The organism is ANME-2 cluster archaeon, from assembly GCA_014237145.1.
Lineage (GTDB): Archaea > Halobacteriota > Methanosarcinia > Methanosarcinales > Methanocomedenaceae > Methanocomedens_A.
The window spans coordinates 57,672-112,805 of sequence record JAAXOC010000096.1 but is presented as its reverse complement, the minus strand read 5'-3'; the positions used below and the strand labels follow the sequence as shown (position 1 = coordinate 112,805).

The 55,134-nt window shown below is 46.2% G+C and carries 73 protein-coding genes and 2 tRNA genes; 15 read left to right on the top strand and 60 right to left on the bottom strand.

From position 1 onward, the window contains the following. Positions 1-49: 49 nt before the first annotated feature. The gene (locus tag HF974_13345) at positions 50-1,960 is read right to left on the bottom strand and encodes a phosphoadenosine phosphosulfate reductase family protein (protein MBC2699288.1); all 1,911 of its coding nucleotides are present in this window, start codon (positions 1,958-1,960) and stop codon (positions 50-52) included. A 116-nt stretch (positions 1,961-2,076) separates the two neighbouring features. Between HF974_13345 and HF974_13340 the strand changes: the two genes are divergently transcribed. After that, a complete protein-coding gene (locus HF974_13340) occupies positions 2,077-2,946 on the top strand; it encodes a cation transporter (protein MBC2699287.1) in 870 nt (289 codons plus the stop codon). A 36-nt stretch (positions 2,947-2,982) separates the two neighbouring features. On the opposite strand, the gene HF974_13335 is transcribed toward HF974_13340, so the two are convergent. The 18 genes from HF974_13335 to HF974_13250 form a co-directional block, all read right to left on the bottom strand. Then, the gene (locus tag HF974_13335; protein MBC2699286.1) at positions 2,983-3,177 is read right to left on the bottom strand and encodes a hypothetical protein; all 195 of its coding nucleotides are present in this window, start codon (positions 3,175-3,177) and stop codon (positions 2,983-2,985) included. A gap of 240 nt (positions 3,178-3,417) precedes the next feature. Continuing rightward, complete coding sequence (gene hisB / locus HF974_13330) at positions 3,418-3,993, bottom strand: imidazoleglycerol-phosphate dehydratase HisB (GenBank protein MBC2699285.1); 576 nt, start codon at positions 3,991-3,993, stop codon at positions 3,418-3,420. A 1,031-nt stretch (positions 3,994-5,024) separates the two neighbouring features. Continuing rightward, the gene (locus tag HF974_13325) at positions 5,025-5,483 is read right to left on the bottom strand and encodes a hypothetical protein (GenBank protein ID MBC2699284.1); all 459 of its coding nucleotides are present in this window, start codon (positions 5,481-5,483) and stop codon (positions 5,025-5,027) included. Between the two features lie 121 nt (positions 5,484-5,604). Then, positions 5,605-5,916, bottom strand: a complete 312-nt coding sequence (locus HF974_13320) for a 30S ribosomal protein S10 (GenBank protein ID MBC2699283.1) — start codon at positions 5,914-5,916, stop codon at positions 5,605-5,607. A gap of 35 nt (positions 5,917-5,951) precedes the next feature. Continuing rightward, positions 5,952-7,220 (bottom strand): translation elongation factor EF-1 subunit alpha, encoded by a 1,269-nt coding sequence (gene tuf / locus HF974_13315; protein MBC2699282.1) that lies wholly within the window; start codon positions 7,218-7,220, stop codon positions 5,952-5,954. 114 nt (positions 7,221-7,334) lie between these two features. Further along, positions 7,335-9,527: an elongation factor EF-2 gene (locus HF974_13310; GenBank protein MBC2699281.1), complete on the bottom strand. Its 2,193-nt coding sequence runs from the start codon at positions 9,525-9,527 to the stop codon at positions 7,335-7,337. A gap of 130 nt (positions 9,528-9,657) precedes the next feature. Further along, positions 9,658-10,218 (bottom strand): 30S ribosomal protein S7, encoded by a 561-nt coding sequence (locus tag HF974_13305; protein MBC2699280.1) that lies wholly within the window; start codon positions 10,216-10,218, stop codon positions 9,658-9,660. 4 nt (positions 10,219-10,222) lie between these two features. Then, positions 10,223-10,651 (bottom strand): 30S ribosomal protein S12, encoded by a 429-nt coding sequence (locus HF974_13300; protein ID MBC2699279.1) that lies wholly within the window; start codon positions 10,649-10,651, stop codon positions 10,223-10,225. Between the two features lie 45 nt (positions 10,652-10,696). After that, positions 10,697-11,128 (bottom strand): NusA-like transcription termination signal-binding factor, encoded by a 432-nt coding sequence (locus HF974_13295; GenBank protein MBC2699278.1) that lies wholly within the window; start codon positions 11,126-11,128, stop codon positions 10,697-10,699. Between the two features lie 11 nt (positions 11,129-11,139). Then, positions 11,140-11,430, bottom strand: a complete 291-nt coding sequence (locus HF974_13290) for a 50S ribosomal protein L30e (protein MBC2699277.1) — start codon at positions 11,428-11,430, stop codon at positions 11,140-11,142. Between the two features lie 45 nt (positions 11,431-11,475). Next, positions 11,476-12,624, bottom strand: coding sequence for a DNA-directed RNA polymerase subunit A'' (gene rpoA2, locus HF974_13285; protein ID MBC2699276.1), 1,149 nt, complete (start codon positions 12,622-12,624; stop codon positions 11,476-11,478). Beyond that, entirely contained in the window at positions 12,624-15,269 is a 2,646-nt protein-coding gene (locus HF974_13280) for a DNA-directed RNA polymerase subunit A' (GenBank protein MBC2699275.1), read from the bottom strand. The genes rpoA2 and HF974_13280 overlap by 1 nt, the downstream gene beginning before the upstream one ends. 10 nt (positions 15,270-15,279) lie before the next feature. Beyond that, on the bottom strand, positions 15,280-17,094 hold the full coding sequence (gene rpoB, locus HF974_13275) for a DNA-directed RNA polymerase subunit B (GenBank protein MBC2699274.1): 1,815 nt from the start codon (positions 17,092-17,094) through the stop codon (positions 15,280-15,282). Positions 17,095-17,099: 5 nt separating this feature from the next. Beyond that, positions 17,100-18,668 carry a DNA-directed RNA polymerase subunit B'' gene (locus tag HF974_13270; protein ID MBC2699273.1) on the bottom strand — a complete coding sequence of 523 codons (1,569 nt, stop codon included), beginning with the start codon at positions 18,666-18,668 and terminating at the stop codon, positions 17,100-17,102. Positions 18,669-18,732: 64 nt separating this feature from the next. Continuing rightward, complete coding sequence (locus HF974_13265; GenBank protein MBC2699272.1) at positions 18,733-18,978, bottom strand: DNA-directed RNA polymerase subunit H; 246 nt, start codon at positions 18,976-18,978, stop codon at positions 18,733-18,735. A 32-nt stretch (positions 18,979-19,010) separates the two neighbouring features. Continuing rightward, positions 19,011-19,117, bottom strand: a tRNA-Lys gene (locus HF974_13260). Positions 19,118-19,383: 266 nt separating this feature from the next. Then, a complete protein-coding gene (gene priL, locus HF974_13255; GenBank protein MBC2699271.1) occupies positions 19,384-20,478 on the bottom strand; it encodes a DNA primase regulatory subunit PriL in 1,095 nt (364 codons plus the stop codon). A gap of 8 nt (positions 20,479-20,486) precedes the next feature. After that, positions 20,487-21,224: a DNA polymerase sliding clamp gene (locus tag HF974_13250; protein ID MBC2699270.1), complete on the bottom strand. Its 738-nt coding sequence runs from the start codon at positions 21,222-21,224 to the stop codon at positions 20,487-20,489. Between the two features lie 446 nt (positions 21,225-21,670). Here HF974_13250 and HF974_13245 point away from each other — a divergent pair, with 446 nt between their 5' ends. From HF974_13245 to HF974_13230, 4 genes are all read left to right on the top strand, one after another. Continuing rightward, positions 21,671-21,844: a hypothetical protein gene (locus HF974_13245; GenBank protein ID MBC2699269.1), complete on the top strand. Its 174-nt coding sequence runs from the start codon at positions 21,671-21,673 to the stop codon at positions 21,842-21,844. A 146-nt stretch (positions 21,845-21,990) separates the two neighbouring features. Beyond that, the gene (locus HF974_13240) at positions 21,991-22,170 is read left to right on the top strand and encodes a hypothetical protein (GenBank protein MBC2699268.1); all 180 of its coding nucleotides are present in this window, start codon (positions 21,991-21,993) and stop codon (positions 22,168-22,170) included. Further along, the gene (locus HF974_13235; protein MBC2699267.1) at positions 22,163-22,348 is read left to right on the top strand and encodes a type II toxin-antitoxin system VapC family toxin; all 186 of its coding nucleotides are present in this window, start codon (positions 22,163-22,165) and stop codon (positions 22,346-22,348) included. The genes HF974_13240 and HF974_13235 overlap by 8 nt, the downstream gene beginning before the upstream one ends. Positions 22,349-22,360: 12 nt before the next feature. Next, positions 22,361-22,564: a type II toxin-antitoxin system VapC family toxin gene (locus HF974_13230; protein ID MBC2699266.1), complete on the top strand. Its 204-nt coding sequence runs from the start codon at positions 22,361-22,363 to the stop codon at positions 22,562-22,564. Positions 22,565-22,657: 93 nt separating this feature from the next. On the opposite strand, the gene HF974_13225 is transcribed toward HF974_13230, so the two are convergent. The 32 genes from HF974_13225 to HF974_13070 form a co-directional block, all read right to left on the bottom strand. After that, positions 22,658-22,876 (bottom strand): HEPN domain-containing protein, encoded by a 219-nt coding sequence (locus HF974_13225; GenBank protein ID MBC2699265.1) that lies wholly within the window; start codon positions 22,874-22,876, stop codon positions 22,658-22,660. Continuing rightward, the gene (locus HF974_13220; GenBank protein ID MBC2699264.1) at positions 22,869-23,372 is read right to left on the bottom strand and encodes a hypothetical protein; all 504 of its coding nucleotides are present in this window, start codon (positions 23,370-23,372) and stop codon (positions 22,869-22,871) included. The genes HF974_13225 and HF974_13220 overlap by 8 nt, the downstream gene beginning before the upstream one ends. Positions 23,373-23,502: 130 nt before the next feature. Then, positions 23,503-23,587: transfer RNA gene (locus HF974_13215), tRNA-Ser, on the bottom strand. A 35-nt stretch (positions 23,588-23,622) separates the two neighbouring features. Further along, the gene (locus HF974_13210; protein ID MBC2699263.1) at positions 23,623-24,642 is read right to left on the bottom strand and encodes an RNA-guided pseudouridylation complex pseudouridine synthase subunit Cbf5; all 1,020 of its coding nucleotides are present in this window, start codon (positions 24,640-24,642) and stop codon (positions 23,623-23,625) included. Next, positions 24,643-25,182, bottom strand: coding sequence for an AAA family ATPase (locus HF974_13205; protein MBC2699262.1), 540 nt, complete (start codon positions 25,180-25,182; stop codon positions 24,643-24,645). A gap of 2 nt (positions 25,183-25,184) precedes the next feature. Continuing rightward, on the bottom strand, positions 25,185-25,796 hold the full coding sequence (locus HF974_13200; GenBank protein MBC2699261.1) for a DUF106 domain-containing protein: 612 nt from the start codon (positions 25,794-25,796) through the stop codon (positions 25,185-25,187). A 3-nt stretch (positions 25,797-25,799) separates the two neighbouring features. After that, complete coding sequence (locus HF974_13195) at positions 25,800-26,453, bottom strand: adenylate kinase (GenBank protein ID MBC2699260.1); 654 nt, start codon at positions 26,451-26,453, stop codon at positions 25,800-25,802. A gap of 1 nt (position 26,454) precedes the next feature. Beyond that, on the bottom strand, positions 26,455-28,002 hold the full coding sequence (gene secY, locus HF974_13190; GenBank protein ID MBC2699259.1) for a preprotein translocase subunit SecY: 1,548 nt from the start codon (positions 28,000-28,002) through the stop codon (positions 26,455-26,457). 110 nt (positions 28,003-28,112) lie between these two features. Beyond that, positions 28,113-28,613 (bottom strand): 50S ribosomal protein L15, encoded by a 501-nt coding sequence (locus HF974_13185; protein MBC2699258.1) that lies wholly within the window; start codon positions 28,611-28,613, stop codon positions 28,113-28,115. A gap of 5 nt (positions 28,614-28,618) precedes the next feature. Continuing rightward, on the bottom strand, positions 28,619-29,080 hold the full coding sequence (locus tag HF974_13180; GenBank protein MBC2699257.1) for a 50S ribosomal protein L30: 462 nt from the start codon (positions 29,078-29,080) through the stop codon (positions 28,619-28,621). Beyond that, positions 29,080-29,700 carry a 30S ribosomal protein S5 gene (locus tag HF974_13175; protein ID MBC2699256.1) on the bottom strand — a complete coding sequence of 207 codons (621 nt, stop codon included), beginning with the start codon at positions 29,698-29,700 and terminating at the stop codon, positions 29,080-29,082. The genes HF974_13180 and HF974_13175 overlap by 1 nt, the downstream gene beginning before the upstream one ends. Before the next feature lie 3 nt (positions 29,701-29,703). Further along, positions 29,704-30,228 carry a 50S ribosomal protein L18 gene (locus tag HF974_13170; GenBank protein MBC2699255.1) on the bottom strand — a complete coding sequence of 175 codons (525 nt, stop codon included), beginning with the start codon at positions 30,226-30,228 and terminating at the stop codon, positions 29,704-29,706. 2 nt (positions 30,229-30,230) lie between these two features. Further along, positions 30,231-30,683 carry a 50S ribosomal protein L19e gene (locus HF974_13165; protein ID MBC2699254.1) on the bottom strand — a complete coding sequence of 151 codons (453 nt, stop codon included), beginning with the start codon at positions 30,681-30,683 and terminating at the stop codon, positions 30,231-30,233. A 1-nt stretch (position 30,684) separates the two neighbouring features. Continuing rightward, on the bottom strand, positions 30,685-31,443 hold the full coding sequence (locus HF974_13160; GenBank protein MBC2699253.1) for a 50S ribosomal protein L32e: 759 nt from the start codon (positions 31,441-31,443) through the stop codon (positions 30,685-30,687). Between the two features lie 9 nt (positions 31,444-31,452). Further along, on the bottom strand, positions 31,453-31,989 hold the full coding sequence (locus HF974_13155) for a 50S ribosomal protein L6 (protein MBC2699252.1): 537 nt from the start codon (positions 31,987-31,989) through the stop codon (positions 31,453-31,455). Positions 31,990-31,999: 10 nt separating this feature from the next. Next, positions 32,000-32,392 (bottom strand): 30S ribosomal protein S8, encoded by a 393-nt coding sequence (locus HF974_13150; protein MBC2699251.1) that lies wholly within the window; start codon positions 32,390-32,392, stop codon positions 32,000-32,002. Between the two features lie 10 nt (positions 32,393-32,402). After that, positions 32,403-32,570, bottom strand: a complete 168-nt coding sequence (locus tag HF974_13145) for a 30S ribosomal protein S14 (GenBank protein ID MBC2699250.1) — start codon at positions 32,568-32,570, stop codon at positions 32,403-32,405. Continuing rightward, positions 32,567-33,085 carry a 50S ribosomal protein L5 gene (locus HF974_13140; protein MBC2699249.1) on the bottom strand — a complete coding sequence of 173 codons (519 nt, stop codon included), beginning with the start codon at positions 33,083-33,085 and terminating at the stop codon, positions 32,567-32,569. The genes HF974_13145 and HF974_13140 overlap by 4 nt, the downstream gene beginning before the upstream one ends. Next, positions 33,078-33,794, bottom strand: coding sequence for a 30S ribosomal protein S4e (locus tag HF974_13135; GenBank protein ID MBC2699248.1), 717 nt, complete (start codon positions 33,792-33,794; stop codon positions 33,078-33,080). The genes HF974_13140 and HF974_13135 overlap by 8 nt, the downstream gene beginning before the upstream one ends. After that, positions 33,791-34,156: a 50S ribosomal protein L24 gene (locus HF974_13130; protein MBC2699247.1), complete on the bottom strand. Its 366-nt coding sequence runs from the start codon at positions 34,154-34,156 to the stop codon at positions 33,791-33,793. The genes HF974_13135 and HF974_13130 overlap by 4 nt, the downstream gene beginning before the upstream one ends. Before the next feature lie 17 nt (positions 34,157-34,173). Then, a complete protein-coding gene (gene rpl14p / locus HF974_13125; GenBank protein MBC2699246.1) occupies positions 34,174-34,572 on the bottom strand; it encodes a 50S ribosomal protein L14 in 399 nt (132 codons plus the stop codon). Further along, positions 34,569-34,895 (bottom strand): 30S ribosomal protein S17, encoded by a 327-nt coding sequence (locus tag HF974_13120; protein ID MBC2699245.1) that lies wholly within the window; start codon positions 34,893-34,895, stop codon positions 34,569-34,571. The genes rpl14p and HF974_13120 overlap by 4 nt, the downstream gene beginning before the upstream one ends. Before the next feature lie 27 nt (positions 34,896-34,922). Then, the gene (locus tag HF974_13115; protein ID MBC2699244.1) at positions 34,923-35,258 is read right to left on the bottom strand and encodes a ribonuclease P protein component 1; all 336 of its coding nucleotides are present in this window, start codon (positions 35,256-35,258) and stop codon (positions 34,923-34,925) included. A 10-nt stretch (positions 35,259-35,268) separates the two neighbouring features. Beyond that, positions 35,269-35,469 (bottom strand): 50S ribosomal protein L29, encoded by a 201-nt coding sequence (gene rpmC, locus HF974_13110; GenBank protein ID MBC2699243.1) that lies wholly within the window; start codon positions 35,467-35,469, stop codon positions 35,269-35,271. Further along, the gene (locus HF974_13105; GenBank protein MBC2699242.1) at positions 35,469-36,500 is read right to left on the bottom strand and encodes a 30S ribosomal protein S3; all 1,032 of its coding nucleotides are present in this window, start codon (positions 36,498-36,500) and stop codon (positions 35,469-35,471) included. Before HF974_13105 ends, rpmC begins: the two co-directional genes overlap by 1 nt. Positions 36,501-36,502: 2 nt before the next feature. After that, positions 36,503-36,958 (bottom strand): 50S ribosomal protein L22, encoded by a 456-nt coding sequence (locus HF974_13100; GenBank protein ID MBC2699241.1) that lies wholly within the window; start codon positions 36,956-36,958, stop codon positions 36,503-36,505. A gap of 14 nt (positions 36,959-36,972) precedes the next feature. Beyond that, positions 36,973-37,386, bottom strand: coding sequence for a 30S ribosomal protein S19 (locus HF974_13095; protein MBC2699240.1), 414 nt, complete (start codon positions 37,384-37,386; stop codon positions 36,973-36,975). A 6-nt stretch (positions 37,387-37,392) separates the two neighbouring features. Then, the gene (locus HF974_13090; protein ID MBC2699239.1) at positions 37,393-38,106 is read right to left on the bottom strand and encodes a 50S ribosomal protein L2; all 714 of its coding nucleotides are present in this window, start codon (positions 38,104-38,106) and stop codon (positions 37,393-37,395) included. Positions 38,107-38,121: 15 nt separating this feature from the next. Next, on the bottom strand, positions 38,122-38,373 hold the full coding sequence (locus tag HF974_13085) for a 50S ribosomal protein L23 (GenBank protein MBC2699238.1): 252 nt from the start codon (positions 38,371-38,373) through the stop codon (positions 38,122-38,124). A gap of 3 nt (positions 38,374-38,376) precedes the next feature. Then, a complete protein-coding gene (gene rpl4p / locus HF974_13080) occupies positions 38,377-39,132 on the bottom strand; it encodes a 50S ribosomal protein L4 (GenBank protein ID MBC2699237.1) in 756 nt (251 codons plus the stop codon). Between the two features lie 8 nt (positions 39,133-39,140). Beyond that, positions 39,141-40,157, bottom strand: coding sequence for a 50S ribosomal protein L3 (locus tag HF974_13075; GenBank protein MBC2699236.1), 1,017 nt, complete (start codon positions 40,155-40,157; stop codon positions 39,141-39,143). Between the two features lie 56 nt (positions 40,158-40,213). Next, entirely contained in the window at positions 40,214-41,113 is a 900-nt protein-coding gene (locus HF974_13070; protein MBC2699235.1) for a hypothetical protein, read from the bottom strand. 116 nt (positions 41,114-41,229) lie between these two features. On the opposite strand from HF974_13070, the gene HF974_13065 reads away from it, so the two are divergent. After that, positions 41,230-41,388: a hypothetical protein gene (locus tag HF974_13065; protein MBC2699234.1), complete on the top strand. Its 159-nt coding sequence runs from the start codon at positions 41,230-41,232 to the stop codon at positions 41,386-41,388. A 3-nt stretch (positions 41,389-41,391) separates the two neighbouring features. Next, on the top strand, positions 41,392-41,679 hold the full coding sequence (locus HF974_13060) for a DUF1805 domain-containing protein (protein ID MBC2699233.1): 288 nt from the start codon (positions 41,392-41,394) through the stop codon (positions 41,677-41,679). 99 nt (positions 41,680-41,778) lie between these two features. Here the strand turns inward: HF974_13060 and HF974_13055 are convergent, their stop codons facing one another. The 3 genes from HF974_13055 to HF974_13045 form a co-directional block, all read right to left on the bottom strand. Beyond that, positions 41,779-42,717, bottom strand: a complete 939-nt coding sequence (locus HF974_13055) for an ABC transporter substrate-binding protein (GenBank protein ID MBC2699232.1) — start codon at positions 42,715-42,717, stop codon at positions 41,779-41,781. A gap of 116 nt (positions 42,718-42,833) precedes the next feature. Continuing rightward, entirely contained in the window at positions 42,834-44,468 is a 1,635-nt protein-coding gene (locus tag HF974_13050) for a carbon starvation protein A (protein ID MBC2699231.1), read from the bottom strand. A gap of 306 nt (positions 44,469-44,774) precedes the next feature. Continuing rightward, positions 44,775-45,695, bottom strand: a complete 921-nt coding sequence (locus tag HF974_13045) for a DNA-3-methyladenine glycosylase 2 family protein (protein ID MBC2699230.1) — start codon at positions 45,693-45,695, stop codon at positions 44,775-44,777. A gap of 151 nt (positions 45,696-45,846) precedes the next feature. Between HF974_13045 and priS the strand changes: the two genes are divergently transcribed. The 7 genes from priS to HF974_13010 are packed head-to-tail and all read left to right on the top strand — an operon-like array spanning position 45,847 to position 50,418. After that, on the top strand, positions 45,847-47,016 hold the full coding sequence (gene priS, locus HF974_13040) for a DNA primase catalytic subunit PriS (GenBank protein MBC2699229.1): 1,170 nt from the start codon (positions 45,847-45,849) through the stop codon (positions 47,014-47,016). Further along, positions 47,013-48,128: a hypothetical protein gene (locus HF974_13035; GenBank protein ID MBC2699228.1), complete on the top strand. Its 1,116-nt coding sequence runs from the start codon at positions 47,013-47,015 to the stop codon at positions 48,126-48,128. Before priS ends, HF974_13035 begins: the two co-directional genes overlap by 4 nt. Positions 48,129-48,173: 45 nt before the next feature. Continuing rightward, positions 48,174-48,452, top strand: a complete 279-nt coding sequence (locus HF974_13030; GenBank protein ID MBC2699227.1) for a 50S ribosomal protein L44e — start codon at positions 48,174-48,176, stop codon at positions 48,450-48,452. 8 nt (positions 48,453-48,460) lie between these two features. Further along, on the top strand, positions 48,461-48,640 hold the full coding sequence (locus HF974_13025; GenBank protein ID MBC2699226.1) for a 30S ribosomal protein S27e: 180 nt from the start codon (positions 48,461-48,463) through the stop codon (positions 48,638-48,640). A gap of 29 nt (positions 48,641-48,669) precedes the next feature. After that, entirely contained in the window at positions 48,670-49,467 is a 798-nt protein-coding gene (locus HF974_13020) for a translation initiation factor IF-2 subunit alpha (GenBank protein MBC2699225.1), read from the top strand. A 9-nt stretch (positions 49,468-49,476) separates the two neighbouring features. Further along, positions 49,477-49,644: an RNA-protein complex protein Nop10 gene (locus HF974_13015; protein ID MBC2699224.1), complete on the top strand. Its 168-nt coding sequence runs from the start codon at positions 49,477-49,479 to the stop codon at positions 49,642-49,644. 6 nt (positions 49,645-49,650) lie between these two features. Further along, positions 49,651-50,418 (top strand): proteasome assembly chaperone family protein, encoded by a 768-nt coding sequence (locus HF974_13010; protein MBC2699223.1) that lies wholly within the window; start codon positions 49,651-49,653, stop codon positions 50,416-50,418. 165 nt (positions 50,419-50,583) lie between these two features. Here the strand turns inward: HF974_13010 and HF974_13005 are convergent, their stop codons facing one another. The 5 genes from HF974_13005 to HF974_12985 form a co-directional block, all read right to left on the bottom strand. Continuing rightward, on the bottom strand, positions 50,584-51,141 hold the full coding sequence (locus HF974_13005; protein ID MBC2699222.1) for a 2-oxoacid:ferredoxin oxidoreductase subunit gamma: 558 nt from the start codon (positions 51,139-51,141) through the stop codon (positions 50,584-50,586). After that, positions 51,138-51,971, bottom strand: a complete 834-nt coding sequence (locus HF974_13000) for a 2-oxoacid:ferredoxin oxidoreductase subunit beta (GenBank protein MBC2699221.1) — start codon at positions 51,969-51,971, stop codon at positions 51,138-51,140. The genes HF974_13005 and HF974_13000 overlap by 4 nt, the downstream gene beginning before the upstream one ends. Further along, a complete protein-coding gene (locus HF974_12995; protein MBC2699220.1) occupies positions 51,968-53,098 on the bottom strand; it encodes a 2-oxoacid:acceptor oxidoreductase subunit alpha in 1,131 nt (376 codons plus the stop codon). Before HF974_12995 ends, HF974_13000 begins: the two co-directional genes overlap by 4 nt. Continuing rightward, entirely contained in the window at positions 53,085-53,321 is a 237-nt protein-coding gene (locus HF974_12990) for a 4Fe-4S binding protein (GenBank protein ID MBC2699219.1), read from the bottom strand. Before HF974_12990 ends, HF974_12995 begins: the two co-directional genes overlap by 14 nt. A 362-nt stretch (positions 53,322-53,683) precedes the next feature. Beyond that, positions 53,684-54,007: a hypothetical protein gene (locus HF974_12985; protein ID MBC2699218.1), complete on the bottom strand. Its 324-nt coding sequence runs from the start codon at positions 54,005-54,007 to the stop codon at positions 53,684-53,686. Positions 54,008-54,419: 412 nt separating this feature from the next. Here HF974_12985 and HF974_12980 point away from each other — a divergent pair, with 412 nt between their 5' ends. Further along, positions 54,420-54,602 (top strand): hypothetical protein, encoded by a 183-nt coding sequence (locus tag HF974_12980; GenBank protein MBC2699217.1) that lies wholly within the window; start codon positions 54,420-54,422, stop codon positions 54,600-54,602. A gap of 278 nt (positions 54,603-54,880) precedes the next feature. On the opposite strand, the gene HF974_12975 is transcribed toward HF974_12980, so the two are convergent. Then, on the bottom strand, positions 54,881-55,048 hold the full coding sequence (locus tag HF974_12975) for a hypothetical protein (protein ID MBC2699216.1): 168 nt from the start codon (positions 55,046-55,048) through the stop codon (positions 54,881-54,883). Positions 55,049-55,134 lie beyond the last annotated feature (86 nt).

The following is a 55,134-nucleotide window of genomic DNA, read 5'->3' as shown; positions in this document are numbered from 1 at the left end:
TGTGTCATGTATAATTAACCCAAATTCGATTCTACGTTAAGTATACTCATCATATATTCGATAGATCTTTGGTATTCAAATACCGCACCACCGGGCATGCTTTCAAACACAGCCCACAATGCGTACAGTTCTCATTCACCATAGCCCACCCATCCTTAACCTTCACACCCCGCACCTTGCACTTACCCACACACAGCCCGCAGCCCGTACACTCCAGCGCCCGCCGGATCGAAGATTCGGCCCCCCTCATCAACCGCCTGGCTCTGGCATCAGTATCGCTCCTGGCAGTCACAGTGCCAGATGCGAACACCTGCACATTATCCTCACCCTGGCTGGATGTGATCACACCATCCATGGAATGCACCTCACCCAGCACTCTCATCATACCCGAACCCTCGATTGCCTCAAGGTTCAGGGGCACACCAAAACTACCCTCAGCCGAAACCCCGCCAGCCTTACATGGCCTGTACCCAGACACCATTGAGAACTCCATCTCCCCGCCGAACCCTTCAGGTACCAGGTTGATGCCCAGCCTCTCTGCCATTTTACGCTGCACTTTCGGAGGATTTTGCCAGCGCCACAGCCCGTAATCTACCCAGCCCTTCCCGTAGCCGAACTTCTCTGCATGGGAGTGCAGCTTCTCCTCGAACCTGGCCCACATTTCAGGATGAATATCCTTAATACGCGACATCTCAGCCATGCTTCCCGAGGGACACAGCCAGCAGCCGATGCGGTCGAACCCCTGTTCATACAACGGATTGTACGGCGCCCCTTTCCAGAAGAGGTACAGCCAGATATGCAGCGCAGTCCAGTTCTGGATCGGCGAGGCCGCTATCTGGTTACCTATCCAGGGATTCTTCCATATCTTATCACTCCTGGCCCGGCCCTCGCTTTCGTACTTGCGCTGACCGATAAATGTCAGGCAGCCTTCTGGGAAGTTCTCTTCAATGAGCGTGGAGATCGGGCCCAGTTTACAGGTCTTGCAGCACCATCTCGCCTCAACCGTGGGTGGTCCGAAAGTATCGATTGAGTCCCAGAACACGTCCCCTGCATAAAAGGTTTTCACAGTCAGGCCGTAATGCCTGCCAACCTCTTTTACATTCTCCAGTGTCTCTGGGAACTCCAGTCCGGTATCAGCGAACAAGACATTGAAGCCATCCAGGCAGTCCATTACCAGCAGCAAGGTGACCAGGCTGTCCTTGCCCCCCGAGTATGATACACTTACAGGTCGGTTTGTGGATTGGGACACGTTCCTGATAAACGCATGGGCTTTAGCTTCAAAATCTTTTAGGATATTAAGATTAGCAGTAACTACATCATCCCATGAATGGGGGACGGGTGCTGCAACTGTTTCAACAATCCCGCTCCACCTGGTCTTGACAGCCACGCCCCTTTTGGCTTCCACCATTTCCCTACCGTTCATCTTAGCCCTGCCGGCAGACACAGGTATGCCATCAGGCGATACCACTATCACCTCAGCGCCCGGGATGATCCCAGGGTCGGCATCGATAACGCCGGGTGCCAGCGTGCTGGCACCTTTTTCTATGAACGGTACTGCCGATTCGTCGATCACCACCCAGTTGCTGCGCCCCTCCATTTTAGTGAATATCCTGGCTGCCCCTTCCATCCTGGGCAGCAGTACCCACTTACCTGACTCCACATCGAACCTGATATTGGCAAGGGGCACTCCACTGGCTATGATCTCTTCCATCCTGTCGTCCGATGGCACTTTATTCATGATGGCGATAGTCCCGTCAGGTATCAAGGGACTGCCGAACTGCGTTATAGCAGTAGCATTGATAAGGTTAATATCATGGGGGAATGTGGGCCTGATATCACCGGGCGGTGTAACCCTGACCTTACCAGCAGGTGAGCCGCATGCACATATGGGCTCCAGTACCGGTAGATCGCATTGGGGGCACCAGTGCAGCACCATTTTTCCCAGGTATATCTTTGTCATGGGGCATCATATGATAGAGAAGTATAGAAATATTGTGCCGGATAATATACTGATATTGACTGTATACTGATAAAGACCGTAAAATGATATAGACTGGTCAATTCCCAGGCGTGGACATGAAATATAAAAAGATAATTAAAGTACAGGCCTTAGCGCTGTCATTGAATCTGGTTGTAGCATTTGCAAAGCTGGTATACGGTCACCTGACCGGTTCTATCAGCATGAAGGCTGACGGTTTCCATTCCTTAATGGACGGTGCATCGACCACGGTGGGAATGCTGGGTATCTGGGTGGCGTCCCGTCCGCCCGATGAATCCCACCCCTACGGGCACCGCAAACATGAGCAGTTCGCCTCGCTGTTCATAGCCGGCCTGCTGCTCATCACAGGGTTCGAAGTGGCCAGGGGTGCCATTCAAACCATATATGAACCTTCTATCCCCAGGGTCACCTCATTGAGTTTTGCCATCATGCTGGGTACCATGGCCGTTAACCTTTTTGTCACCATACTTGAAAGCCGGAAGGGCAGGGAATATAACAGCCAGATACTGGTTGCCGATTCCCTCCACACCAGGAGTGATATCTTCGTATCTATTGGCGTTATCTGCAGTCTGATAGCAGTTAAGGCAGGCTACCCTATGATCGATGTAGTTGCAGGTATCGTAATCGCATTGGTCATTGCCAAGGCCGGGCTGGATGTGGTGAGGGAAGTATCCTTCACTCTGCTGGACACATCGGTCCTGGATACTGATATGCTGTGTGGGATTGCACTGGAAATAAAGGGGGTTGAGGACTGCCACCATATCAGGACCAGGGGTACAGCCGATAATGTCTATGTGGACCTGCACGTGCATGTAAGGGCAGATATGCATATGGATGAGGCGCACTGCTTAGCCCATGCAGTTGAGAACCGCATCAAGGAGAGGGTGGAAGGTGTAAAGGATGTGGTTGTGCATCTTGAGCCTGAAATTATTTCAGGAAAAGATTAAACTGGAAGGAGACAGTGAATGATATATATCCCATCTTTAACAAGTCAGTTTTTTCATTCGTTTGTCAGCTTCATCAACAAGATCTCTTAGATCATTTAAGTAGTTGGCAAACTCTTTGATCTGAGCATAGTCATACAGATCCCAGTTGGTTTCGGGAAACTCACAAGTATTGTATTCGAATATCCTGGATGATATCCCATATCGTAAGCTCATACGTGGGGTATTTGTCATTCAGGATAAGTATGAAAAGCGGATTATAGATTTTTTAGAACGATTTTCTGCCGAGTATTATGTCCGTGTGGTGGAGCTTACTGAAGAAGACTGCGAAATTATGGGACTGCAGATTGAGTAATTTTGTCCCAAGGCCGGATATTCCCAGTCCCTGCAACATTCTACACTATTATTAGTTGCAGTAGAAATGAAGGGGTAAACTCTAACAGATAGTATCTTACCAAACTACCAGGCAAAGTCTCACAGCACACCCTTGGTACTGGGCACATCGTCCCCAACCACAGCTGCAGCCCGCTTCAGCGCCACCGCAAAAGCCTTGAACAGCACCTCGATCTTGTGGTGGTCGTTCTCACCTTCCACCTTCATATGCACATTAATACCCGCATTGCTGACCAAAGACTCAAAAAAATGCCTGGTCATCTGGGTGCCGAAATCGCCCACCTTCGGGCTCATGAACCGTGCATCAAAAGCAAGATAACTCCTACCCCCCAGGTCCAGCGCTACCTCTGCCAGCGCCTCATCCATGGGTATCCTCGCTTCCCCGAACCTTACTATCCCCTTTTTGTCACCCAGTGCTTTTTCAAGGGTTTTTCCCAGCACAATACCCACATCCTCTATAGTATGGTGCTCATCCACATGCACATCCCCAGTGGCATTTATAGTGAGGTCAAGTCCACCATGCCTGGTCAGTGAAGTCAGCATATGATCAAAAAAAGCGATACCAGTATCTATATCGGCAGACCCGCTGCCGTCCAGGTTAAGTTTCATTCCAATTTCAGTCTCCCTGGTCTTACGTTTCTGTTTTGCAATTCTCATATCCCTACGTCCTGGTTTTTTCACTGCATAAAGTATGATTTGTATGATTTCCTGCATCTTTCAATAATTATAGTCAAGAACCTAATATTCGATAGATGACTTCGATAGAAGTTATCGATAGATGACTTCAATAAAAATCATCGATGCTAATGTCTCAACACTTAAATCTTCAGCTAATTGTAATTTTACCACTGAGAACACAGAGAAAACGTACTATTATACCTTTCGGTTTGTTCAGCACGAGGCAGGGCCGCTCCCTCCCCAAATGCCCGAAATATACATGTTGTTGTTCTGGATTCCATGTCATCCCCTGCCAACGTGACTAAAATCAACCGCTCATAAAGCTGTCGCCCCTCTAGGGTTCGCTTCGCTCGACAGCATTATGGCAGTTGATTTCTTAACGTCACATACATATTTATTTATATGTCCAAAACGTACTTATTCGTGTATTAAAAGGATGAGAGGGTAACAGGTTTTCTCACGGGAACGCATCCCAAACAAAATACTTGTTATCCCTCTCGGCCTACTTTTCGAGTAGGCTACAAGATACTTTTATGTTGCTCTTGCAATAAGGTGTATATATGAACAATAATACTCTGTGTTCTATGTGTTTAATCTTCTTTGCCAGGATCCATTTATCCCACTTGATCAGAATAAATTAAAAAGTCTCATAATACTGATAGGTAGTATTTTATGAGGATTCAAAAAATATCCTTTTTTGGGAATGCAAATGACAGAACATGATAACCGGTATTGACGTACTTACCGTCCTACTGGATAAATCCGGCTTCGTGGATTGGAACATCAATGACAGAACCGACCACTTTGCCGTAATATCAAAATCAGGTTATACAAAAAAAGCAGAAGAGTTAGCCATGTAGAACAACTTCATACTTTATTGTCAAGTCAAGCGTAAAGTGTCGCACTGATTTATTTAAATCCGCCTACGCCATATAAAATAGGGCAGATGGTCGCTATACGTTTCATGGTTGACTTGACACTATGCTACAATACCTTAAAAGAACCCTTTCTCACCCGTGATAATACGTTGGCTCTTCAGGCTTCTTCTGCTTACCCTGAAAATTAATAGCAGGCAGCGGCACAGCAGGCGGCAACCCCAGCGTCTTGGATATAGTCAGCGCCATAGGTGCCAGGTTACTCACCATAGTATTAGCTACTTCGTTTTGCACCGCAGGTGGCGCAGACCCGGCAGTCCACTGTTTATGCAGTGCTTCCAGATCAGCATCCTGGAAATAATCCGTAGAACCTTCAAACCTGATATAGCCAATATTTGGGTTCAGGTAATTGATAGACAGGGCATACTCCAGCCTGATTACCTGTTTTTCTCCAAAAGGAGTATTCTGTACCACAAGTGTGGGATTCCTTATATTAATATCAAAATTAATGTTAATGCTTTTTTGATGCTTTGCACCTTCGGGACCTATAAACGACTTTGATTCGATATTTTTAACCTGAAAACCAATAATCATCTGATTCACCATATCACATAAAGAGTATAAGAATTATAAAATCTTGGGTTTGCACCCAAGGATAAAAACTAAAGGGTATGAATACCCCCGTAAAAATCCCTGTGGAAAAAAGATTAATTTACTATGAAGTCAGCACAATCTCAATACTTATATCTTTCGGGACCTGTAACCGCATAAGCTGTCTCAATGCCCGCTCGTCTGCATCCAGGTCAATAAGCCGTTTATGTACACGCATCTCCCAGTGGTCCCATGTAGCTGTCCCCTCACCATCAGGACTCTTTAAGGATGGTACCACCAGTTTCTTTGTAGGCATTGGTATGGGGCCTGAAATATTGACCCCGGTCTTCTCTGCTATACTCTTCACTTGATTGCACAGGGTGTCAAGTGTTGAAGTACTTGTCCCTGATAATCGTATCCTTGCTTTTTGTACCATTAAAAAAAACTCCAAAAAAAAGAGGAGAGTGAGGCTTATGGCCTCGCCTTAATACTGATGACCATTCCAGCGGCCACAGTCTGACCCATATCACGAATAGCAAAGCGTCCCATCTGCGGGATCTCTTTCACATTCTCTATAACAAGGGGCCTGGTAGGTCTCACAGTCACGATTGCCGCATCGCCCGCCTTAATGAAAGTCGGGTTCTCTTCCTTCATCTCACCAGTCTTTGGATCAAGTTTCTTGTCCAGTGACATAAGTGTACAGGCTGTCTGGGCTGTATGACAGTGGAACACAGGTGTATATCCTGCTGAAATAGCTGACGGGTGCTGAAGCACCACGATCTGTGCAGTAAACTCTTCTGCTACTGTTGGTGGTTTGCTTGAGTGTCCACACACATCGCCTCTTCTGACATCGTTCTTTCCGATACCCCTGACGTTCCATCCGATATTATCACCGGGAACTGCCTCGGGTTGCTCTTCATGATGCATCTCAATGGACTTGACCTCACCTGTAGCACCACTTGGCTGGAAGATAACATCTTCACCTTTTTTCATGATACCGGTCTCAACACGTCCTACAGGTACAGTACCTATACCGCTGATGGTATATGCGTCCTGTACAGGAATACGCAGCGGCAGTTTGGTGGGCTTTTCAGGTTCCTTGAGTTCATCAAGTGCTTCCAGGATTGACGGACCATTATACCATTTAGTATTTTCGCTCCTTTTGGCAATGTTATCGCCCTTAAAAGCCGATGTGGGGATAAAATTCATTTCAGCAGGCTTGAATCCTACAATCTTCAGCAGTGCACTGACATCTTCCTTTGCCTTGTTATATTTAGCCTCATCATAGTTGATCTCGTCCATCTTATTGATCGCAATGATGAGCTGGTTGATACCCAGTGTCCTGGACAGGAACACATGTTCCTTTGTCTGTGCCTGTACACTGTCCTTACCTGATACCACCAGGATAGCGGCATCTGCCTGGGATGCGCCTGTTATCATGTTCTTAACAAAGTCACGGTGACCGGGACAGTCTACCACTGTAAAATAATACTTATCAGTATCAAACCGCTGGTGTGCGATATCGATGGTGATACCCCTTTCCCGCTCCTCTTTGAGTGAGTCCATGACCCATGCAAAAGCGAAGGATTCCTTTCCTTTTGCCTTTGCTTCTTCCTTATACTTCTCAATAACATGCGCCTCTACGGCCCCTGTATCATACATCAATCGACCCACAAGGGTTGATTTACCATGGTCGATATGACCGATAACAGCCAGGTTCATATGTGGTTTCTCTGCCATACTTAATCCTCCAATCTTTATTTTATTATTGTAGATTTAATGTCTTTATAGATTTTACTGCTTTTAAACTTTGTGTCAATTGCAGCTTGATTCCATTTGCTTTTCAATGCCCAGTTACTGACCTACAAAATCACTGGCTTTTGGTACTTCAGATTTCAATCCCTTTCGCTGGCGTATCTCTAACACTATTTCTTTCAGCAGGCTTGCCGGTAATGTCTCGAATCCTGCGAACTCGGTACTCCACATGGCACGACCCTCAGTGGCAGACCTGATATCGCCTGCAAACCCAAAGAGTTCAGCCACCGGAGCCTTGCTCTCGATGATGGTCATGTCCCCTTCCTGGGACATATTAATAATAATACCCCTTCGCCCCTGAATCTCTGAAGTGGCCCCACCCATATTATTCTGTGGAGTCTGGATGTATACCTTCTGGTATGGCTCCAGTAATGTATCATCAGCCATGAGCATAGCAGCCTGTATAGCCTGCCTTGACGCAGGTATAACCTGGGCCGGACCCCTGTGTACCGCATCCTCGTGCAGCTTTGCATCTACGAGCGTGACCCTAATTGCCTGACATGGTTCCCTTGTGAGCGGGCCGGCTTTCATAACCTCTTCAAACCCATCGATGATCAGTTCCATGGTCTCGTTCAGGTACTGTATACCCTTGGTCATATTGATTAAGATATTTGATTCATATATATGGGTAACACCTTTTGATTCATCCTTTTTAAGCCCGGCCTCCATGAACTTCTCACGTCGCTCCAGTTCTGGCATACGCATGGATACCTCACCGGATTTAATAAGGTCCACGATATTGCTATCCATGGGTTCTACTTCGATGTAGAACCTATTGTGACGGTTCGGACTCTTACCCTCCACCGGACCGGCATGTTTCTGGATCGTTTCCCTGTAAACCACAATAGGCGGACTCGTAGTGATCTCCACACCCTTATCACGTTCGATCCTGTGGCCTATGACCTCAAGATGGAGTTCACCCATACCTGACATCAGGTGCTCACCAGTCTCTTCATCGATAGTAACTTTTAGGGTATTATCCTCCTTTGCCACTTGCCGCAGCACCTCAACCAGCTTAGGCAGGTCCTTCATGTGCTTTGCTTCCACAGCCACTGTAACCACAGGTTCACTGGCATGCTGGATGGCCTCAAAAGGTATCATGTCATCCATGGACGATACCGTAGCACCAACATAGGCATCCTTCAGGCCGGTGACTGCTGCGATATTACCGGCAGGGATCTGTTCCACTTCCAGCCTTTCCGGGCCCATGAAAATCCCCACCTGCTGCAGCCTGTTCGTCTTTACAGAGCCTGTTACGTTAAGTTCCATACCTCTTTTCAGTGTACCGCTGAACAACCTGCCAGTGGCCACTTCGCCCGCATGGGGGTCCAATGAGATATTTGTGACCATTAATGCCACATCACCGTCACGGTTGGCATTTAGCATATCCTTACCTTCCGTGGATTCCTTATCGCCATGCCATATCACATTCACCCTATCCTTCTGGGCAGTAAGTGGATTGGGCAGGAACCGGATGATCATATCATTTAAAACCTCATGAAGCGGGCATTTATCTGCCAGTTCCTTTTGGTTTTCTTCCTTGCAGTAATTGTAAACATCATTGAACCCTATGCCTGATTTCTTCATAAACGGTACGCTTATAGCCCAGTTATACAGGGCAGAACCAAAGGCTACAGTGCCGCTGGCAGCATCCATACGCCATCCTGCTTTGTATTTCTCTTCGTTCATGCCCTTGATGAGCTTATTCACATGATCGATGACCTTGCCCAGCCTGATCTGCATCTCCTGGGAGTCTACTTGCAACTCATTGATCAGCCTGTCCACTTTGTTTATAAACAGTACAGGCTTCACATGTTCCTTTAATGCCTGCCTGAGCACGGTCTCTGTCTGTGGCATGGTACCTTCCACTGCATCCACAACTACCACAGCACCATCTACGGCCCTCATGGCCCTGGTCACATCACCGCCGAAATCCACATGGCCCGGCGTATCAATAAGATTGATCAGGTATTCGCCGTCCTCGAACTCATGTACCATTGAAACACAGGCAGAGTCAATAGTGATACCTCGCTCCTGCTCTTCTTCATCTGAATCTGTGAACAACTGCTTGCCTGCCAGTTCCTTTGAGATCATACCGGCACCGGCAAGGATATTATCTGTAAGAGTTGTCTTTCCATGATCGATGTGTGCAACTATTCCGATATTCCTGACATTTTCAGGTTCATTCATAAGTACAGTCACGCGCTCAACCATCTTTTTCCTTCGTCCCATATCTATTTCCTCAATAAATTCTAGTATCTGATTATTAATTATCTGGTTTTTAAGTATCTGTATTAATAAAAAAAAGATTCCGTCCTTGAAAATAAAAAAAATGATTGCGGCAAAGCCGCAATATTATAGATTACCTTGCAGCCTTTGCCACCCGTTCCTTTCCTTCCTTCTTGTTAATAGAATAGGACTTGACATCGTAGTTTGCGGCTGCTATTATCTCATTTGCCAGGGCTTCCTCAATAGGCCGCCTTTTCTTAAATGAAGACTTGTACGCTCCTGCAGCCACAAGCCGCAGTGCAGTATCCACCCTGCGCTGGGGTGCACTGTCCACAGCCTTTGGTACAGCGATCCCCCCGTACTTCAACCTGACCGTTTCCTCCCTGGGTCCGGCATTAATGATAGCATTGACCAGTATCTGGATCGGATTTTCCTTGGTCTTTTTATTAATGATCTCAAAAGATTCCTTAACGATCCTGTAGTTGGTCATCTTCTTGCCTGTGTTGTTCTCAGACTGCATCATCTTGTTGATAAGTCTCTCAACAATATGCTGGTTGGACTTATTGAACTGCTGTCTGGCGTGTTTTCCTCCGGAATAAGGCAGCATAACAGGCTTTAAGTTGATATATCTCTCAACGCTAATATCATCGACCTGAACTTCTGTAGTATCCCATTTATCGAAAATCTTGTTCATACACCTACCTCATTGGCTTCTCTTTGCGTCCGATCACCATCTCGTTGAGACTCATATCGTTCACTGCGGTTACCTTGAACCTTACACCGGGAATGTCACCCTTTGCACCGCCCATGCGGCCGCCGATACGTTCCACGGTCACTTCATCATGTTCATCTATGAAATTGATAGCACCATCACCAGGGCAAAAAGCAGTAACCTGCCGTCCGTTCTTGATCAATTGTATCCTTACACATTTCCTAATGGCAGAGTTGGGCTGTTTTGCCTCTACACCAACTTTCTCAAGTACAATACCCCTTCCCTGTGGAGCGCCTCCAAGGGGATCTGCCTTTACATTAAGCTTCAGGGCGCGCCTGAGGTATTTCCTGTCGCTCCACCTGAAATTTTCCCGGTCATCTTTTAGTTTGCGGGCAGCATATTTTCCATTTCCCATATTATGATACTTCCTGTGAAATTAATTATCTGGAATTCTTGCAGGCTACTGGATTGTCACATCATCTATATCATGATGTCGTTTGGCAAGAACCTTCACTTTTTCAATGTTCTTTCCATTTCGCCCTATGGCAAGACCCTTCTCTTTAGTTTTTACTTCTACATAAGCTATACGTTTGTCACCCTTATATCCAATCTTTACGTTATTGGCATTGGCAGGCTGGAGCAGGTTCTGTATAAAAATAACAGGGTCGTCGTTATACTCCACCACTTCAACGTGGCGCCCGATACTTTTTACAAGCTTGTTGACATGCTCACCGTTCTTACCTATGGCCATGCCCATATCTCCCGTTTTAACAACAAATATTACCCTGTTGTTATCATCATCCAGGAGACAATCCCTTGCAGTGGCTCCGGTGGTATTCTCGAATAATGCTATATAGCGAATTCCATCAGTGGAGAGTTTAACTTCGCTCAATTATACACCCTTTATCCTTTTATTATTCCTAATATTTTCGATTCCCCTGGATCCTCCACAGCCATTGCCGCAACAGCGAACGGTTTGCTGCAGATCGTACCCAGTTCGACACCATTGCCTGGAAAGTCGATCACAGGAACTTTCCCAGTAACCCTGTCCCGTACGTCAGCGGGACAGTTTGACGCAAGCACTACAGCCTTGGCCTGGTAATTATCCACAACCTTCACTGTTTGCCTTGATCCGATCGATACCTTTCCGGTCTGGACCGCGATTCTCAGTATTTTATTAAGGTCTAAATCCATGAATATCATCCTGTATGATTTTTTTTATCTACTGGGTCTTATTATTTAAGTTCTTTTTGCTGCCAGGAGTTTGACATGACCGGTCCCGAGTTGAATTGGCTGTCCCACAATAACATTCTCGGTCACACCCCTCAGTTCGTCAATATCTCCCCTCGTACCTGCATCCAACAGGTGGTTCACTGTGACCTCGAAAGCCGCCCGTGCAAGCACACTGGCCTTTTCACCCGAAATGCCGTGCCTGCCAATAGCCTTCACTTCCCCGTCAACGGTCATGATATCAGCCACCAGCATGATATGCCGTACATCAACTGACAGCCCCTGTTCACGAAGTGTGTCTGTAGCTTCTTTTATTATACTATTCCTGGCAGCCTCGATACCGAAGACTTCATAGATCTCATTGATATTATTAGTGGTGGACCGGGTCATATCCACACCATCCAGTTCATCAATGTGTTTCAGCGACGATCCTTCAGTATACAGTACATATTCGTCAATGGTATCCTCTTTCCTGATGACCACACGTTTGATATCACTTATTCCCTTAAGGGTTACGTTCTCTATATTTTTGCCAAGCTGGAGCAGTTCCCTGTACGACTCATTCTCCGGATGTACCGTAAGCACATTACCATCTATCAGTACGGCCAATCCCAATTCCTCCTCCAGTTTCCCTGCCACTTCCTCTGGTGTGATCTCACGCTGGTTGATCACTTTCTCATTGAGTTCGATCATCAATGCCATTTCTGTGATATCTGTAGACAAGCTGCCCAGGTGACTGATATGGGTGGCCTCTATATTCCATGCCAGTTTACGGGCCATGTCCCGGTCATGGGCATAATCCTCTGTCAAGTAGACCGACATCATGGGCGTAGACGGGTTTTTCCTGGCATCCACGATCTCGATCAGTCTGGGCAGGCCCAGTGTAACGTTGATCTCAGCCACACCCGCATAGTGGAATGTCCGCATGGTCATCTGGGTACCAGGTTCACCAATACTCTGGGCCGAGACCACACCGGCAGCTTCACACGGCTCAATACGGGCGTATTCATAACCTTCAATAACCCGCTTTATGATATCCTCAAGCTGCTTTTTGGTCACTTTTGTCTCTTCAAGCTCTTTATGGAGAGTATCAAGGATGTTCTTTGGCAGTTGCAGGTTTCTGGTCATCTCTTCAATGGTCTTCTGGCTCACTGCCATTATTCTACCTCCTTTGAAGTAACAGATTCTATTATCCACTTTATGGCCTGTGGCTTGCTGAATTCACTTTTCATTGGGTCTATACCATCTTCACCATACCTGAACTGGACAACCATGCCCCTGGTATCCTTCACAGTCCCATCATACTGGACCTCCAGGTCCTGGAGCGCATTGACCAACCTGCGCTGCAGGTAACCGCTCTGGGATGTCCTGACAGCCGTATCCACCAGCCCTTCCCTGCCACCAATAGCATGGAAAAAGTATTCGGTAGGCGAGAGGCCGCTCTTATAACTGTTCTTCACAAACCCGTGAGCTGCCGCACCCAGGTCACCGGTATGGAAATTGGAAAGTGTCCTGCCTGCATAACCTCGCTTGATACGCTCACCCCTCACTGCCTGCTGGCCCACGCATCCCGCCATCTGGGTCAGGTTCAACATAGAACCCCTGGCACCTGAAACTGCCATAACCACAGCGGCATTTTCCAGGCCAAGGTATTTACCGGCAATATTACCAGTTGAATCCCTTGCCTTGCCAAGCTCCTGCATGATCTTCAGTTCCAGTGTCTCATCCACGGTCCTGCCTGGCAGAGGTTCAAGGTTTCCTTCATTATAAACTAAAATCAGGTTCATGACCCTATCCTCAGCTTCACTCAGCAGTTCAGATATCTGGATACTGGCCTCATCTGGTATATCCTCATCATTGATCCCGAAACTGAAACCGTAATGCATAACACCCTTTATTCCAAGCATGGTAGCATCATTGATGAATTGCAGTCCCCTGGCCGAACCATAATCCTTGATGATCTTGTCAACTATTAATCCCTTGAATGCGCCAACGGCTTTTTCTTCAATAGTACCGCTCAATAACTGGCCGTCCTTAACAAGCACATAGGCGTCCAGCTCACAGTTTTCCTCTTTACAGGTATCACAATTCTCGCATATCCCTGCCTTGTATGCCATGTTCAATCCAGACGGCAGAATATGGCTGACTGCCTGTTTTCCAGTCCAGTAAGGCTTGCCATCCACTTCACCTGCCGGTTCAGATAACTCTTCTATCTTGGTTTTGCTGAGCATGTCCAGTATTTCACTCTTACTGAGTCTGCTGTCTCCCCTGGTCAGCAAGTACATACCAGAGATGTGGTCATGTATTCCGCCAATGATGGGACCGCCGAACCTGGGAGACAGGATATTTTCCTGTACATGTATAAGCATCATTGCCTCTGCCCTTGCCTCTTCGGTCTGGAGCACATGCATGTTCATCTCATCACCGTCAAAGTCAGCATTGTAGGGCGGACATACGGCAGGATTCAACCTGAAAGTCTTGTGGGGCAGTACCTTGACCTCATGTGCCATGATACTCATCCTGTGCAATGAAGGCTGCCTGTTAAATAACACAATATCCCCGTTCTTCAATTGCCTGTCAATCTTCCATCCTAACTCAACAGTCTCTGCCATTTCCTCGCAATTACTGTCAGTGATCTTGATCCTGCGCCTGTCACTGCGCTCGATATAATTGGCACCGGGATGGTTGTCAGGCCCCCGCTTGATATATTCACGCACCTGTTCGATATTACGCTTTGTCACGTAGACAGGTATGGTCATTTCCATGGCAATGGATAGTGGCACACCCACTTCGCTGACGCTCAGGTTGGGGTCAGGTGAAATGACGGTCCTTGCACTGAAATTTACCCTTTTGCCTGATAAACTGCCCCTGAACCTGCCTTCCTTCCCCTTCAATCTCTGGGACAGGGTCTTAAGCGGCCTTCCTGAACGGTGCCTGGCAGGGGGTACGCCTGATACCGCATTATCCATGAACGTTGTCACATGGTACTGCAGCAGTTCCCACAGGTCCTCGATGATAAGCTGGGGTGCACCAGCTTCACGGTTCTCCTGGAACCTCTGGTTGATCCTGATAATATCCACCAGTTTATGGGTGAGGTCATCCTCGCTCCTCTGCCCGCTCTCAAGCGTTATACTTGGACGCATGGTCACCGGCGGTACCGGCAGTACAGTCAATATTACCCATTCGGGCCTGGCGTTATTGGGATCCATGCCAATGACTTCGATATCGTCGTTGGTTATCTTCTCCAGCCTCACCCTTATATCAGAAGGCATTAGTTTATGATCGTGATCTCCCATCTTCTCGACATATGTAGATGGTTTTTCCACCTTGATATCAAGCTGCCCTGCACCACAATACATGCAGGTCTTGGGCTTCCTTGCCTCTTTGAATACCTCTTTGGTGATATCCTCTATTGGCTGCCCCATCTTTCTCATTGTCCTGATCTGTTCAAGGTATTTCTTTTTCTGGTTAGAATCCAGAAGCAGTGCACTGCATTCCCTGCATGTGGCCCTTAATACCTTGCGTATCAATTTTGCAAAACCTACATGTATGACGGGTGCGATGAGTTCTACATGTCCAAAATGACCAGGACACTCGCCTGCCCTGCCTCCGCAGGTCTTGCAGCGAAGACCGGGGTCGATAACACCCATTCGGGGATCCATCAAACCCATTTCTATTGGGAAACCGTCGTCATCATAAGTATCTGCGGTAATTACACGGGTCACACTCATCTTCCTGTACTCTTTGGGTGATATTAGCCCGAACCTGATTTCTTTTATACGCTTTGGAACTGTTTTAATCATCTAATCACCTCTAAACCGCATCCTCCAGAATAAGCCTGGGGGCAACACCAAGTGACTTGATCTCATCCAGCAGTAACTTGAATGCATAGCTCATCTCAACGGTATATATTCCAGTCTCTGCTCCGCAGTTGGGACAGAACACCATGTTCCTTCTCTTGTCATGGGTAGCTACCATACCACAATGAGAACAAACAAGTTGGTCCACCTTATCTGATTCATCCAGCAATCTTTCTTTCAGGGTAAGGGATGCACCGTGCCCGATAAGCACATCTCGTTCCATCTCGCCGAACCTGAGACCGCCTTCCCTGGCCCTGCCTTCTGTGGGCTGCCTGGTAAGCACCTGCACCGGACCCCTGCTCCTGGCATGGATCTTTGAAGAAACCATATGGTAGAGCTTCTGGTAAAGGATCACGCCAATGAACACGTCAGCTTCGATCTTCTTTCCTGTTTTACCATCATAGAATACTTCTTTGCCTGTATGAGAATAACCCGCACGTTTCAGGTCAAGCCTCAGGTCATCTTCGGATTCCCCTGAGAATGGAGTGGCATTGATACGCCTGCCTTCAAGACTGCCCACCTTGCCTCCGATCATCTCAAGTACATGTGCCACAGTCATCCTTGAGGGGATAGCGTGGGGATTGATCACAAGGTCGGGGACCATCCCTGATTCCGTGAATGGCATATCTTCAAATGGCTGTATCAGTCCAAGCACACCTTTCTGTCCGTGCCTTGATGCGAACTTATCACCTAGTTCCGGGATTCTCTGGTCACGTACCCTGACCTTTGCCAGCCGGGCCCCGTTTACGCTCTCAGTAAGAATAACTGCATCCACAATGCCCATTTCATTTGAACGCATAGTAACGCTGGACTCGCGTCTCTGCTGGGGACTAAGACCCAGTTCAGTGGGCTCTTCAAGGAACCTGGGTGGACTGGTCTTCCCAATAAGTACATCATTGTGATCTACAATGACCTCAGGATTGACAATACCATCCTCATCCAATTGGGAATACACTTCTGGTCCGCGTGCTCCCCTTACTTCCTGGTCAGGGATCTCGAACTTATCCTCCTGCCCTCCGGGATAGCGCCTCTCCTCACCTCCAAGAGTCCTGAAGAAATGACTTCTTCCAAGACCACGTTCTATACTACCCTTATTAACGACCAGGGCATCCTCAATATTATATCCTTCATAAGAAAGTACAGCAACAACAAAGTTCTGGCCTGCTGCCCTTTCATCGAACCCGATCACATCCGAGGTCTGGGTGTGCACCATTGCTTTCTGGGGATAATGCATTAAATGTCCCCTGGTATCGGGTCGTAATCTCAAGTTTGCTACCGGCACTCCGAGGCATTGTTTTACCATACCTGCACCCATAGTGTTCCTGGGTGATGCATTGTGCTCAGGGAACGGGATCATGCCGGTACAGATACCAAGTATAAGGGACGGATCGATCTCAAGATGAGTATGTTCCGGTGTAATATCGGCTTCATTCACGGCAACGAAACAGTTCTCTTCCTCCTCGGCATCAAGATACTCAATTAATCCCATCTTGACCAGGTCATCGAACTCGATCTCCTTGTTATTTAGTAGCTCTATATGTTCCTCTCTTAACAGGGATTTTCCGTTCTCAACAATAATAACCGGTCTTCTGGCTCTGCCATCATCACTATTTATAATTATTTCGTGAGTCTTTGGGTGGAAGGTCACATTTACCTGTATGGGTATTGTACCGGCCCTGCGCATCTGTTTGACATTGCTGACCAGTTCTTCAGGATTGTCATGATAACCAAGTAGTTCCCCGTTTAAGAATACTCTTGTTTTATTCAAAGGATTCACGCCCCTTCGTTATACTCAACTTCCTCTTCCATAGCTTCAAGCTCAGTGGCATAAGTGCCATATGCTTCATCCAGATTCATGGTATTTGGTGCCACATGTACTACATTCAGGTTATACAGTGTCTGTTTCAACCCATTTACATCAAACACATCGGTCGATACCTCCACCATCTGGGCAAAGTTCTTCACCAGCCCGCAGTTAGGTCCTTCAGGCGTTTCCGATGGACATATGCGGCCCCACTGGGTGGGATGAAGGTCCCTTGCCTCGAAATGGGGCTGTGCCCTGGAAAGGGGAGATATCACCCTGCGAAGGTGTGAAAGGGATGCCATGTAATCTATACGGTCCAGGAGTTGGGATACGCCTGCCCTGCCTCCGACCCAGTTACCTGTGGCCAGCGGGTGGCCCAGTCTCTCTGTAAGTACATCAGCCCTGACCACAGTTATCACATTGAGGTCACGGTTACGCATATTTGCCCGCTCAAGCTGGTACTTTACATCCCTTGCCAGCCTGTTGAAAGATACCCTGAACAGGTCTTCCATCAAATTTCCGCTAAGTTTGAGACGTTTATTGGAATAATGATCCTTATCATCCGGACGTCTCCGTCCCAGTGCCAGTTCAAAGCAGGCCTCTGCCATCCGGCCCAGGTACTGGGCTTTCACGATCCTGTGCGACTGGTCATTACCCAGGTGCGGCAGAAGGTACCTGTCGATCACATAATTTGCTCTTTTTATCTGGTATTCCCCTGTCTGGCCGGCGGCAACCCTGTTACCCACTTTTTCCATAGCCTCTTCACAGGTATGGGCTTCGGCTTCCTCCAGGTTTTCCATCATGAACTTCACTACTTCAGGGTCGAATGACACTGTATTTACGATATCCTCATCAGTCTCAATTCCGAGGGCCCGCATTAATGTAACAAAAGCCAAACGTCCTGAAATGGACGGGAAACTTACTTCTATGATGGCCTTACGACCGCGTTCGACAACGGCCAGTGCCCTGTATCCCCTACGTTCACTGAACACCTTGGCAACTTCGATCTTGTCACCGTAACGTTCCTCGAACTCCACCAGTATCTTATTAGGAGCCAGATCTTCCAGGGTCATCAGGACCCTCTCAGTTCCGTTCACAATGAAATAGCCACCCGGGTCCAGCGGGTCTTCTCCCATCTCTATCATTTCATCATGGGTCATATCGACCAGGTTGCAGCCTTTGCTCATCAGCATAATGGGAAGCTGACCGATAATAGCCTCCACTGGTTCATGTTCTTTTTCTCCCTGGACGATGGTCATCTCAAGATGTATCGGGGCCGAGTATGTGATATCCCTTAATCTTGCATCATTTGGGTATAGCATATCCTGGGCACCGTCGGCTTCTTTTACCAACGGATTGCCAACCCTGATCTCTCCGAGTTTTACATACGTATCTTCTATATCAGTCTCAATGACCCCTTGCTCATTGATGACCTTCTGCATTCCGTAATCCAAAAAATCATTGAATGATTCTATATGGTGTCGGACTATCTTATCCCGCGTAAAGTATGCCCGGGATAATATTTCTCTATTTAACACAGCTTTGCACCTTCCTGGTTTAAGTAAAACGGATTTATTGACAGTTTGATGTTCATCTGTCCGGTTATTCAATTACCAGTCTGTAGAATTCGGCCTCTCCCGCAGTCTGACTGGTTCGTATAATCTTGACTATGTCGCCGACCTGGCCCCCTATTTCCAGGATCACCGGTTCCTTTACTTTTATTTTTGGCAATTGCTCTTTATCGATGCTATATTTTTTTAAAACCTGGCTTGCCTCATTCTCTGACAGTAATAGATGATGGGGCACTATATTGTGATCTAATAAACTGAAACTTTTCGTACCTTTCATTACTTAATTCATCCCCCTAAATATCTAAAAAACGGGCTCGGAGGGATTTGAACCCCCGACCATCTGGTATCTTCCAATGCATGGGTCTTTTCCATACACCTTAAAAGCCAGGTGCTCTGCCTGTCTGAGCTACGAGCCCACTGATGGATAGCGGTAGCTATGTCTAAACCTCTTACAAAATTTAGGCACAAATTTTTTCTACCGAACAATTCTTCACCGATTTGGATATGGTACTTCTGGATGCTATGCAGACGTACCGCTCCATTAAGGAATGCATTGGATTTAAACCTTTCTTTTGTTTGACATATTATGTATCTAGCTTTTTAAACCCAAACGAACTTTATTAATGATAGTTGAATATTGGTATGACTGTTGAATATTGGTATGACTGTTGAATATTTAACTTTATCCTTTGTTACTTATGTCCTCACTTTTTACACTTGAATTTTCAGGCATGGTGCTTTTAGGTATGGTGCCTTCTGGTTTGTTGCTTCCAGTCAGCTTTTCGTGCTGGATTTTTTTCTTCTTCCTGTAGTAGCTAAGAGGATGGCCAATAGTCCTGCATATTTCATCCTTGTTGTAGCAGTTGCCGTAAGTGATCATGGTTGTGCATGCTGGAGGTTTGTAGGAAGTGCCTGTCGAGCCCGCAATATGATCTACCTGGTAATGCGTCATCTCCTCATTGAAATCAGGTGAGACATTGAACATCTGTACTACCTGGTCCACAGACAGGCCGATGTTCAGTAAAAAGGACGTCAGGGCAAACCTGGCCGAATGGGCAAGGTTGACACCGCCCTGGGCACTGGAAAGGAGATGTACGATACATGGAGGGAAATCCCCTGGTTCAACTTGGCCAAACCCCTCCTCATCAAACTCCTTCTTGATCTCTTCCAGGCAGGTCTTGATCTCTTTGATATCGTCGGCCATGGCCTGGCAGAACATATCGGGCACATCCAGTGGAAGTGCTTCCGAGATACGGACCCTGACGGCCTCCTGCAGCAGTCTGGCATACTGTTCCTTGGTGATGTTCACGTATCCGGATTCCAGCCTGCGGTTCACCAGCTTCCATTTCAGCGCCCGCATTCCAGCGGCTCCCCTGATATAATCTGTAAAATGGATCCTGAAACCCTTATCGATAATACTGGCATTGATGTTGAAATCCCGGCCGATCTCAGTCAGGATATTATCATCTTCTTTTCCCATCCTGGAATTTGCAAACTTTGCCTCTGCAAGAGCATACCGCCTTATCAGGAAAGCATCATCTATACATGAGACAAGTATCCGGGCAATGGGATATGATAAAAGTTCGGGTGTGGCCAGCCCCATATCTTCAGTCTTAATCTCCCCTTTAATGGCCTGGATGACCCTTGATTTAGCACGGCTGCGTGCCATGCCGTATCCACGTGATACAAGGATTTCATCTATAGTGGAATCCATCCCTGCAACATATTCAGCTGCTTTTGTTAAAAATGGATATTCAGATAGTCTTGCTTCATCCATTGCAAATATTAATCAGATTCGATCCTCGGTGCCAGGAGATAGTTTACTTCGCCATTCCCGCCAGCGATCTGGAATTTTATCATTGTTGGGAAATCCTTGCCCAGTTCTATAGTGACTTCATTTGCCTTGCCTGCTGACTTGACCATATCTGAAAGGTAATCCAGTGAGAACAATGAACGGGCATCTCCGGGTTCAAGACTAATTAGCTGGTCCCTGGTCATATCAAGCCGCATCCGGTCCGAGTCACCTTCTGCTTCAAGATAGAATATTTCTCCATCTATTCCCATGCCCATATGGTCGGATACCTTTTCAGCGGCCTTGACGGCACGTTTCAGGTCATTGCCAGACAGCACAATGCGGGCAGGAAGTTCCAGTTGTGGTACCTTTGGTTCCTTGCGAATAGAAGCAGGATCAAGCAGCGATATCTTATAGGTCAGGCCGCTCATCCCTATAACAAGTTTGTGGGATTCTTCATCCAGCTCTATTTCCACGGTCTCTGCTTTTTCAGCCATACCCAGGATATCGTTCAACCTGTTCAAGTCCACACCCAGTTCGCCTTCGGTGGCCGTGAACTCTTCAAAAGCAGCGGATTTCAGGTTAAGGGTGATCATTGCCACATTGGCCGGGTCCACTGCCTTTACCGACATCCCGTCAGGAGCTAGATTGATCTTGGCCTCATCAACAATACTTGAAACTGCTTCAATGGTTTCTTTGAGTTTTTCAGATTCTATAATTGCCTTGAACATTTACTGCCTCCATCCTGTGATGGGATATATGATAGCGATATTTCATAATCATATGCCATTATGAGTTATAAGAATTTCTAAATTATTTAAGTCCATTGAGAATTTTGCTTAACCTTGTTTGTTATTCCTCTGCATATAGAGATAATTCAATCAACTCTATTATTCAGCACTTCTAATATGGACAGCTCACATTATATACAAAAAAATAACCCAAGAAATACTGCCCAAAAGAACAATTCAACCACATTAACCACAGGATATCATCTAAAGAAGTAATAAATCCATGAAATGCATAATGCTTGCAATCGGGATTTTAACGTCAAAGAGACCAACAGCCACCTTAAAGGGATACAGGGATTGTAGAATGAAGCAGGGAATATATTATATAATCACTATAAACATAAGAATAAGAAGGTGATTTATAGATGTCGACAACAATAAAATAAATGGATAGAGTCGAACTGATTAACCTCGAACGACTGGCTCACATCTTAAAAGGTCTAAGTATAGCAGAATCTGAAACTTTAGAAATTCTTTTGGATAAAGAGGCTCTTGGAAGCATCGATCAGTCTATTGAGGAGCTGGAAAAAGGAGAGGGAATAGAAATGGACATGATATGAAATAATAAGCGATTGCCAGTAAGAACATATTTAATTAAAGGAGTTACAAATAGCATAAATGAGGTGAGATAATAAAAACTATAAATTATACCGCTAAAGTGTTACCTGATGGACATATATCGCTACCTTACAAGATTAAAGAAGCGATGGGTCTTGCAGTTGATAGTGTGGTGAAGATCACATTAGAAAGAGATGTACAAAAAGAGAATGCAATGGAAGCATTTGGTGTCTGGTCCGAAAGAAACGAGATTAAAGGCGGAATAGAATATGTTGATGACATAAGGAGCGGATGGGATAAAAGAACGAAGAGGATCGATAATGTATAGAACCCGGTTCCTTCTTGACACGGATATCATTATCAATTATCTGAAGGGTAGGGAAAATGCCAGGGATTTTCTTATGAGGATTATTGATGAGAGTGCATTAGGGTTCTTTTCGGTCATAACTGAAGCTGAACTGTTATCCGGTTCAAGAAATGCTGACGATGAATGTGCAATTTATTGAATACTGGATTGTATGGAAGCGATTGAGGTTGAAAGGAATATCGCCATCACTGCCGGAAAGTTGAGGCAGAAATATGATGCTGCTTATAGGACTGAACTTCCTGATGCCATAATTGCAGCAACGGCCAATGAATATGAACTCATATTGGCTACTGCTAATGAAAAGCATTTTAATATGTTTAAAGAAATTGAAGCTGAATATATAAAAGAACTTTAAGTTCGTGTGAGTCAGTATCAGTACGTTGCTAATTTGGGTTTTAAGATTGAATTTTTTATATTTTTAAAGCCAGGGAGTCACTCCTCGCTCTTTTCATATACCCCTCCACTCTTTAAAAAGCAATGCTCTTGCTGCATGAAAAAATGCATTATACAAAGCAAGTACACTCATTCGGGTCATGTCCGAATCAATTAATTTACCTGCATCCTTGAGAAATATATCTGCCTGCCGTATACTCTTTCTGGCCAAATCGATACTCGGACCGCGCTTTTGCAATAACCCCTTATTGAAACATCTTTCAACTTCAGCCAAACACATCACCATTTACAGCTATTGAACTCAATTTCAACCGGTAAAAAAATTCAGGGTCATTATCCATTATATCCTTTATCTTTGAGTCATTTAAAACAAATAGTTTTACTTCCATCCCAAAGTCTTTCTCAATCTCCCTGGTGATTTCTCTTAGTTCAATATTTGAAACTTTTTCCTGCTTATAGCACCATAGATCAATGTCGCTATGTTTAGTATCCTCTCCTGATGCAAAACTACCGTAAACCCCCACCTTTCCTGATTTCATTAGCCTTTTAAAGTTTTTATTCCCAGATAGGTCCGAAATATTTATCAAAGAAAGCATTTTTTTAAGTATAGGATTATCCCGGACTAGATAGATTGTTTTCCTGTTTTTGACTTTCTTTACCTCGACAAACCCCAATCTTTTAAATAACTTGATCGAATTGTGGACAGAAAAAGGCGATATAGCAAGTCTTTCTGCAATCTCCCTGATATATAACCCTTCTTCCTTCTTCAAAAGTCTGAAAATCTTAAGATTTGATTTCGTGAATATATGGCTCAAATCGTACATATAAATTGTACATATCGTCATATATTTAAAAACGTTTCGTTATAAAAAATATAACAATAACCGTAGAATAATAAAGCGCCGAGGGGGAGATTCGAACTCCCGAGGGGAACCAAGCCCCACAAGCTTTCCAGGCTTGCGCCATACCGCTAGACTACCTCGGCATCAAGGTATCGTATTTTGCGTTCGACTGACATTTTCAGTCAGCTTCATCAGATTTTTCCGTCTTCGCTGTCCAGCCCTTGGGATAAGTACCCTCAGGCATCAGCACCCGCTTGGTGTCGGCCACCATACCAGTCTGGGCCTCAAGCACGGCATCCGTATCCATAAGACTCCATGCAAGCGCAACCGCTTCGCCTTTTAAGCGCATGACCAGCACCATATCGCCCGTGTTCATATCAGTATCGACCTTCACCACACCGGGTGCGGCCAGGCTGGCACCGTGACATATAGGGTCCACAGCACTGTCCCTTATCATAATCCTGGGTAGATGCACAAGACCTGCCTCCATTGGCTGTATCACCCGGCGCAGTTCGCTCTCGTCATCTGACTCCTGGTATATGACCATAGCATCCTTCAAGTCGAACAGCGTCATCGTGCTGTCATCTTCCTTAAACGGTCCGCTACGGGTTCTCCGCAACTCCTGCATATGTGCACCAGAACCAAGAGCTTCGCCCATATCATGGCACAATTTCCTGATATAAGTACCGGCCTCACAGCCCACGCGCATCAGCACATTAGTACCATTGATCTCAGGAATATCCAGGTAATAGATATTGCGTATCCTTACCTCACGTTTCACAGCCGACTTTACCGGAGGTCTCTGGTAGATAGGTCCGGTGAACTCCTGTGCAATCTCCTTAACTACGGTCTTTTTTACAGTGGTGTGTAATTTCATTAAACATATATATTCCTTCCCCGCAGTCATCAGCGCCCCAACCGACTTGGTTGCATCGCCCATCATAATAGGCAAAAGACCAGTAACCTTAGGGTCCAGTGTCCCGCCGTGCCCTGCCCTGGGAAGGTCCAGTATCTTCTTCACCCACGACACCACCTCATGACTGGTAGGTCCGGCCGGTTTGTCGAGATTAATTACACCATGGGTAATATGCTCCCTTATAGGACGCTTGTTAGGAATAAATCCATAAGCAGGGTCAGTGGTATCCTCCACTTTGCATTTCAGTTCCCGTTTGATGTCAGCAGGAAGTTTTTCCTCCATCTAACCCCTCAGTCCCTTTTTCTTCATAGATCCAATTGCTGTAATAGCAACATTTGCCGTAGCATCCTGGTCCCAGACACTTGACTCGATCACCAGGTCATACAGGGTCAAATCTGTTATATCGATATCATAGTGCACCCTGTACCGCTTTGCTTCACTCTTTTGGCGTACCATGGTCTCGTGCATGGCCTGCTTTGGGGAAATATTTTCCCTGCCTGCGATGCGCCTTGCCCTGACCTCCACATCAGTCTTGAGCATTATCTTCAGGTCCGCATCTATCAGGCAGCCCGATAGACGTCCCTCAAACAGGAAATCCCCTTTAGTCTTTGAAAGCTCCACCTGCCGCCTGTCTATCTCCTTGTCAATGGCAGGATCAGCTTCGGCCATGTGCCCTAACTTTTCAAGATCCACTCCCTTTTCCTTTGCCATGGCCCTGAAAACGTCACCTGAAGATACAAGTTCCAGGTTAAAATATTCAGCTATCATCCTTGAAAGCGTACTCTTCCCGCTCCCTGGTGGACCGCTGACTGTAATTATCATGTTCACACGCCGCCGATATTCAGGCTCTTCCTGATAATCTGGCTGATTGGCAGACTGCAAATGAAATACCAGTATATCCAGTACTGGATGGGACCCAGTGCAAACCCGGTCAGCGACTTTTCACCCCAGAACGGGAAAATAAGGACTGGGTCAGGGTGCTCCCCAATGTAAAGATACGCCCACATGAACAGGGGCAGCGAGATAATGCTGATATAAGCCATGGGTTTGAACTGCTGTTTGGTCATTTGCATCTGGTCATTCATCATGGCTGAGCGCTCGGCTTCCAGTTTCTTCACTTTAGCCTGGTTATCTGCAAGCTGCGCCTCCCTGAACTCCTTCTGGAAGTTCTTCATCTGGTCCTGCACCCGGCGCATCAGTTCCCAATCCATTGTATATTTCTGTATCAGCGATGCATACAGGCCGGTAATAGCGGCCATTACGAACAGCATAATATGGAAGGGCAGGATATCGGGCAGCGGCCCCAGTAATATCTGTACTACCTCACCCACCTGTATCCTGAAACGTTCACCAAGCAGGATGATTCCGAACATCATTCCGAAACCAAGGGCAAGTGCAGCCCTTTCCAGTGTCTGCTTAAAGTCAGATTTTGGCATGTCCTACTCCAATATCTTATCAATAACGACTGTGATCTCACCAAAGATATCCTCAATATCCCCGGTACCACTAACAGTATGCAACAATCCTTTATCGGTATAATAATCAATAAGCGGGTGGGTCTGGTTGTAATAAGCGACCAGCCTGGTCTTCACTGAGCTTTCGGTATCATCGTCACGCTGGTACAATTCCCCGCCACATACATCGCATATCCCATCCTCCTTTGGAGGATTGAACGTTGCGTGATAGCTGGCACCGCATTTACACATCCGCCTGCCTGCCAGCCTTGCCACCAGTTCCTCGTCCTGAACCTTGATATCTATCACTACATCCAGTCTCTTTCCCAACTGGCTGAAGATATCGTCCAGTGCCACTGCCTGGGGAATGGTCCGTGGATAGCCGTCCAGCAGGAATCCGTTATCGGTGTCAGGTTTAGATAACCTGTCCTTGATAATATCTATCAGTACAGTGTCAGGGACGAGTTCACCCTTGTCCATGTACTCCTTTGCTTTTTGGCCCAGTTCGGTATTATTGCTCACATTCTCACGTAATATATCGCCTGTGGATATGTGAAGGATACCGTACTTCCCTGCCAGCATCTTGGCCTGGGTGCCCTTACCCGCACCCGGCGCACCAAGTAATACCAGATTGACCATACTATGAAGTACCTCCGAGGAATTGTCTCATCATTGGATGCATCTCCATCATCTGTTCGGATGCCAGGTCCTCGTACAGCCTATATACAATACTCACAGCCAGCAGCAGACCGGTCCCTCCTGCACCACCCAGCGTACCCATGAGACTGGCCAACAGTGTCAACAGTCCGATGAACGCACCTCCGATAATAGTAACTCTTGGAATATAACGGTTCATAACCCGCTCAATACTGTCAATGTTCCGCCTGAATCCCGGTATTTGCATACCTGAATTGTGTATCTTCTGGGCCGTGTTCTTTGCATTCATACCTGTAGTCTCTATCCAGAACAGCGCAAATATGACACCACCAACTATCAACATGGTAGCATCCGCGCCCACATGTAATAATATCTGCCAGGTAGCCGGTACATCTACAGGTGCAAAACCGGTGGCTTCAGTAGCAAACTGCATATTAATATCATCAAAATTCTGCTTCACCAGACTGGGTATCCAATCACTGGGACCGTGTAATGGCGATAAATAATACATCAGGCCGCTGGTAGCAGTACCGCCCCTGAACTCACCAAAGAACGTAATCCCTTTATTGAACAGCAGCATGCCTACCATTTGGATATTTGCCTGCAGTGCCCTGACCAGTATCATGGGAAGTACACTGGCATAAATAAGCTTTACAGGGAACCTGCCCCTGGCACCCCGCACCGCACTATGGGCCAGAGGTATCTCGATACGGGTGGATTCTACATATACCACCACAAGGAAAATCAGGACCGTACTTATCAGTGCCAGGATACCGCCATCGATGAAAACGTTCTGGAAAGCATTATCTGAGAACAGGTTGCCAAGTCCCACATCGGTAGTGAAATACAGCCATTTTGGTAAAAGGCCAACTGGTGCACTGCCAGGTCCTCCCGGGCGTGTTATACTGAACAGGCCCGTAACGATCGCCTGTGACACTCCTGCCACAATGAACAGTCCCACGCCGGAACCTATTCCCCATTTGGATACCACCTCATCCATGAACAATATCAAGGTTCCGCCAATGAATATCTGAATGAATATGATCAACAGCACAAGATCCAACCCGGCTGCGGCAGAGATGTTGAAATCCGCTGCCAGTATGGCTGCCAGGCCGACATCGGGCTTGATGTACCCGCCTAAGATCTGGGGCAACGCTGTCAATATGATCATCACAAACACCAGCAGTTTCTGGACTCCCTGGAAGATCGCCTGGTCCTGGGGGTTGCTCAGGTCCATCTTGATCACATCAGCTCCCACCAGCAGCTGTAACACAATGGATGCAGTAACAATGGGGCCGATACCCAGTAGCAAGAGTGAGCCCGAAGCCCCTGCAAAGAATGCCCTGTATTGTTCGAACAGGTCTATGGATTCAGGAGACATGCCGAAAAGCGGAACATTGGACAAAGCGAAATACATCACTAGTATGCTCAGAGTCCAAGTCAGTTTCTTCTTGAAATGGACATGCCCCTCCGGTCTTGATACAGCCGGAAGTTTTCGCAAGATTGGTTCGATTGTATCCTTTAAGGTCATAAAATGCACCCGATTTTGATATTAATAAATGCAACTGATTTTGATATTAAAAATATGGAATGGAAAAACAATAATTTAACATTATTGTTTTTTTTTCCATGAATTAATGATCAGACGTCTTCTTCAACATCTGGTTCCCCGGTTTCTTCCGGTTCAATGTCTACTTCTTTGACTGATGGGATATATTTTTCTATACTGCCGCCAGCTTCTTCGATCTTGAATCTTGCCCTTGCACTACATTCAGAGACTGTGATAGCCATGGGTTTGGTGATCCTGCCATTACCCAGTACTTTCACTATTGGGTATTCCAGTTCTGCCAAGTTGATATGATAAATATCGCCTTGTTTATGCGCCTCACCATACTGCACCAGTTGTTCAGCCAGTTCGTCCAGTTCACCCACATTCACAATGGGTTTATTTGAAAGGACCTTTTGTGGACGTTTGAATCCGTGCTTGCCATATGCCATGCCTTTCATGTAATTGCGCACGAAATGATGTTTGCACCCACCTGCGTTACCCCGGCCTCCTCGGCTTCCCCCTCCTCGGCGGTTCTTATGTGTGCCGCCTCCGCACGTCCTGGAACCTCTGAATTTGGTTATGTTCTTTTTCATAAGTATCACCTCATCTTGTGAAGAAGTGCATTGATATCGTCGCCGTGATAACCAAGTACTCCACCTTCAGGCACCGTTTTCTTGATACCTTTATGTCCTTTCCTAGGCGGATGGAGCCTGAATACAGGATTTAGCATAGGGACATCCTTGATAGATACTTCACCTGAGCAGATTGCCTGTGCCAGTGCATTGATACCGTCAAAGGAAGTATTCTCCTTAACGTACTCATCATCTAGTGCGCCATTTCCCTTAAGTTCGCCTCGCTTGCGTATAAGCTGGGATAAAGCTTCAGGGGAAATATTTCCCCATGCCACATAGTCCTTCACTTTCTGAATCATACCCTTGTTATGTGGATTCTCTTCAAGAACAACACAGTGATTGAGCCTGTTGAGCCTGAGCATCTTCAGGGTATCCCTGATCTCTGGCCTGGTATTAACCGTACTTCTTAGCCGCACTGCGGTATACATTACTTTGCCCCCACGGTACGGACTACTGCGGTCCTTTTCAATGCTTCATAAGTGGCCTTGGCAAAGTTTAAGGTGGTCCTGGTCTGCCCTTCTGTCCTGGTCCAGACATCCTTGATACCTGCCAATTGCATAACAGTCTTTGCCGTTTTTCCGGCTGCCAGACCCAGACCCCTGGGTGCGGGTTTCAATATGACCTTTACACTGCCCATCTTACCCACGACCTCAAAGGGCACGGTATGCTCTGTATCGCATCCGCACTCCCAGGAACCGCATCCTCGCTTGATACCTGAGATATTGATCTTTGCAGAATCTATGGCCTTCCTGATGGCAGGTCCCACCTGGACATCCTTACCCTGGCCCAGACCTATGTAACCATCCTCATTGCCTACTACTACAACTGCCCTGAACTTGACACGCCTGCCCGAATCGGTCATCCTCTGGACCATATTTATGTCCAGTACTTCCTCCTTGAGTTCTGGAAGCAGCGCATCCACCAACTGGGGTTCCTTTATAGGGAGTCCAGAGGACAGGGCCTCTTCAATTGACGTTATCTGGCCTTCTTTTACCAGCTGTCCCAATCGTGTCTTTGGAACCCATTCCGTTTCATAATCGTATGCCATTGTTTAATCCTCCCCGAATTCATTCTTTATCTTTGCCAAAGCTTCCTCGAACTGGGCAGGTATATCCGTACCTGTGTATTCCATGATCTCTTCACCCTTTATCCTGGATTCCTTCGGGAATATCCCTGGGTCATGGGGTACTTCGAAACCCGAATCCACCACACCTTTCAATGCAGCATATACCCGGCAGCCTTTGGATGAGACCTGTAATCCCATATCCAGGATGGCGTTTTCATAACCCGCTGCCTTGGCCTTATACCCGAAGAGCAGGCCCGTAAGGTACGCCGCAGGTGTATTACCTGTGCTACTTGTATAGCCGTATTTTTCAAGTTCGCTGGAATCTGCATGAACCCAGGTATTGTCCCCCTCAGGCTTTGGTGTGGCCAGCTGGAGTTTCATGTGGCGCAGGCTACTGCGTGCTACTATCCTGGGCTGTTTTGAAATCAATAGATGAAGACGCTGACGATAATCGGTCTTACCCTCTCTTCTGCGTCGGAAAGGTACTTTGTATCTTGGTCCTGTTGCCATTCTCAGTCCTCCTTGTGTTCAAGGGATTCGATATGCACTTCCATGTGTGCCACATTCCTGTATACGCCGCCTTTGGCTTTGCGGTACATCCTGTTATATGTGGACTTATCCAGCGTACCATCGTCTTTCATTTCATGCAGCCTTCTTCTTAATGCGCGTATTTTCTTTATCCACTGCCTTTTCTTTGGATTGCGTGCACCTTTGGCTCCTTTTCTTGAACCGTGACCCTTGCGGTGTCCGTATGCCCGCTTAATATCCAGTTTCCGGGCTCTGCCCCTGGATACACCCTTTACAGGTTTGGCTTTAATTACGCCCTCAGATATGAGTTCCCTGATATCCTGGCGTGTGATCGCATTAGCAATATCACCGGCAGCTTCCGGATCCATCCATACTCTGTGGACACCTACATCTAGTACATGAGCTGCGATGTTGCGCTGGTTACGTAGATCAGTCATTTCACTGCACCTCCTCTTCCACTGGATGCATTTCTGTTGGAGGGTTCAGTATCTTCAGTCCAAGGCTCCTGGCTTTATTGACAATCTCCATACGCTTACGCTGTCCCACTGTTCTGGCAATGCGAACTGCCTGTGTACTTGGGTCTATTTCATCAAGATCCTGTACCCTGGACATCAGCATATCCTGGAAACCTGAGGGATGAAGCCCCTTCACTGCAACGGGACTTCCATATCCTACCCTGGCCATTCCACTCTTTCCAAGGATATAGCGCCGTTTCTTGTTATGCAATCCCTTGGGCCGCCGCCAGTAATTTTTAAGTCTCTTTTTCTTGTGCAGATCAGTCTGGACAAAATTTGGCTTTTTGGCTTTTTGCTTCTTCCTGACTTTCAGCAGTCTCTGGGATTCGGGATCCAGTTCAAGTTCTGCCTTTGGGACTGCTTCGATTTCTTTGTTTTCGTCGTCGTCTTCCCCAGCTTGTTCTTCGAATTCCTTTTCAGCCTCAACTTTTTCAGTCCTGACTACTTCTTGTGTAGATTCTTCAACTGCTTCACCGGCCTCGATATCTTCATATATCTGGGAAACCTCGTTCTTGATCCTCTCAGCCAACTGGTCGGTAATACCTCTAACCCTGGATAACTCCTCAGCAGTGGCATCATTCAAGTCCCCAATCGAAGTATATCCTGCTTCATACAAGGCCTTTGCCCTGGATTCGCCGACTCCTTTGATTGAAGTGAATTCATTGATTATCTCTTCTTCCATTACTATCACCTACGCTGTCGTCTTCTCCACCACGTATATGCCATCCTGGAATACCCTTGGGTCAAACCTTTTTATCTTGGTTGCCTGCTGGATATTAGCTGCAGTCTGGCCTACATCTTCAATAGCTATACCTGAAACAATTACCTCGTCACCTTTAGTCTCCACCTTTGTTTCACCACGTATCTTTGCCTTCCTTGGTTTCTTTTCGCCAAGGAAATTCCCGATACTTAGGTAATCTCCTGTTACTTTTAACTGGATTGGGAAGTGTGAATATAAAACCTTCATCCTGTATGTATATCCACTGGTGACACCATTGATCATATTACTGATATGGGATGCAATTGTACCCATCATAGCTACCTGTTTTTTCCTTTGGTTGAACGAGTCCATCGTAATCTGGTTTTCCTCCAGTACGATGGTAATTCCCGGATACCATAATTCACGGACAGATGAACCCCTGGGACCAGTGACTGAAATGTTGTTACCTTCCAGTACTACAGTGACCTCGTCGGGAATGTTCACGGTCTTTTTCAAATCTTTTGGCATTTTCCACACCTCAGTACACGTATGCAAGCAGTTGCCCGCCAACTACCCGGGACCTGGCCTCACTATGGGATAGCACCCCATCAGGCGTGGTCAGTATCAAGGTACCAAAATTACGGGCCGGAAGGTAGCGTTTCTCCCATTTTTCAAAGTCATGGTACCCCACAGATGACCTGGGTTTGATGACTCCGCATTTGTTGATCTTTCCAATAAGTTCCACTTTGATCATACCCGACTTGCCGTCGTCTATGAACTCGTAATTGCCAATGTACCCTATATCCTGCATTACTTTCAATACATTGCTTATCACTTTTGATGCAGGATGTATGATGCAGTCGGGTTTTCCTGTGCTCTCTGCATTGATTATGGTTGAGAGTGCATCTGCCAGTGGGTCTAATAATACCATTTCATTCACCTCACGAATATTTGTTAAATCCCATGTCAGGTGCAATTTCCCTGAAACACTGCCTGCACAGGTATATTCCGTATTTCCTTACCAGACCCTGTTTCCGGCCGCACCTGCGGCACTCGTTGGCACCTCGGCCGAACTTGTTTTCTATCTCTGCGACTTTTTTTTTGTTCATGCCACTACCTCCACACCGTGATACTCATTCATAAAGGCCATAGCACCCTGCTTTGTCATCTTGTGACTGTTTGGTATCTTTCGTTTTCCAATCTTGCGCCTGTTTATCCTGTAACCCGGCCTGATTAGTGACACAGTCACATCCATGCCATAAATACCAATATTAGGGTCATACTTCATTCCTTCATAATCGGTATGTTCCTCTATCCCAAAACTGAAATTCCCTGTATCATCGAACTGGGATTCCCCGAGTGAATTCTCGATAATGCCAAGACTGGTCTTCATGAAATTCTCTGCAAGTTTGCCTCTTAGTGTTACTTTACACCCGATAGGTTCGTTCTTCTTAATGGCAAAGGTTTGCAGTGTTCTCTTGGCTTTTGTCCTTACAACTCCCTGCCCGGTGATCTCACTAAGAATGTCTTCTGCCTTATTGAGCCTCTCACCACTCTCGCCTACGCCTATGTGGACTGTGACCTTATCTACCCTGGGTATTGTCATAACATTATTCTTACTCATTGATCTCATCTCCCAGGTTGAATTCCGGTTTGTCAGTACCAACTACGAACACGTAATCCTCAATGGTCTCGAACTCTGTACCATCGTCTTTTAACAGCACTACCATGTTATGCCTGCTGCTGCGTACGGACTTGATCTCCTTGATCTTAGCAAGCTGTCCTGAATGGGTACCGCCTATGACTACAGCCAGGTTCCCTGGTTCGTACTTGATGTGTTTATGTACGCTTTTTTCGGGAATATCGAGAATGATCGTATCCCTTGTGTTATAGTCATTGCTGGCAAGGATATTAGTCCCATCATGAAGGTTCAACTGTACCTTTCCGTCCTTGACTGTGGTCTTGTTGAGTATCTTGCATGGTTTCCTTGGTTTATCCACATCCAGTTCGTTGAGCCTTAATCGACCCTTGGGGTCCAGGAGCATCCTGTAAGATGCTCCCAGCTTTGGGGCCTGGATCACATCAAATATGCCAACCGGGAACTTATGGTCCCTTCTCACAATACCGTCAACCAGTATGTTACCCTCGTTTAAGACACGCTTTGTCTCACGCATATTATCTGTTAATTTCAATATATCCCTGATAAGCACACCCAGCGAGATAGCCTGTTTAAGGGAATGGGGGCCTGGTTTTGGTTTGGTCACCCAGATATTGGTCTTCTTGGATATGGGCCAGCTTCTGGGTGCTGACACTCTCTTCTGATGTCTGCTCACTCTTCTTCGCCTCCTCTGGTGAGGGTAAGTATTCTTATATCGTCATTGAGTTCAAGTTTGGTTATCATTACATTGGACGGTTGTACTGGTCTGGGTACCTCTGTACCATCAGCCTTAGCCACGCTTACGCCTTCCACTACGATGGTACCTCTCTTTAAGTCCACCAGTTCCACCTTACCTTCAGTACCGGTATGGTCACCTCGCATGACCATTACAGTGTCATTCACATTTACAGGAATGTTGCGCTTATTGTACTTGGCCCTGAGTTCATGACTTAACTGGACACTCATCAATTTCTGGCGCTGGTGAAGCGACGCATTATAGCGTGCCTTGCGCTGTTTTCTTGGTTGTTTGGATTCGATCTTCATTGATAAGCACCTCATACTATAATTGAAGCTGCCGTGGCTATCTTGCTGAATCTTTCAGCCGCTTCCCTAGCAACCGGCCCTTTGATCTCGGTACCTTTTGGAATACCGTCCAGATCAGTGATCACTGCGGCATTATCTTCAAAGGAAACACGAAGTCCGTCCGGACGCCTGTATTCTTTTTTTTGCCTTATCACCACTGCATTCAGTATCTGCTTACGCATCTCAGGTGTGCCCTTCTTGACACTGACCACCAGCATATCTCCTATTCCGGCTTTTGGATGCCTGTTCTTGACACCCCTGTACTTTTTCACGGAAATGATCTCTACCTGCCTGGCACCTGTATTATCCACACAGTCCAGCCTGGCACCGGCATTCAATGCACGGGGTATCTTGGCTTTCATCCCGATCATTTGGTCACCTCGATCACTACGAATTTCTTAGTTTTGCTAAGCGGCCTGCATTCTGCGATCTTTACCACGTCCCCCTCCTTTGCATTGATACAGGGGGGATTATGGGCATGCATCTTTGACTGCCTTTTCTCATATCGCTCATACTTAGTGACCAGTTTCTCAAAGGTCCTCTTCACAACAACTGTTTTATCCATCTTACTGCTGACCACTGACCCGGTAAAAACCTGACCTCTTACTGGCAGTGTCCCATGGAATGGACAGTTGATATCATTACACTCCTCATCAGGAGAAGCATTGATGTCCAGTCCTATGTCTCGTGTCATCTTATATTCCTCATTATTATATGATATTTATTTATTCTTTCTTCGTCTGAAGCTTTTTTTGAACTTTGTCTGAATGCGGTTTTCAGGTTGTGAGAGTAGTAAAGTTCCTTTTACCTTGACCCGCGTTCGGGCATCTGGCAGGTAACGTCTACCATTGCCCCAGGGTATTGTAAATATGAAATCAGTATGGGATTTGGGCACCATTCTAACATGCCCGCCGTCCACATCGATCTTCAATATATTCCTGGTTTCGTCGATCACCTTTCCTTTTATTCCTATTTGATATGGATTAGTGCTGTCCACCACCTCTACCTCAAGCCCTATCAATTCGTGATGGATGAGGTTGCGGGGTGATATCTGCATATATTACCTCTTATTCTCCGGTCTCCTTCTGGATGGTCTTGATCCTTGCAATGGTCCTTCGCAACTCACCGATGCGGCCCGGGTTCTCTGGGGCACCACCTGATGATGCAATGGCACGTTCCCTGATGAGTTCGGCATTAAGTTTCTCCAGCTCGTCCAGTTTCTCTTCCCGGCTCAGGTTACGGATCTCGTCCACTCGCAGGATCGCCATTAATTTTCATCTCCTTTGGTTTTATGTGTCCTGGAACTGGGGTGCCAGTAATCATAACCTTCGTGTTTGTGTTCTTCCAAACCATCGTTGATACGTGTCTGTTCACCTTCCGGCAATTCAATATCAGGCGATTGAACTGGCTTATCAACTGTTTCCATGCTGGGTTCTGCTTCAACAGCGGTTTTTGCTTCAACAGTTGATTCCGCTTCAACGGCTGCTGCCGGTTCTTCTTCAGTGACCTCGGTCACAGGGACCGCTGTAACAGCTGGATGGGGTACAGACATGGGATGCCAGTCCAGGTCATCGTGTGTGTGTTCCCACACACTGCCTACCTGCCTGATATTCTTCATCCCTGGCTTCTCCGGAGTTTTTTCCAGTACCTCTTTGATACCTTCCTTTGCCTTTGCCTCAGGGGTCTCAGGTGCAGCCGGTTTTTCGTCTTTTAGCATGTAGAACTTACCTGGCAGTTCAGTGCCGGGTTGTACAATACGTACACGGCATCCTATAGTACCCAGCTTTTTCACGGCAGTGGCAAAACCCGTATCTACAAGTTCTTCAGCCGGTTTACCTGCATGCTTGATGTATCCTTCTACCATCTTGGATACCTTGGACCTGGGTCCAGTGAACTTTCCTGATAGGACTATCTCACAGCCCAATGCTCCAGAATCCATAATTCTGCGAAGCATATTATAACCCGCTTTCCTGAAGTACCATCCCCTTTCAAGTGCATTGGCCAGACGATTTGCCATCATCTGGGCATTGAGTTCAGGTACCTTGATCTCCTGTACGTCGATCTGGGGATTATCTATATTATAGACATAGGACATATCATTGGTAAGACGGTGTATGGTCTTGCCGCCTTTACCGATGACCATTCCAGGTTTCTCTGCAAATAATGTAATCTGGGTGCCCATAGGCGTACGGTTAATGACCATTCCACCGTATCCGGCACGTTCAAGCTGCTTAGTAAAATATTCATTGATCCTTGCCTTGGTCAGCCCGTCCTGCACGAACTTTCTTTCTATTCCCATGTTCATTGCACCTCCTGGATTATCATTTCTATATTCACTGTCTCTGTATTCTTTGGAGATGACCTGCCCCTTGCCCGCGGCCTGTAGCCCCTGATGACCCGGCCCTGTTTGGTAGCGATGTGGGCTATCTTCATATTATTTGAATCCAGGCCCTTATATTCGGCATTGGCTTCGGCATTCACCAGTAACTTAATAAACTCCTTTGCAGCCTTCTGTGGATACCTGCCTGCAGCCATGGGGCCTCTGCGGTGTCCCATACTGTCGTTATAACGCTTGAACGGGACTGCCTGTTTAAGGACGGTTACATCCTCAAGGTACTTTTTTGCCTGGCCTGTCTTCATACCTTTGATAGCCCTGCATATCTCCCTTGAATGCTTGGGTGAAATATGGAGTTCATGAGCCATGGCCCTTGATGTAGTATCAGGGTCTGCTTGTAATGAATAAGCAATTCTTGCCATCTGGTCTTCCTCCATTATTTCAGCGGTACGAACTTGCTGGACTTGGTAGCTCCCACACCGGCCGAACCGTGTGAAACCCGCTTGCGGGTAAAGGAATATTCACCAAAATAGTGTCCCAGCATCTCGGGTATGACCTCGACCTTTTCGAAGCTCTTCCCGTTGTGTATCTCCAGATTGAGGCCAACCATCCCAGGAAGGATGATCATATCCCTCAGGTGTGTCTTGATGGTTGTATCTCCGTCATTGATCTTGTTCAATATTTTCTTATGTTCATCGCCAAGCCCGCGGTTGATGGTCCTGCGCTGTCTTGCAGGCAGGAGTTCAGCGAACTCTTCCAGGCTCAAACTTTTCAGGTCCTGGATAGTCTTTCCCCTGTAGGTAAACTCACCCTTTCTCTTGGGCAGTTTGGTGGATGATTTCTTTGCCATGCCTTATCACCTCTTTCCTGTTCTTCTTGCCGCAATGGACCCGACCTTCCTGCCTGGCGGTGCTCTTCGGCTAACAGTCTTGGGTCTTCCCGGATGCTGCCATCCACCGCCTCCGAATGGGTGGTCTATGGCGTTCATTGCCACACCGGATACCCTGGGATACTTTGCTGCTCTTGTCTTTAATTTATGATATTTCTTCCCGGCCTTTACAAAGGGCTTATCGACCCTGCCTCCGCCCGCCACTACTCCTATGGTAGCTTTGCACTTCGGGTTCAACCATTTTGTGGCTCCACTGGGCATCTGCACAACGGTCTTACCCACATCATGGGCAATCAGCACGGCATATACACCGCTTGACCTGGCAAATTGCCCGCCGTCACCGGGCTTGTTCTCAATGTTACACAACAGTACACCTTCAGGGATCTCACGCAGGGGCAACGTATTACCTTGCAGTATCTCTGCAGAAATACCGCAGGCGATCTCCTGCCCTACTGCAATACCTTCCGGAATCAGTATCAGGCGTTCTTCTCCGTTCTCCAGGCTGATCCTTGCAATAGGTGCAGACCTGGCAGTATCGTGAAGTATCTCAATGACCTCGCCTTTAACTGTTTCATTCTGGTCCACTTTGATGTGTTTAAGCTGGGCCTTGAACTTGTGGGAGGGTGCCCGATAGGTGGGTGTTCCTTTACCCCGGTTCTGTGAAATAATTCTTTTTCCCATATCTTTTCACCTTCCCTAGAATATTCCAAGTTTGGATGCAAGTTCGCCGGCTGTGTTATCGCCTTCGAAGGCCACGATAGCCTTTTTCTTCCCTTTCATAGTAATCATTGTTCTCACTGAAAGCACAGGAATATCGTACAGTTCCTCGATCTCTCTTTTGATCTGGCCCTTGGTGGCATTGATATCAACCACAAACTGCAATTTGTTCTCGTCCTCGATATGGAATGTAGCTTTCTCTGTAACAAAAGGATGTAATATTATTGACATTGATCACTCCTCCCCTAATACCTTGATAGCAGATTCTGTCCAGATGGCAAGCCTGCCTGCATGGGTACCTGGTGCTAACAGTTCAGCATTCAACCTGTTCACATTGATCACGTCCACACCTGATAGGTTCCTTGCCGCACGTACGATGCCGTTATCCTCGCCAATTACAATAAGCAGGCTCTTGGGCTTCTTGTACTTGCGTCCGCGTCTCTTGCCTCCGCCTGCCCTGATATGCTTACCGTTCTTTGCCCTTATCACATCATCGTACACATTAATGGCCTCCATGAAGCCGATAACCCCTTTAATTGTCTTGATATCTTGGAATTCATCATCAGCTACAATTGGCAACTCAGCATCGAACCTGTGTCCCCTGTTCCGGACCAATTCGGGATTTGCAGTGGCTGCAATTGCAGAATTGATGGCCTTGTAACGTTCCTTCTTATTGATCTTCTCAGAATAATCCTTCTCAACCTTTGGAGGGTGGGCTTTCCTGCCGCCCCTTGCCTGCGAGATACGGGCCACACGGTTGCCTGTCTTGATCCTGGGTACACGGGCTACACCGCGGCCGGGACCCCAGTTAGCTGCCGAAGTCTGCATACCGGCATAGGGTGTGGGGCCGTAGACCTGCAGCCTGTTTGCCTGGGCTGCAAGTACAGCTTTCTTGATCAGGTCGGGCCTGTACATCTCATCAAATACAGCGGGGAGCTCGATATCGCCTTTAGAGGCTCCTGTAATATCCATGATTTTTGCTTTACTCATATCTTAATTCACCCCTGCTTTGACTCTACACTGATATATGATACCTGGGGTGCACCGATCTGCTGTTTATCGCCCCTTATGGCCGGTCTTAGCCTTATAAGCCGCCTCTTCGGACCAGGAACACTGCCCTTTAACAGCAAATAATTCCCGCTTACTTCTCCATAGTTCAGGAATCCACCTTTAGGGGTCACTTCTACGCCGTTCTCCCCAATCTTGATGATACGTTTATTGTACTCTGTTCTCTGGTGATAACCGGTCTGGCCCAGTTGTGGTACCCGCCAGCTTACTCTTGAGGGGTTCCATGGCCCCAGGGTGCCTATCTGCCTGAGACTGCCCTGTCTGCTGTGTTTGTGTTTCATCAGGTTGATACCCCACCGTTTAACAGGTCCCTGTGTACCTTTACCTATGGTGATGGCTAATACGTCGATCATATCACCGGTATTGAAAATTTCAGAAACTTCGACTGATTTTCCGATCATGGATGTTGCATATTCAAGTCTTGTGGCTATATCCCCGCCAACTATCCTGTTCTCCATCACATCAGGCGTCTTTTTTGGGATTCCTGCTATCAGGGACGGGAGCGTATAAGAGATTAAATGGATGTTTGCTACCTTTCCTTCTTCAACCAGTTTCCCTATCTTTTCAAGTGCATTTTTCGTATTGGTTTTCTTTGGTGTGAACAGTTTCTTGTTCAACGTGGGATCAAGGTCAGTGGACCATGCTTCGCCCAGTATTTTTGTGCCGTAAGGTCCTGTTTCTCCATATACCCTGATAGCTGCAATTTTCATTGCAGGTACTTCAAGCACTGTCACCGGAACGGAAATTTCCGTACCTTCGGTGAGACTTTTGGGCTTATCGTCCATCATGATCACATGGGTCATGCCGACTTTATATCCGGCAAAACCGCCCAGCTTGGGCTCATTATTTCCTTTGGACCATGATCTCATAGTAGGTACCTGGCTCTTTGCCCTTTTCCTTGGGCTGAAGGCCAGTGATCCTCGTCTTGGTCTGTGTAAATTTGCCATTCTCTTCCTCCTGGTTATAGGATTATCCTATTCGCTGTGGTGGGACGGTCGTCAGCTTACCTGACCAGGTTCAGCGCAGACAGTGTAGCCCATACGGCCTCTTCTGTCCTTACTGTGGCTGTTCCCTGTCCGGGTATGGTATTGAGCACTTCACAATGGAAGTCAGAGAGCTTGAAGCCCTCATCGGCCAGTATGGTCTCTATACCTTGCCTGGGTGAGCCAAATACCACAGCAGTATTAATAGACTGGTTTGTCTGTTCACCGATCTGTGCCAGGAGTGTGTTGTCGAGCAACTTACCCTGGCGGGATGTGGCGATTATCAGGGCACCTTCTTCTGAATTTTTTTCCAGCGCCCCTGACAGGCTGTCTTCTACTGCTGTACGGTATCCCCAGTATATGGGAATCTCGTCCTTTGTTACCAGCTTTGCTTGTATTGGTCTTCGCGAAAAGATTCTGACATTAACGCGCTCGCCAGTTCGCACTTTCCTTGAAGGTGCTTCGAGGCGGATCGGGCTATCGATTCCGATATCGACCCATGCACTTTTGTCAGATCCGACTTTTTTCTCGCTTTTCTTTTTTTGTGGTCCGGGGACCACTACCCCAACCCGGAATTCTCCTTCGTTGAGGTTCGATGATCTTGATTCGATGGGATGATGCAGTGTCCTTAGCGGTGGTAACACCCCTGCATGCTTTAGCTCCTCCCTAATGGGAAACAGGTGTTTTCGCAGGTACTGTGGTGTTTCTGCATATCTCAGCAGCAGGTCTATAAACCTACTGTCATCGAATTGCGGGTCGCGGTAGATGATTATCTTCCCGACCCTGAACACTGATGCCGCTCTTGCAATCTGTCCGACCTTATATGTCTTTATTCTCCTGTCCCTTGTTTCTGCTGTCAGGGATGAGGGGATGAATATTGTCAGGTCTGGACTTCTATTGTCCTGGGCTAAATATGGCATAAGTACTTTCCGCATATGATATTGTAAGAGATATATAAGTGTTTGCCAGTGTTTTTCGTTTCGGCAGAAATCTTATTACCTATAATGGATTTCTATATTATGAGGTGCAGTATAATATGTGTTTTGTTGATTCAAGCACTGCAGATAGCGTGGACCTGAGCGCTGCTGCAATGACAAGATATGAATGCAGTGCATGTGGAAACAGATTCAAAGGTATGGGAAATAAGCTGTCCTGCCCCACCTGCCAATCCACTGACCTGAAAAAACTGGATTAAGATATGCTGATCGAATCCATAGAAATGGTAAACGGCACGGCACTGGGTCTGAAAATGGATATGGAGCATGCGCCGCTACTGGTCATAAAAGCACCCAGGGGTTTTGTAATGTGCGGATACCTGGATATTTCCATGGCAGAACGCCTGGATGACGTCGCCGTAAAGGTGACCGGTGTAAGCAATTTCGAGGACGTTCTGGCAGCCAGTGTGGTGGAGGCCACCCCGGCAGCAATCGATCTGGGAATTGAAGTGGGAATGCCAGCCAAGCAGGCCCTTGAGCGTATGTTTTAGAAACCTCTACCTTGCTTATCGGGAGAATAAATAATTCTATATAAGTGGCAGAGTTGAGGTTATTGAATACGTTATTTTCCATATGTGGCAGAGTTGAAGCTATAAAAAATAATGGTACTCCCCCGGATGTACCTTTTCAATCACTGTCCTATCAAAAACATCACTCTCATCCAGTTCATTCTCAACATAACCAAGATTACGAAGCACTGGTACAAAAGCCATCGTTGAATCAATATACTCCCTGGGAAGACCTGCACAATATCTGGGAGATACCCGGTAAGTCTGCATGATAAAATCACTGTCAACCACTTCAACCAGATCGGATACTACCTGGGCGGCACGCCCTGGCTCATTCCGTATTAGATTGGAAGCATCCTCGTGGAGCTGCAGGAAATCCTCTACCAGTCCACGTCTGTCCCGCAGCAGTTCACGGCTTACAATAATACCATAACTTGGATTAAAGGGCCAGAGCTTTGAAGGCGGGATCACAACCTTTGTACCGCATACCCTGGCAGCCGCAACCGACAAAGGCGGCGTCCCAATAGCCGCATCCACCTGGCCGTCATCCAGTGCATCGGGAATAAAATCTGCCCACTGAAAATTCCTTACCTCAATAGACCCGCCAAGGTCATGCTCCTCCAGCAGGTTGCGGATAATTACATCATGGATAGAACCTGACGGCGGACACCCGATTACACCGCCCCTGAACTGCTCCAGGACCGATGCCATATCCCCGCCCTTATCCTTAAGCGTACTGCACCCGGGCGGCCCGATCATCACAGTCCCCTCCATATGGCCGCCGCCCACGCATATGATGGGCACGCCCCTGTCAATACCTATCATCACAGGGGGCAGCCCGATATATCCAATATCCACCTCGCCCCTGGAAAAAGCATCCACGATAGCCGGGCCTCCGCCGAACATGCTCCATTTGACTGTAAGGCCCAGTTTATCCTCAAGCCATTGTGTACCCATAAGTATGAACGAAGTATGGTAGAATGTGGAGAGGTGACCTATACGTAGTTTCTTATTAGCCATATATTACCAATTATAATATCCAATATACTTAGATAATCTTTGCCCAATACAAATATTAAAAAAGGGAAGGCCATTATAAAATGGCCAGACTTTAATTTTCAAATCCAGGTTTTTGTTTATACACTTGCTTTAATTCTTTTCCAGCTGGAAATGGTTTCAACCACCACAAGAAGTGCCAGCACAAGCAAAATAATTACCGTGCCGCCCAGTAAGTAATTCTTGGCCGGTATCAGGTCGATAGCCAGGAACACCAGTGCCGCTATCGTAGTCAGCAACATGAAAATGCCAGGATATAAAGTATATCGTGACGGTTTTTTCAGTCCCACAAGCCAGATAGTAACTACAAACAGTGTCAGGGCTGCAATCAACTGGTTCGCTGACCCGAAAACCGGCCAGATAATGGTCCAGCTATCAGTAAGAGCAAGAGCGCCTGCCGGTATTATCAAAACTATTGTGGATACATACCTGTTATCCATCACTGTAATACCAAGTCCGTTACTTCCGAACAGTTCTGTACCTACAAATCTTCCAAGCCTGCTTGCCGTATCAAGTGTGGTCATGACAAAAGTCTTTATTATCATCATGCCGACCACAGTTCCCAGCGTTAAACCAAAGATTGGGGCCACCAGGTGACCATAGCCGGTACCGAACGTCAGTATCCAACCCTGCTTCAGGAGTACAGGATAAGATATTGATGGGTCATTGGTGGCCCAGCTCAATCCTGCGGTTACTGCAAGTAATGCCAGAATGGCCAGAACACCTTCCACCAGCATGGCACCGTATCCTATCACTTTTGTATCGGATTCTTTCTTGATCTGTTTTGAAGTTGTCCCGCTGCTGACAAGTGAATGAAAACCAGAGACTGCCCCACATGCAACTGTCACAAACAGTATGGGCCAAAGATATCCAGCACTACTATTGACGCTGATAAAGGCTGGAGTGGAAATCGTCGGATGAACCACAGCCACACCAATAAATCCTATTGCTAATCCAATGAATAGCACATATGAGGCCAGATAGTCCCTGGGTTGAAGTAATGTCCAGACCGGCAGCACTGATGCGATAAATGCGTACACAAGAAGTATCACAACCCAGTAAATGAAAGGATCACTTACAGGCAGTTCAAGGGGAAAACTCAATCCCAGGTATATGAATGCAAAGAGAAGCAACAAACCCAGTGCCGTTCCGATACGTGTATCTATCCGGAGCTTAAAACCCATATAACCTACAAGTAGTGCAATGGGTATCAGCATCAATGTGGGCAGGACGATCTCTGGTTTATTGATCAATGCTTTTGCCGCAACTACGGCAAAAACCGCAACAATGAGTATCAATGTAAGCCAGATAAAAGCTGCAAATATAAGTTGTGCTCTTCTGCTCATGACTTTTCCGGCAACACTTGCAATGCTTTTACCTTCATGCCGGATGGATGCCACCATGGAACTCATATCATGGACACCTCCAATAAATATAGAGCCGATAACGATCCACAAAAATGCCGGCAGCCAGCCAAAGAGGGACGCTGCCACCACCGGACCGATTATAGGACCTGCACCTGCAATGGATGAAAAATGGTGACCGAACACAATCCGTGATCTTGTCGGGACATAATCCACACCATCGTTCATGCCAATGGCTGGTGTTTCATTGTCATCATTAATGTCAAGTAGTTTTGAAATTTTTGTTCCATATATAACATATGCAAAATATAGGGCTATTAATCCTATAACTGCTATAACTAACGAATTCAAACTAAAACCTCCAAAAGTTTTACAAAAAATCCTTCACATTTATCAATTATAAAATTATCTGAAAAGCAGATGGTTTGAATTTCTTTTATGTAATTTTATTAAAATGCATATTATATTTTAGATTGAATAAATTAAAATATTAAATTATTTACATGCCCTGCTAGAGATTCTCCTCATTAAAATTTTAAAAGCACCTGCATGATTTACATTTTTAGACAAGATGCCCCTGTAGGATAGCGATCTAAGATAACACTGGTTTTTTTGTGAAGTTCTTTTAATTTGAATACTACACAAAAGATAATCCGGTCAACTCCTGTCCGTTATCCTGTCTGGCAGCCTTGTGCTCTTAATTATACTCCGGGTTTCTTTGATGATTTTACAATCAACAGAATGAGTCAATGGGTTATCACCCGATATCCTGGAATAGTACAGGTACTGCTGGGCATATCCGGCATATTGCCCGAAATAGCCGCGTGCAAATTCACCGATGATACCACTCTGTCTGCTTTTTGGACCCACCAGGAACCGGCCGTAGTGTTCATTCATCACTGACAGTATATGCGTATCTACCGGGAATGCCTCCAGCTTATCATAGGCGAACAGCAGCACGCAATCTGCTATCTTTGGCCCGATACCCCGCACTTCCATCAGCAATTCCCTTGCCTCCCTGTACTCAAGTTCAAAGGGCGCGCCCAGGTCAAGTTCTCCCCTGTCCACTTTCCTTGCCACCTCCAGTATATTAGCACTTCTAAATCCCAGTTTAGTCTCCCTCAACCTGCTCTCGCTGGTCTGGGCCAGCACTTCAGCAGTGGGGAACGAAAAATCCCGGCCCAGGTCATCGCCGTACTGCCTGCACAGGTTGGAAATGGAATCCTTGATATTGGGAATGGACTTGCAGCTTGAGGCCATGTAGGATATGAGGCATTCCCAGGGTTGTTGCCTTACCAGCCGCAATCCCCTGAAACGCCTTATCAGATTGTCCATTACAGGGTCGGTGTTTATCCGGCCGTATATCCCTGGCATATCGTCATCCAGCCTGAAATACCGGACGATGCTGTCCCTGTCCAGGCCGGTGTCAACTATCAGGTCACACCCATCCTGTCTTGCCCGCACAATATGGCCCAGGACCACGCCGGTCCACCATTCACCGCTGTGCTGCCACCTGAATACCTGTCCGCAGTCCAGTGTGCTGTCAAGGTCGAAGTCGTTGGTCGGGATACGCATGATCTGGGAATTGTTCCATTACAGGATAATCATTTTCTCAATATCGGTGCACGGGATTATACAGTCCGTATTGTTATAATAATTCCCTATTTTACCAGGTTAACCTGCCACTTAAACCAAATTTTACATATTATCAGGTCTGAGTTAGTAACAGATGGAACTCAATACCATCCTGTTCATTAAAAAGAAGTTCCAGGAACATTACAGGAAAGAGCCGCCTGAGCCTCCGCCGGGTCTTGAGAAACGGGAATGGGGATTTTTAATGTTTGAGCCGGATTCAGGTATGCGGCGGCACAAAGCATTTGTAAGCGTTGGTGAGATGCAGGAATATATCCAGGCCATGGTCCCGGCCCATGTGTACCATTCGGCTGCTTACTACCAGCATCCTAGTGCCCCTACCATGAAGGAAAAGAACTGGGAGGGTGCAGACCTGATCTTCGATATCGATGCCGACCACCTGCCTGTGAAGACTGATTCCTTCAAGGTCATGCTTGATGATGCAAAGCATGAGATCATCAAACTGATCGGGTTTTTGATGGATGATTTTGGGTTTGATGGGGAGACCCTTCATATTGCCTTTTCGGGAGGGCGGGGGTATCATGTTCATGTAAGGGACCCAAGGGTACTGAACCTGGACAGCGCCCAGCGAAGGGAGATAGTAGATTACCTGAGCGGGACCGGCCTTGACCTGGACCACATTTTCAAGAAAAAATATGTGGAAGGTGATGATAAGAGATCAAAGATACTGGTATTTCCATCCGAATCCCAGGGTGGGTGGGGCAGGCTGGTGAACCGCAAATTGATCAGCTACCTGCAGGAACTGGCAGGTGGTGACAATCCTGTAAAGAGACTCATGGAATTTGACAGGATCGGGAAAAAGACTGCAAATAAGATAATAAATACTGTTAACGATCCTGTTCATCTGGAACCTTTGAGGATGGGGAATTTTGATGCATTAAGCTCGATTCCTGCAGGGTTCTGGGAAACTGCCTTGCAGCAGGTCATACCACATATAAGTGTCCATATCGACGAACCTGTAACAGCCGACATAAAACGCCTGATAAGAGCGGCATCGTCCCTGCATGGAAAATCGGGCATGAAGGTAATATCGCTGACTGTGGATGAACTGCACAGGTTCGAACCCCTGGTGGATGCTGTGGTGTTTGGGGATAATGAGATAAAGATAAATGTCACCAGGCCCACTACAGTTGAGATGATGGATGAGCAATTCGAAGTGGAGGAGGGGGCTAATGTACTGCCCGAATATGCGGCTATCTACCTGATGTGTAAGGGTGCTGCCGAATATATGGGGGGAGTGAGATGAAATTCGAAGAACTTGTCCGTGTACTTGAGGAAGAGAAAAAACCCACCCTGTCGAGGATAGCTCCTGGTTTCTACTCAGCAGTACAGGAATATATCAAGGAACTGGAAGAAGCTGACCGGAAAATATCCAGGAGACATTCCGAGGAAAGTATCATGATCCAGTATGAACTGAAGAATGCCCTGTCAACGGTTGATAAGATATTCAACAGGCGTACACGCAAGATTATTAAAATGGCTTCTGGCAAGGCATTTTCTAAAAATCATACTAATATCACTCATGATATTGAGAATATGACCCCGGAGGAGAGGCATGTATATCAGCAGGTACTGGACGCAATCCTTTCAGGTAAGAAAAATACCATAGAACCCATCCTTGGCACATTAACTGAAAATGAACCCGGTATTAAGCCGGATAGTAAGCCAAATATTAAACCTGACATTAAATCAAGTATTCAACCTAACATTGAATCAGGTATTAAACCAGACAGTAAACCTGACATTAAATCAAGCATTAAACCTAACATTGGATCAGGTATTAAACCAGACAGTAAACCTGACATTAAATCAAGCATTCAACCCAACATTGAATCAGGTATTAAACCAAATATTCAACCTAAGATTAAATCAGATAATAAACCAGACAGTAAACCCCGCATCAAATCTGACATCACAACACCAGTGCAGGATACTGATGAACACCTGGTTCCGGCAGACGATGTCGGTGATAAAACGTCTGGAGCGATATCAACTGATGCAGGGACATCACCAGGGGTGTCGGATCAAGTACCAATTGATGATAAACAGGATATATCGGGGGCATCGGCAGCCGATAGTACACCTGGAACTGAAAAATCATCCCCTCAGGAAACAAAAACACAGGTTACCTCTCCACCACTTCATAAAGAAGAAATAGGCAGGGACTCTGATGAAAAAGGCAAAAAGGATATAAATAAAGAATACATTGTTGTGCGATTACTAAAGGACATCCCAAAGTTTAGGGGTGCCGATGGACGCAACTATATACTGGGTGCCCAGGACGTGGCTGTTTTACCGAAAGTAAATGCGAAACCCCTCATAAAACGTAAGGTAGCGGTACAGATCGAAAGTACTTGACAATAATTAGAATAAATAATATCACTCACAAAGGATGAAAATAATATGAAGATGCCAACAAAGTTCAGGACGCATTGCCCATTTTGCAAGACCCACACAGAGCATAAAGTAGAAAGGGTCAAGAAAGGTAAGGCATCGTCAATGACGAGAATTACGAGACAGAAACACAGACATCAGGGAATAGGCAATACAGGCAAGTTCTCAAAGGTGCCTGGCGGCGACAAGCCGACCAAGAAAGTAGCACTGAGGTACCGGTGCACCGTATGTAAGAAAGCATACCAGAAGAAATGTTTCAGAGCCGGTAAGTTCGAACTTACGGGGTGAATGCAAAAATGTTACAAGAACCAAAAAGCAGATTCCTTAAAGTCAAGTGCAATGATTGCGAGAACGAGCAGGTGATCTTCGGCAGTGCCAGCAGTATTATTGTCTGTCAGGTATGCGGCCGCACACTTGCAGAACCCACAGGCGGAAAGGGAATAATCAAAACACAGATTATCGAAGTACTGGAATAGATACATAAGAATTCATACCGGAGATAAATATGGAACGAAAAGGCTGGCCTGAAGAGGATGAACTGGTTGTCTGTACAGTAAAGCAGGTCAAGGACTTCGGTGCATTCACCGAACTTGACGAATATGGCCTAAAGGAAGGCCTGATCCATATATCCGAGGTAGCTGCCGGTTGGGTCAAATACATCAGGGACCACGTGAGAGAGGGGCAAAAGATCGTCTGTAAGGTCCTGAATGTTGAACCTACGAAGCATCATATCGACCTGTCGTTGAAGGATGTTAATGAACACCAGCGGCGGGAAAAGATACAGGATTGGAAGAATGAGCAAAAGGCCGAAAATTGGATAAATTACGTGGCTGAGGTCACCAAAACCGGTCCTGAAGAACTGGAAGAACTTATCGACCAGCTCTATGAAATTTATGACAGCGTATATGCAGCTTTTGAAGAAGGTATGCAGAACGGGGCAGATGCATTGATAGATGCAGGGGTGAAAAGTGCACAGGCCGAAGCCATCAGCAATGTGGGAATTGAAAATATAAAAATACCGTATGTGGAGATCACAGGATACATGGACCTGTCATGCCCGACGCCCGAAGGCGTGGATGCCATCAACAAATCCCTTAAATCCGCTGCTAAGATCAAAGTGGATGAAGACGTGAAAGTTGATGTCACCTATATGGGTGCCCCGAGATACAGGATACATGTTACAGCTCCTGATTACAAAAAAGCCGAGAATGTACTTAAACAATCGGCAGATGCAGCTATCAAGGTTATAAAGAATGCCAAGGGTACAGGCTCATTCCACAGGCATAATGAAGCCAAGGCCTGAAGGATTATTATGGGTCAACATATCAAATACTGTACAGAATGCGCCAATTATACTCTAAAAGACAAGTGCCCATCCTGCGGCGGTACAACTATTAACCCGAAACCTGGCCGGTTCTCACTGGAAGACAGGTACGGTAGATACAGGCGATTGATGAAAAGCCAGTTAAAAGAGAGCTAAATGCAAATGAAAGAAACAATTGTAAAGATTTTAAACGAAGTCGAACTGGAAGACCCCATTCTGATCGAAGGTCTGCCAGGTGTGGGCCATGTGGGCAAACTGGTAGCCGAGCAGATGGTGGAAGAACTTGAAACTGAGAAGATCGTGGAGATATATTCTCCCCATTTTCCTCCACAAGTTATTGTAAAAGATGATTTTTCAGTTGAACTTGTAAAAAATGAATTCTATGCGCACAAATCAGATACCCATAATGACCTGCTGATCGTGGTGGGAGACCATCAGAGCGTTACAAATGAAGGACATTATGAAATCTCTGGTATCATCCTGAACATAGCAACAGAGTACAACGTTAAGCGTATCTATACCCTTGGTGGCTATGGAACAGGACAGCTTACTGAAAGCGAATCCGTGCTGGGTGCAGTGAACAATACCGACATGATCGAGGAACTTAAAGGATATGGTGTGGAATTCAAGGAAAACGAACCTGCAGGTGGAATAGTAGGCGTGTCGGGCTTACTTCTGGGTTTGAGTAAAATAAGGGGTATTGATGCCGCTTGTCTTATGGGTACTACTTCAGGTTATCTTGTAGACCCAAAAAGTGCACAGGCCGTACTAAGCGTACTTAGTTCTATCCTGGATATGCAGGTCGATACCCAAAGCCTGGAGGAAAGAGCCAAGGACATGGAGCGTATAATGGCAAAGATCCTTGAAATGGAACAGATGCAGGGACCACGTGAGATTGGTGTAGACGAAGACCTGCGGTATATCGGTTAACAGAAAAAGTAAAAAGGTTAGGAGGCCGTCCCCCCAAAAACGGCCGCTCTTTCACTTACTTGATAATGATATTTTCCTGGTATCTCCCTCTTACATATTATTTAATATATAATCTCATATTATTAAATAGATGATATTATATTTAACAGATATATAATATTACATTTAATAGGTATAATACTCATCAATGTTTTTCTTCAATTTTGTACCTTCCCTAAGTCCAATTTTCAACGCCTTTTCATTAATGGGCAGCAAATCCGCCCTCATACGCTCTTTCAGTGCTTCCTTTAACGATACCGGTCTTACGATATCGGTAAGAGCTATTATACTTCCCAGTGCGATCACATTGGCGATAATAACCACACCTGCCTTTGTGGCCAGTTTTGTAAAGGGAATGCTATAATGTTTGATAGGGGGGTGGTGCATGACCAGTGTAGAATCCACGATTAAAATACCATCATCCTTCAATTCAGGAACAAATTTATTACATGATTCCTGGTTCATAGCAAGTATAATATCCATTTTTTCAGGTATAGGATAATCGATGGGCTTGTCACTAATGATCAGGTTTGACTTGCTGGCACCACCCCTGGCTTCAGGGCCGTAACTACTGGTCATTGTCACGTTCTTTCCGTCCTTGACTGCTGCATGTGCCAGCAGCGCGCCACCCAGGATAAGACCCTGGCCACCCGAACCTGATAAGCATAAATTATGTTGCGTCATAGCCTGTCATCACCTGCCTTTTTAACAATCTGTCTGTATCTTTCCAGGTAATCAGGTTCATCCAGATCTACAAGAATACCGACAGGGAACTGCTCGCCTACCTCTCCGGACGGTATCTTCTTAAATGCCGGGTTAGAGATGGAATTGTTTTTAAACCACATCATCATGTCCACCGGACTGCCTTTTTTATTGCGCCTTCCATACTGTACCGGGCACTGGGACATAGCTTCTACCACACTGAAACCTTTCTTGTCGATAGCCCTGTACAGCAGGGCATCCAGCATCTTGGCATGATATGTAGTTGACCGTGCTACAAAGGATGCACCACAGGCTTCCACCAGTTTACAGATGTCGAATGGCTTTTCTATGCTGCCGTACTGGGCGGTACTGGCCTTGTGTTCCATGGGCGTGGTAGGGGAGTACTGACCCCCGGTCATGCCGTAGATGTTGTTGTTGACAATAAGGGCGGTCAGGTCTATATTTCGGCGGCAGGAATGTATCAGGTGGTTGCCGCCAATGGCAGTGGCATCACCATCCCCCATGACCACGATAATGTTAAGTTTTGGATTTGCCAGCTTGATGCCTGTAGCAAATGATAGTGCCCGGCCATGGGTAGTATGAAGAGTATTAAAGTCCAGGTAAGTGCTCATCCTGCCTGAACAGCCTATACCGCTGACAAGCACGATCTCGTCCTTGGTAAACCCTGTCCTTTCAATAGCCCTGACAAGTGCACCCATGACTATGCCTATACCACAGCCCGGGCACCATACATGGGGGAATGTCTTATCAGGCCGCAGGTACTTGTACATGGTCTCTGAAGTATGTATCATAATGCTGTTCCCTCTATCTTTTCCATGATCTGGGCCGGGGTTATCAGTTCACCATCTACTCTGGTGACCCGCACCGCTCTTTTTGGGCAGGATTTCAGCACTTCACCATAGACCTGCCCGTAGTTCATCTCTGGCACAACGAACAACTTAACCCTCTTACTAATGTTCTCCAGATGGAACCTGGGGAATGGCCACAGGGTTATGGGTCTGAGCAGTCCGACCTTTAGCCCCTCGCTCCTGGCAATATTTACGGCCTCACGGGCAGAGCGGGCCACACTTCCGTGTGCCACGATACAGATGTCGGCATCTTCAAGCATATATTCCTCTATCCTGATAATATCATGCAAATTGTTTTTGATCTTGTAGATAAGTTTGTCCAGGCACTGTTCCACTTCTTCATGAACCAGTGTGGGAAAGCCTGATTTGTCATGTACCATTCCAGTCACATGGTATCTGTATCCATCACCGAATGGCACCAGGGGTACTATCTCACCACCAGGCAGGTCATCGTAAGGATTATACCAATCCGGTGGTACAGAGGGTTCAGGTCTGTCAATAACCTCAATTTTTTCAGGTAACTGGACATTTTCCCACATATGACCGACTAACCCATCCATGAGCATGATCACTGGACTGCGATATTTCTCAGCCAGGTTAAACGCATGGATTGTGAGGGTATAGCATTCCAGTACCGATTGGGGTGATAATACAATGATGGGATGGGGGCCGTGGGTACCCCAGCGGCTCTGCATCACATCGCCCTGGCTGGGCCTGGTGGGCATTCCGGTACTTGGCCCGCCCCTCATTACATTTACTAATACGCAGGGTATCTCTGCCATTGATGCGAAACCCAGGTTTTCCTGCATTAGCGAGAATCCGGGGCCACTGGTGGCGGTCATGGATTTGACTCCGGCCAGTGATGCACCGATAATGGCACCCATACTGGATATCTCATCTTCCATTTGTATGAAAGTACCCCCTATCTTTGGCAGTTCGACTGAGAGAAACTCAGCGATCTCTGTGCTGGGTGTGATGGGGTATCCGGCAAAGAACCTCATCCCCGCCGCCAGTGCCCCCAATGCACAGGCTTCATTACCATGAAGTACTATATCCTTATATTTTTTCATGTTCAGCCTCCTTTACGTTAGGATTATTTTGCACTGTAATTGCATAGTCGGGACAGTGGATGTCACACAGGCCGCACATAATACAATCCTTGGGCCTGGCTGCATAAGGATATCCGTTAGTGCCGCTTTCCAGTACATTTTTAGGACAGATGGCTATGCAGATGCCACATTTCTTGCACCATCTGGAAAAGATATGTATGGGGTCGTCATTTTTCTGTTTCATCCTGGTAAACGTCCATCTTTATTTGGATATGAAGTTAAACAATATGTCAGTGTTTGGGAAATATAAATAATATTCGATAAGAGTAAGCTATCTTAATGGGAAATATTTTGGACGTATAGGAATTATACACTTTCCTGCAGGTTTAGAAAATGCGGACGAAGTGAGCATTTTCTTAATGTAGAAAATGAATGAATGGAATACACGATTAAGTTGCCTATTTTACAGTACAACAAAAAAATGAATCCACTCCGGTTTGGAATAGAAATAGGCCCCGACTCCCCCAGGGGCCTCAATTGTTAATTAACATGGAATGATAGGCCTGAAATCCCAGGTAATTTGGCTATCAGACGATAATATGACCTCTAATATGCCATATGGTATGCCAGTTTTTTCTTTTGCGATAAGTCCATTTTTCCATATACGGCGTCATACAGTGCCATGACCTGGTTCGTATCGGTTGGGTCTTGAAGCTCATGGGCCGCTTGTTTGAATATCTTCCATAGATTTTCCGGATGGGAATTTATATTATCAACGGTTTTTTGTGCTATTGGTTCTATAGTTTCCTCGATTACTGGTATGTTGGCCTTCCGGTTCTTGTCGAATGCTTCCTGATATAGTTCAAATGCTTTAGGGTTTGTCTGTTCCCATGTTCTTACATGAGGTGGTAGTTCCATTTCTTCGGACATAATTCATCATTCTCCATTTGTATCATTAATACAATTTTTTGTAATATTTAGTATTACGATTTTACATATTCGTATTACAAATATATAAGATTTACGCTATATCTGGCCTTGAGACATAATTATTTTGTGATTCAATATGCTGCGGCTTTTTTTGAAAAAATATATTCAACCATCTTCCCTGCTACACCCTTGGAACTCCGGCTCTCAGCCACGACCACCCCCGCCCGGCGGCGCGTTTGTGCCTATTGCAGCTACCGGGTCAATTCGAGGATTATCAGATGAGGACCCGATCAATACATGAGTTTCGGCCATTTAATTTATTGCGACCAGTCAAATCAAACAAATTTAAAATTATACATGCCCATAATCAATGAAGATAAACTTATTAGTTATTACAACCTTATCAGAATCCATGAACAAGACATATGTTGAGATTACTTCTTCAGTTGGCGCTGTAGCGGTGTTCATTATTTTAATTGTTATTGTCAATACAACATTTTCAGCTTATGCTGCCTATGGAAATGTAGTAATATTACTTATTTATGTGATAAGCGTGGGATTGATCGGCCTTAAACTTGCTGAGATAAGTAACTGACTTTCTATCGCAGTATCTCCGAATAACTCCCGAATTCCTCAATTCGTTTTATATTACTGTACATTTCAAAGTTATACAGCTAATATCCATCAATTTCCAATGCCAACTCTTATTATGTGATTTATTTAAAAATGATTCAAGAATAAATTGAAAAAAAATCGTGCAGGTTAAAGATAGAAGTCCTAACTCAACTGCACATATTTTGACTTTGTTTAAAGCGTGTTAATTATCCGGTATACTCCGGACAAACACATAGTGTATGACTATAAACTTCAGAATTAATATCTCTTCGGTCTATGGTTTTTATAGCACTCTCTGCAGTACACCGGTCTATCAGGATCGGGTACAAAAGGCACTTCGGTTTCTTGACCACAATCGGCACATGTAGCTTTATGCATCTCCCTTGGTCCAAAACCGCCTTTTCTTTCGAAACCTCTTCGTTCCATTTATTTTCATCCATTGTTGTTTTAATCAACTAATACAGAAATCTGCTCATGAGAATATGTGAATCCTTATGAGGTTTAAAGATTAA

What these genes read in the sequence shown, in the direction of transcription:
- HF974_13345 (MBC2699288.1), bottom strand. Translation starts at nt 1,960, where the DNA reads ATGACAAAGATATACCTGGGAAAAATGGTGCTGCACTGGTGCCCCCAA.
- HF974_13340 (MBC2699287.1), top strand. Translation starts at nt 2,077, where the DNA reads ATGAAATATAAAAAGATAATTAAAGTACAGGCCTTAGCGCTGTCATTG.
- HF974_13335 (MBC2699286.1), bottom strand. Translation starts at nt 3,177, where the DNA reads ATGACAAATACCCCACGTATGAGCTTACGATATGGGATATCATCCAGG.
- hisB (MBC2699285.1), bottom strand. Translation starts at nt 3,993, where the DNA reads ATGAGAATTGCAAAACAGAAACGTAAGACCAGGGAGACTGAAATTGGA.
- HF974_13325 (MBC2699284.1), bottom strand. Translation starts at nt 5,483, where the DNA reads ATGATTATTGGTTTTCAGGTTAAAAATATCGAATCAAAGTCGTTTATA.
- HF974_13320 (MBC2699283.1), bottom strand. Translation starts at nt 5,916, where the DNA reads ATGGTACAAAAAGCAAGGATACGATTATCAGGGACAAGTACTTCAACA.
- tuf (MBC2699282.1), bottom strand. Translation starts at nt 7,220, where the DNA reads ATGGCAGAGAAACCACATATGAACCTGGCTGTTATCGGTCATATCGAC.
- HF974_13310 (MBC2699281.1), bottom strand. Translation starts at nt 9,527, where the DNA reads ATGGGACGAAGGAAAAAGATGGTTGAGCGCGTGACTGTACTTATGAAT.
- HF974_13305 (MBC2699280.1), bottom strand. Translation starts at nt 10,218, where the DNA reads ATGAACAAGATTTTCGATAAATGGGATACTACAGAAGTTCAGGTCGAT.
- HF974_13300 (MBC2699279.1), bottom strand. Translation starts at nt 10,651, where the DNA reads ATGGGAAATGGAAAATATGCTGCCCGCAAACTAAAAGATGACCGGGAA.
- HF974_13290 (MBC2699277.1), bottom strand. Translation starts at nt 11,430, where the DNA reads ATGGATTTAGACCTTAATAAAATACTGAGAATCGCGGTCCAGACCGGA.
- rpoA2 (MBC2699276.1), bottom strand. Translation starts at nt 12,624, where the DNA reads ATGGCAGTGAGCCAGAAGACCATTGAAGAGATGACCAGAAACCTGCAA.
- HF974_13280 (MBC2699275.1), bottom strand. Translation starts at nt 15,269, where the DNA reads ATGATTAAAACAGTTCCAAAGCGTATAAAAGAAATCAGGTTCGGGCTA.
- HF974_13265 (MBC2699272.1), bottom strand. Translation starts at nt 18,978, where the DNA reads ATGAAAGGTACGAAAAGTTTCAGTTTATTAGATCACAATATAGTGCCC.
- priL (MBC2699271.1), bottom strand. Translation starts at nt 20,478, where the DNA reads ATGGATGAAGCAAGACTATCTGAATATCCATTTTTAACAAAAGCAGCT.
- HF974_13250 (MBC2699270.1), bottom strand. Translation starts at nt 21,224, where the DNA reads ATGTTCAAGGCAATTATAGAATCTGAAAAACTCAAAGAAACCATTGAA.
- HF974_13245 (MBC2699269.1), top strand. Translation starts at nt 21,671, where the DNA reads ATGGATAGAGTCGAACTGATTAACCTCGAACGACTGGCTCACATCTTA.
- HF974_13240 (MBC2699268.1), top strand. Translation starts at nt 21,991, where the DNA reads ATGGGTCTTGCAGTTGATAGTGTGGTGAAGATCACATTAGAAAGAGAT.
- HF974_13235 (MBC2699267.1), top strand. Translation starts at nt 22,163, where the DNA reads ATGTATAGAACCCGGTTCCTTCTTGACACGGATATCATTATCAATTAT.
- HF974_13230 (MBC2699266.1), top strand. Translation starts at nt 22,361, where the DNA reads ATGGAAGCGATTGAGGTTGAAAGGAATATCGCCATCACTGCCGGAAAG.
- HF974_13210 (MBC2699263.1), bottom strand. Translation starts at nt 24,642, where the DNA reads ATGGAGGAAAAACTTCCTGCTGACATCAAACGGGAACTGAAATGCAAA.
- HF974_13205 (MBC2699262.1), bottom strand. Translation starts at nt 25,182, where the DNA reads ATGATAATTACAGTCAGCGGTCCACCAGGGAGCGGGAAGAGTACGCTT.
- HF974_13200 (MBC2699261.1), bottom strand. Translation starts at nt 25,796, where the DNA reads ATGCCAAAATCTGACTTTAAGCAGACACTGGAAAGGGCTGCACTTGCC.
- HF974_13195 (MBC2699260.1), bottom strand. Translation starts at nt 26,453, where the DNA reads ATGGTCAATCTGGTATTACTTGGTGCGCCGGGTGCGGGTAAGGGCACC.
- secY (MBC2699259.1), bottom strand. Translation starts at nt 28,002, where the DNA reads ATGACCTTAAAGGATACAATCGAACCAATCTTGCGAAAACTTCCGGCT.
- HF974_13185 (MBC2699258.1), bottom strand. Translation starts at nt 28,613, where the DNA reads ATGAAAAAGAACATAACCAAATTCAGAGGTTCCAGGACGTGCGGAGGC.
- HF974_13180 (MBC2699257.1), bottom strand. Translation starts at nt 29,080, where the DNA reads ATGTATACCGCAGTGCGGCTAAGAAGTACGGTTAATACCAGGCCAGAG.
- HF974_13175 (MBC2699256.1), bottom strand. Translation starts at nt 29,700, where the DNA reads ATGGCATACGATTATGAAACGGAATGGGTTCCAAAGACACGATTGGGA.
- HF974_13170 (MBC2699255.1), bottom strand. Translation starts at nt 30,228, where the DNA reads ATGGCAACAGGACCAAGATACAAAGTACCTTTCCGACGCAGAAGAGAG.
- HF974_13165 (MBC2699254.1), bottom strand. Translation starts at nt 30,683, where the DNA reads ATGACTGATCTACGTAACCAGCGCAACATCGCAGCTCATGTACTAGAT.
- HF974_13160 (MBC2699253.1), bottom strand. Translation starts at nt 31,443, where the DNA reads ATGGAAGAAGAGATAATCAATGAATTCACTTCAATCAAAGGAGTCGGC.
- HF974_13155 (MBC2699252.1), bottom strand. Translation starts at nt 31,989, where the DNA reads ATGCCAAAAGATTTGAAAAAGACCGTGAACATTCCCGACGAGGTCACT.
- HF974_13150 (MBC2699251.1), bottom strand. Translation starts at nt 32,392, where the DNA reads ATGGTATTATTAGACCCACTGGCAGATGCACTCTCAACCATAATCAAT.
- HF974_13145 (MBC2699250.1), bottom strand. Translation starts at nt 32,570, where the DNA reads ATGAACAAAAAAAAAGTCGCAGAGATAGAAAACAAGTTCGGCCGAGGT.
- HF974_13140 (MBC2699249.1), bottom strand. Translation starts at nt 33,085, where the DNA reads ATGAGTAAGAATAATGTTATGACAATACCCAGGGTAGATAAGGTCACA.
- rpl14p (MBC2699246.1), bottom strand. Translation starts at nt 34,572, where the DNA reads ATGATCGGGATGAAAGCCAAGATACCCCGTGCATTGAATGCCGGTGCC.
- HF974_13120 (MBC2699245.1), bottom strand. Translation starts at nt 34,895, where the DNA reads ATGACACGAGACATAGGACTGGACATCAATGCTTCTCCTGATGAGGAG.
- HF974_13115 (MBC2699244.1), bottom strand. Translation starts at nt 35,258, where the DNA reads ATGCAGATATCACCCCGCAACCTCATCCATCACGAATTGATAGGGCTT.
- rpmC (MBC2699243.1), bottom strand. Translation starts at nt 35,469, where the DNA reads ATGGCGATCCTGCGAGTGGACGAGATCCGTAACCTGAGCCGGGAAGAG.
- HF974_13105 (MBC2699242.1), bottom strand. Translation starts at nt 36,500, where the DNA reads ATGGGAATAGAAAGAAAGTTCGTGCAGGACGGGCTGACCAAGGCAAGG.
- HF974_13100 (MBC2699241.1), bottom strand. Translation starts at nt 36,958, where the DNA reads ATGGCAAGAATTGCTTATTCATTACAAGCAGACCCTGATACTACATCA.
- HF974_13095 (MBC2699240.1), bottom strand. Translation starts at nt 37,386, where the DNA reads ATGGCAAAGAAATCATCCACCAAACTGCCCAAGAGAAAGGGTGAGTTT.
- HF974_13090 (MBC2699239.1), bottom strand. Translation starts at nt 38,106, where the DNA reads ATGGGAAAAAGAATTATTTCACAGAACCGGGGTAAAGGAACACCCACC.
- HF974_13085 (MBC2699238.1), bottom strand. Translation starts at nt 38,373, where the DNA reads ATGTCAATAATATTACATCCTTTTGTTACAGAGAAAGCTACATTCCAT.
- rpl4p (MBC2699237.1), bottom strand. Translation starts at nt 39,132, where the DNA reads ATGAGTAAAGCAAAAATCATGGATATTACAGGAGCCTCTAAAGGCGAT.
- HF974_13075 (MBC2699236.1), bottom strand. Translation starts at nt 40,157, where the DNA reads ATGGCAAATTTACACAGACCAAGACGAGGATCACTGGCCTTCAGCCCA.
- HF974_13070 (MBC2699235.1), bottom strand. Translation starts at nt 41,113, where the DNA reads ATGCCATATTTAGCCCAGGACAATAGAAGTCCAGACCTGACAATATTC.
- HF974_13065 (MBC2699234.1), top strand. Translation starts at nt 41,230, where the DNA reads ATGTGTTTTGTTGATTCAAGCACTGCAGATAGCGTGGACCTGAGCGCT.
- HF974_13060 (MBC2699233.1), top strand. Translation starts at nt 41,392, where the DNA reads ATGCTGATCGAATCCATAGAAATGGTAAACGGCACGGCACTGGGTCTG.
- HF974_13055 (MBC2699232.1), bottom strand. Translation starts at nt 42,717, where the DNA reads ATGGCTAATAAGAAACTACGTATAGGTCACCTCTCCACATTCTACCAT.
- priS (MBC2699229.1), top strand. Translation starts at nt 45,847, where the DNA reads ATGGAACTCAATACCATCCTGTTCATTAAAAAGAAGTTCCAGGAACAT.
- HF974_13035 (MBC2699228.1), top strand. Translation starts at nt 47,013, where the DNA reads ATGAAATTCGAAGAACTTGTCCGTGTACTTGAGGAAGAGAAAAAACCC.
- HF974_13030 (MBC2699227.1), top strand. Translation starts at nt 48,174, where the DNA reads ATGAAGATGCCAACAAAGTTCAGGACGCATTGCCCATTTTGCAAGACC.
- HF974_13025 (MBC2699226.1), top strand. Translation starts at nt 48,461, where the DNA reads ATGTTACAAGAACCAAAAAGCAGATTCCTTAAAGTCAAGTGCAATGAT.
- HF974_13020 (MBC2699225.1), top strand. Translation starts at nt 48,670, where the DNA reads ATGGAACGAAAAGGCTGGCCTGAAGAGGATGAACTGGTTGTCTGTACA.
- HF974_13015 (MBC2699224.1), top strand. Translation starts at nt 49,477, where the DNA reads ATGGGTCAACATATCAAATACTGTACAGAATGCGCCAATTATACTCTA.
- HF974_13010 (MBC2699223.1), top strand. Translation starts at nt 49,651, where the DNA reads ATGAAAGAAACAATTGTAAAGATTTTAAACGAAGTCGAACTGGAAGAC.
- HF974_13005 (MBC2699222.1), bottom strand. Translation starts at nt 51,141, where the DNA reads ATGACGCAACATAATTTATGCTTATCAGGTTCGGGTGGCCAGGGTCTT.
- HF974_13000 (MBC2699221.1), bottom strand. Translation starts at nt 51,971, where the DNA reads ATGATACATACTTCAGAGACCATGTACAAGTACCTGCGGCCTGATAAG.
- HF974_12995 (MBC2699220.1), bottom strand. Translation starts at nt 53,098, where the DNA reads ATGAAAAAATATAAGGATATAGTACTTCATGGTAATGAAGCCTGTGCA.
- HF974_12990 (MBC2699219.1), bottom strand. Translation starts at nt 53,321, where the DNA reads ATGAAACAGAAAAATGACGACCCCATACATATCTTTTCCAGATGGTGC.
- HF974_12985 (MBC2699218.1), bottom strand. Translation starts at nt 54,007, where the DNA reads ATGTCCGAAGAAATGGAACTACCACCTCATGTAAGAACATGGGAACAG.
- HF974_12980 (MBC2699217.1), top strand. Translation starts at nt 54,420, where the DNA reads ATGAACAAGACATATGTTGAGATTACTTCTTCAGTTGGCGCTGTAGCG.
- HF974_12975 (MBC2699216.1), bottom strand. Translation starts at nt 55,048, where the DNA reads ATGGAACGAAGAGGTTTCGAAAGAAAAGGCGGTTTTGGACCAAGGGAG.